Below are 57367 nucleotides of genomic sequence, written 5' to 3' on the forward strand. Positions count from 1 at the left end.
CTGCGCATTATAAAGAATTATCGAAAACCGTCAACACCATTCGACAAAATAATTTCAAGCCATCAAATCAGTATTCCGGAGCACCTGCCCCCGTATAAGTACCAGCAAAGTTCTCAAAGCGAGTGAACTCCCCGAGAAAAGTCATACGGATCGTTCCCGTCGAGCCATTCCGGTGCTTGGAAATAATGAGTTCTGCCATTCCCTTATCCGGAGAGTCCGGGTTATAGATCTCGTCCCGGTAAATAAACATGATGATGTCCGCATCCTGTTCAATTGCACCGGACTCCCGCAAGTCAGACGCCACGGGACGTTTATTCGGTCGCTGCTCAAGGCTACGATTCAACTGAGACAGCGCAATAATCGGCACATGCAGTTCCTTGGCCAAGGATTTGACGGAGCGCGAAATCTCCGACAGCTCAGCCGAGCGGTTATCGCTTTCCTTTAGCGACGTCATCAACTGAAGGTAGTCGATGACGATCAAACCCAGCCGCCCGCACTGACGATGAAGGCGCCGACAGCGGGCTCGCAAGTCGGTTGGATTCAAGCCTGGCGTCTCGTCGATAAAGATGGGCGCCTCGTGAAGCCTGCCCAATGCATACGTAAGACGCTGCCACTCGTCGTCGTTCAGCTTACCGGTCCGGATCTTGTGCTGATCGATACGACCAACGGACGACAGGAAACGGGTCGCCAGTTGGGTACCCGGCATTTCCATCGAGAAGATTGCCACCGGCAACCCTGCCTCCACCGCAACTGTTTCAGCGATGTTCAGCGCCAATGAGGTCTTGCCCATACCAGGACGAGCCGCCAGCACGATCATGTCGGAAGGCTGCAGACCCGACGTCTTCTCATCCAGGTCGGTCAGGCCCGTCGGCACGCCGGTAATCCCCGCTGGCGAATCCCGGTCGTACAACTCCTGGATACGATCAACGACCTGCCCCAGGATTGGCTGGATCGCTTGGAAGCCACTGACCGTACGCGCGCCAGCCTCGGCGATCTCGAACACTTTGGCTTCTGCTTCGTCAAGCAGCGTCTTGGCATCCTTACCGGACGGCGTCAGTGCGCTAGCGGCAATGTCATCACCCACCGACACCAATTTGCGCAGAATGGCCCGCTCGCGAATGATCTCGCCGTAGCGGCGTACGTTCGCGGCCGACGGCGTGCTGTTGGCGATCTCACCAAGATAGGCCAGACCGCCGACATGCTCGGCCTCACCGCTCTTCTCCAGACTTTCGAACACCGTCACTACGTCAGCCGGCTTGCCCATTTCCACAAGCTTGGCGATATGCCGGAAGATCCGCCGATGGTCATCCCGGTAGAAGTCGGCCTCATTGACGATATCGCCAACGCGCTCCCATACGGAGTTGTCGATCATCAACCCCCCCAGCAGCGACTGCTCCGCTTCGATGGAGTGCGGCGGCAAGCGCAGGGAGGACATGACGGGATCTTCGGAATGACTATCAGATTTGCGCATGGGGTCTTCAGCAACACAAAGACAAGGCCCGAAGGCCAAAAAGCAAAAAAGGCTGCACGAGGCAGCCTTTTTTGTGGGGAGCCAAAGCTCTCCTGACGATCAGTTCTCGCCAACCACCGTGACAGTGATGTTAGCAGTCACATCGGTGTGCAGGGAGACGACGAGCGGGAACTCGCCGACAACCTTCAGCGGGCCTTCCGGCATGCGGACGGCGGACTTCTCGACGCCAAAACCAACCGTCTTCAGCGCTTCCGCGACGTCGGCGTTGGTCACGGAACCGAACAGGCGGCCATCGACACCCGCCTTGCGGGAGATGGTCACGACAGTGCCTTCGAGCTTTTCGCCCTGAGCCTGAGCGGCAGCCAGCTGCTCGGCAGCGATGCGCTCGAGCTCGGCGCGGCGAGCTTCGAACTCAGCCAGGTTAGCGGCGTTGGCACGCTTGGCCTTGCCTTGCGGGATCAGGAAGTTACGGGCGTAACCGTCCTTAACCTTGACCACATCACCGAGGCCACCCAGATTGACAACCTTGTCCAAAAGAATGATTTGCATGCTGTCTCTCCGGAATTACTGATGCAGGTCGGTGTAGGGCAGCAGGGCGAGGAAGCGGGCACGCTTGATCGCGGTGGACAGCTGACGCTGATAGCCAGACTTGGTGCCGGTGATGCGAGCCGGCATGATCTTGGCGTTTTCGGTGATGAAATCCTTCAGGATGTCCACATCCTTGTAATCGATCTCTTCAATCTTTTCTGCGCTGAAACGGCAGAACTTGCGACGCTTGAAAAGGCTGCGACCGCCACGGTCGTCCTTACGCTTCATTGCTGGCTTGAATGCCATGATTCATTCCTTCCAAAAATTCGATCGTATCGATGTGCAATACAGGCGTCCGACTGCGCAGGCTCTTTGCGGCCAGAAATCCGACGACATGAGCCGGACATCCGAGACGGGCGCTGGCGAGCAGTTTCGCCTTGTCACCTAGAGCCACAACTTGCAGCTCGAGGCTAACATCCCGTTCCACACCTGCTTCGACCTGCCGGGACCGATGCTCCAAGCGCCCTGCCATCACCGGTATGCCACCGGGGGAGTAACGCAAGGCGCCGATTTCGGTCAGGACGCCATCAATCTCAAAACTGTTGCGCAGCGCTTCCTGCAACTCAGGCAGCGGGCTGCTCGGCGGCCGGCTTGGCCTCTTCACCAGCACCGGAAGTCAGGGAACGAGCCTTTTCTTCCTTCATCATCGGCGACGGGGTGGTCACGGCGCGCTTGGTGCGGATGGACAGGTAACGCAGAACGGCGTCGTTGAACTTGAAGCCGTGCTCGAGCTCAGCAATGGTGGACTGATCGCACTCGATGTTCATCAGCACGTAGTGAGCCTTGTGGATCTTCTGGATCGGGTAGGCCAGCTGACGACGACCCCAGTCTTCCAGACGGTGAATCTGGCCGTTCTGGGAGGTCACGAGGGAACGATAACGCTCGATCATGGCGGGAACTTGCTCGCTCTGATCGGGGTGAACGATGAATACGACTTCGTAATGCCGCATGGAATCTCCTTGTGGATAAAAGCCCCCCGTCATGCGAACGGTAGGACAAGGTTGCCCGTCGGCGGATAGAAAGAAAAACCCCTTCTATCCCGAGGGAGCCGGCGATGTTGGCACATCCGCGGGTCTTTTGCAAGAGCGACCCAGGCCGCAGCCAGGTCAGCCGTAGCCGCCCACCCCGCCGAAGCCTCCGCCCTTGAAGGAGGCACAAAGCTCAGAGGTCGCAGCCGCCAGCAGCATCCCATCGACGCCGACGGCGATGAAGCGCGCACCCGCGTCCCGGTAGCGGGCGACCAGCTCCCGGTTGCCGCACAACACGCCGCCGGCCTTGCCGCAGGCTGCGGTACGCTGCAGCCCATCCTCGATGCGTGCGACGATGTCCGGGTGATTGGGCTGGCCGAGCAGGCCGAAGGACGCAGCCAGATCAACTGCACCGAAGAACACTCCGTCAACGCCAGGCACTGCCAGGATCGCATCAAGATTTTCCAGGCCGGCACGGGTTTCCACCTGCACGAGCAGACACATCTGGTCGTTGGCTTTGTCCGCGTAATCGGTGATCCGTCCCCAGCGTGCTGCCCGCGCGATAGAGCTTCCGACACCGCGGATGCCCTCCGGCGGGTAGCGCATCGCTTCGACCAGATGCTGCGCTTGCTCCGCCGATTCGACCATCGGGATCAGCAGGGTCTGCACGCCAGTTTCCAGCAACTGCTTGATCAGCACATGGTCGCCCTGCGGCGGCCGCACAACAGGCTGCGAATCGTAAGACGCGATGGCTTGCAGCTGCGCGAAGATCGAGCGCAGGTCGTTCGGGCCATGCTCCGCATCGATCAGCAGCCAGTCGAAACCGGCGCCCGCACAGATTTCCGCGCTGAAGATCTCCGACAGCCCAAGCCACAGGCCGTACTGCAGATCCCCCGCCAACAGGCGCTCCTTGAAGCGATTGTTCTGTAATTCCATGTGGTCCCCATCCTTCAGACTTTGTTGTTGTTCAACCATCCCGGCACAGGCCTGACGCACATCATAAGCCACGTCCGACACCACAAAAAAAGAACCCCTGCGCGACGACTGGTCACGCAGGGGTCAAGCAACGACCGACAAACTCAGGGAGGAGAGGAATTACGTCGGTCGAGGGAGACACAAGGACGAGAGCCCAATTTCACTCGGAGCCAGAGGCCGCCGCCCGGGCCCGCGCATCCACCTCGTCCTTGCGCAACACACTGGCCGGCTCACCGCCGATGGCCCAATCCTCTGGCGGAACGCGCCGGCAACAGCCGCGCACCAGATCGCGGCGCACACCAAGCACATCCACGAGCAGGTCGGTGAAGCCCCTCAGCAGGCGCTGGCGCTGTTCCAGCGGACGCCCTTCGAGCACGATGCAGTCGAACCAGGGCGCATGCAGTCCGTTGTGCGCCGCCAGATCGCCGGCGACAGCCATCTGCAACGGCCGATGGGGTGTGATGAAGGCGCGCACCCGGTCCATCGGCGCGTCGAGCACTTCCGCGTAAAAACGGCAGGCGCCGAGGAGCAGGCGTTCGTCCTGCTCCGGCGTGCTCATGCCTTCAACGAGATGGAAATTGACGATCGGCATCGTGATACCTCCTAGGGCAGGCCGCGGCGGCGGCCGGAATCGAGCATCAGGCTGGAGCCGGTCATGGAATCGGCCTCTGGTGCGAGCAGCAGCGCCACCGCCCAAGCCACCTGCTCCGGCGTGGTGAAACGGCCAATGGACGAATCGGCGAGCATCTCGGCCAGCACCTCGTCCACAGTGATGCCCCGCAATGCGGCGCGATCCGCAGCGACCCGGCGTAGGCGTTCGGTGTCAGCGGGTCCTGGTGCGATCAGGTGGGCCGTCACCCCGCGCGGACCATAAGCCAGGCTGAGCTGGCGCACCACATTCACCAGTGCCGAGTTGGCCACGCCAGCCGCCGCAGCATAGGCCGTCGGCTCGAAGCCGTAATGACCGCCAATGGCGACAATCCGCGAGCCCGCCGACAGCAAACCGTCGACCGCCCGCGTCAGGCGCAGCAGGCCACCGACCTTGATGTTGACCGCATCCACCATGCTCGCCGTCGGCGCGCTGAGGATGCCGCCCGCCACCGCGACGCCTGGGCCATGCACCACCATCCGCACCGGCCGGTTGACGGCCGCCGCAATGGCTGTGATCGCCGAGTCATCGCCGATGTCCGCGACGCAGGCCGTCAGGCCGGGCACGCGGTCCTGCAGGCTAGCCAGCGAATCGGCGCTGCGGGCGACCGCCACCACACCTAGTCCAGCGGCCGTCAGCCTATCCACGATGGCGTTGCCGAAGGCGCCGGTCGCGCCGACGACGATGGCCAGTTCTTCAGGGGTATTCATGTTCGCGAGTCCATCCATCGGTTAGGGTCACGAGCACCTCAGGCCGTGACTTCCTTCAACAGGCCACGCTCCTTGGCCATGGTCATGGCGGTGTCCATGATCATGTCCTCCTGGCCACCGATCATCTTCTTGCGGCCCAGCTCCACCAGGATGTCCCGCGCCGGTACGCCGAAGCGCTCGGCGGCCCGCTTGGAATGGAGCAGGAAGGTCGAATAGACGCCAGCGAAGCCGAGAGTCAGGGATTCCCGGTCGACGCGCACCATGTGGTCCATCATCGGCACGATGATGTCCTCGGCGGCGTCCATCAGCTTGAACAGATCCACGCCGGTGTCGATGCCCATGCGCTCACAGACGGCGGCGAACACCTCCAGCGGCGTATTGCCGGCGCCGGCACCCAGGCCAGCCACCGAACCGTCGATGCGGCTCGCGCCGGCCTCAATGGCGGCGATGGAGTTGGCGATGCCCATGCCCAGGTTGTGATGGCCGTGGAAGCCGATCTCGGTCTCCGGCTTGAGCACGTCGCGCAAGGCCTGCACGCGGGCCTTCACGTCCTCCGGCAGCATGTAGCCGGCCGAGTCGGTGACGTACACCGTATGGGCGCCGTAGTCCTCCATCAGCTTGCCCTGCTTGGCGATGCCGGCCGGGTCGTTGAGGTGGGCCATCATCAGGAAGCCGGTGGTGTCCATGCCCAGCTTGCGCGCAAAGGCGATGTGCTGCGGCGAGGTGTCGGCCTCGGTGCAGTGGGTCGCCACATGCACGCTGCGGGCGCCGCAGTCGTAGGCGGACTGCAGTTCGCGCATCGTGCCGAGGCCGGGGATCAGCAGCACCGACACCTTGGCCTGCTTCATCCGCGACGCCACCGCCGAGATGTATTCCTCGTTGCTGTGCGGCGCGAAGCCGTGCTGCAACGAGTTGCCGCCCATCCCCGCCCCGTGGGTGACCTGCAGGTAGGGCACGCCGGCACCGTCGAGGGCGGTGGCGACCTTGACCATCTGGTCGACGCTGATCTGTTCGCGCTTGGCGTGCATGCCGTCGCGCAGGCACATGTCGTGCAGGATGACCTTGCGGCCCTTCAGGCTGGATGCGCTCATCACGCCACCTCCATGGATTGCAGCTTGATCTTTCCGGCGAGGATCTCCTCGGCGAACATCTCCGCGGTGCGGGTCGCCGCCGCGGTCATGATGTCCAGGTTGCCGGCGTACTTGGGCAGGTAGTCGCCAAGGCCGGCCACTTCCATGAACACCGACACGCGATGCCCCTTCGGCGTCTCGTCGAACACCGGGCCGTTGACCAGTCGGTAGCCCGGTACGTACTTCTGCACTTCCTTGATCATCTCCAGCACCGAGGCGGTGATACGCGCCTCGTCCGGCGCCTCGTCGGTGAGGCAGTAGATGGTGTTGCGCATGATTAGCGGAGGTTCGGCCGGGTTGATGATGGCCAGCGCCTTGCCCTTGCGCGCACCGCCGACGACCTCGATGGCGTTGGATGTGGTGTAGGTGAATTCGTCCAGGTTGGCGCGGGTACCCGGGCCAACCGACTTGGAAGCCAGGCTGGCAACAATCTCGGCGTAGCCCACGCTCTGGATCCGCGACACCGCATTGACGATGGGAATCGTTGCCTGGCCGGCGCAGGAGATCATGTTGACGTTCATCTCCAGCTTATCGGCGTGCTCGCGCAGGTTCACCGGCGGCACGCACAAGGGGCCGATGGCGGCCGGCGTCAGGTCGATCATCAGCACGCCCAACTCGTTGAGCTTGCGGCTGTTCTCCGCATGCACATAGGCGCTGGTGGCATCGAAGGCGATCTGGATGTTGTCTTCCAGCACGTGGGGCAACAGGCCGTCCACGCCTTCGGCGGTGGTCTTCAGGCCCATGCCGCGGGCGCGAGCGAGGCCTTCGGATTCGGGGTCGATACCGACCATCCACACCGGCTCCAGCACCGGGCTGCGCTGGATCTTGTAGATCAGGTCGGTGCCGATGTTGCCGGAGCCGATCAAGGCACAGCGGATCTTCTTCATGCGTTCTGCTCCTGGGCGGCCCGCGCGGCAGCGCGCTGGGCCATGGTTTGTCCGGCGACGTAGAAGCCGTCGGTGGCGTGTTCGGTGATCAGGATGCGGACGGTGTCGGCGCTGCATTCGAGGCTCTTCGCCACCGCCTCGGTTACTGCCGCCGCAACTTTGTGCTTCTGCTCGGTGGTGCGGCCCACCATCATGTGCATTTCAATAATTGGCATCAGGTTCTCCTCGGGCTTATTCGACGAAGCGCATCGACACGCTGCCCAGTTCCTGGAAACGGGCAATCACGCTATCGCCCGGCTTCACGGCAATGGCCTCTGTGATGCCGCCACTCATCACGAAACTACCGGCGGGCAGGCTCTCGCCGAGCTCGGCGAGGATGTTCACCAGCATTGCGATGGCCTCGGCCGGATGGCCGAGCACCGCCGCCGAGGCGCCCATCGCGACAATCTCGCCGTTCTTCTCGAGCACCACGCCGAGGGTCCGCAGATCCAGGTCCTTTGCGTAGCGGGCGCGACCGCCTCCAACGAAGCGGGCCGATGAGCCGTTGTCCGCCACCACGCTGGGCAGGTCGAACTTGAAGCCGGAGAAGCGCGAATCGATGATTTCCACCGCAGGCAACACGTAATCCGTCGCCGCCAGCACGGCGCCGGCGGTGCAGCCCGGTCCCTTCAGCTCGTCCTTCATCACGAAGGCGACCTCGCACTCGACGCGCGGATGGACCAGGTCGGTGGTGGAAATGGCTGCATTCTCGGGCCGCGCCATGCGGTCGGTGAGGAAGCCGATGGACGGCACATCGACCCCCATCTGCTTCATCTTGGCCTTGGACGTGAGGCCGGCCTTCCAGCCGACCTGCTTGTGGCCGCGGGCGAGGAAGCGCCGGCGCAGCTCCAGCTGCACGGCGTAGCCGTCGCCGATGGTCATGCCCGGATACTCGTCGGTCAGCTTGGGGATCGCATAGGCGCGGGTCTGGGCGCCTTCGACACGCTCGCACAGGCGGACGATGTCCTCGCGGGACAGGGTGATTTCCATGCTCATACGGCGCTCCTGCCGGAAAATTTGACGCGGCAGCTGCCGAGGCCGCCGACCGTGCACACCAGTTCGTCGCCATCGACGACCGGCACCAGCGCCGACTGGGAACCGGACAAGATCACCTCGCCAGCCTTGAAGGGGATACCCAGTTCGCCGAGGGTGTTGGCCAGCCAGGCCACCGCGTTGGCCGGCGAGCCCTGCACCGCCGCGCCGACGCCGGTGGAGTGCAGCTCGCCGTTCTTCTCCAGCACCATGCCGGCCAGCGTGATGTCAAGCTTGCGCGGGTCGCCCTTGGTCTTGCCGAGCACATACACGCCGCAGGAGGCGTTGTCTGCCACGGTGTCCTGGATGCGGATCTTCCAGTCGGTGATGCGCGAATCGACGATCTCGAAACACGGCACCACATAGTCGGTGGCACGGATCACGTCCATCGCGGTAACGCCCGGGCCCTGCAGGTCTTCCTTCAGTACGAAAGCGAGTTCGGCCTCGGCCTTGGGCTGGATCAGCGTGTCCAAGTCGATCACGTCGCCTTCCTGGTAGACCATGCCCGACGTGAGCTGGCCGAAATCCGGCTGGAACACGCCGAGGAAGTCCTGCACCGGCTTGCTGGTCACACCGATCTTCTTGCCGACGATGGTCTCGCCGGCCGCCACGCGGCGCTCGATGTAGCGCAGCTGAATGCGGTAGGCGTCGGCGAGGGTGATGTCTGGCTCTTGTTCGAGCAGCGGCGCAATCGTGCGGCGCTCGCGCCACGCGTCGTACAACGCGTCGCCGTAGTGTTGGATCTGTTCTTCGTTCATCTCTCTGTCCTGTGGGGGCGAATTCATTCGCCCGCGGGGCTTGGCCAAGGTACGGAGGGCGAATGAGCTCGCCCCTACGTCGGAACGTGCGTCAGAGCTTCACGCAGATGTTTCTGGTCTCGGTGTAGAACTCCAGCGAATGCACACCGCCCTCGCGGCCGATGCCGGACTGCTTGGAGCCGCCGAAAGGCGTGCGCAGGTCGCGCAGGAACCAGCTGTTGATCCAGGTGATGCCCACCTCGACGCGCGCCGCCACGCGGTGGGCGCGGGCCAGGTTGGTGGTCCAGATCGTCGTGGAGAGGCCGTAGTCGGTGGCATTGGCGAGCTGCACGACCTCGTTCTCGCTGTCGAACGGGCGGATATGGCAGCACGGGCCGAAGATCTCCTCCTGCACGACAGCCGCGCTTTCCGGCAGGCCGGTCCAGATCGTCGGCTGCACCCAGGCACCTTCGGCAAGTTCGGCCGGCACGTCGGGCACACCGCCGCCGGTCACCACGGTGGCGCCCTCCTCCACCGCCTTGCGGTAGTAGGACAGGACCTTCTGGCGGTGCTCCTGGCTGATCAGCGGGCCGTAGTTGGCGTCGTGGTTTTCCGGGCGGCCGAACTTGACCGCCTCGACCTTGGTCTTCAGCGCCGCGACGAACTTGTCGAAGATCGGCCGTTCCACATACACCCGCTCGGTACCCAGGCAGACCTGCCCGGTGTTGAGGAAGGCCGAACGGAAGATGCCATCCACCGCCGCATCGAAGTCCGCGTCGGCGAAGACGATGCCGGCGTTCTTGCCGCCCAGCTCGAAGGACACGTCGCGCATGCCGTTCGAAGCCGCCTTCATGATCGCCGAGCCGGTGCGCGTCTCGCCGGTGAAGGTGATCGCGTCGACGCCCGGATGCTGGGTCAGGAACTCGCCGGCGGAGTCCGGCCCGAAACCGTGGATCACGTTATAGACGCCCTTCGGGATGCCCACCGCGTTCATCACCTCGCCGAGCAGCGCCGCCGTGTGCGGCGACTCTTCGGACGGCTTGACGATCACCGTATTGCCGCAGGCCAGCGCCGGGCCAACCTTCCAGGTCATCAGCAGGAAGGGCGCGTTCCACGGGCTGATCACGCCGATCACGCCCTTGGGCACGCGGATCGCGTAGTTCAGCGCACCACGGCCGTCCGGCGTGGACATCTGGAAGGACTCCGCCGGCACGTTCTTGACCATGTCGGCGAAGACCTTGAAGTTGGCCGCGCCGCGCGGAATGAACACCTGCCGCATGACGTGGGACGGCTGGCCGGTGTCGGCCATCTCGGCGGCGACAAAGTCCTCGAAGCGGCGGGTGATCTCGTCGGCCACGCCGTACAGCAGATCGACGCGCTGCTCCAGCGTCAGCCCGCCCCATTCCCCGTGGAGGGCCGCCCGCGCGGCCTGCACGGCCGCATCCACCTCGCCGCGGCCAGCCTCGCTGATCCGCGCGATGACCCGGTTGTCCACCGGCGAACGCTTCTCGAAGGTCTTGCCGCTGAGGCCGGCGGTGTATTCGCCGCCGATGAAATTCTCGATGAGACGCATGCTTACCTCGGTATGTTGTCTGGATGCCATCCGGGCGGAGCCGGTATGGAAGCCAGTCTAAGAATGGGCCTCTATACCGTCCAATACTTTAGTTCTGAACATCGAATACCTTTTAGGTATCGAAGTCGGCGCGCGAAATCGGCGCTTCGCGCGCCGATCCGCTCAGATCGCCTTGAACAGCGGGCTGCGCACCTGCTGGGCGTCGGCCGCGGAGATGAACTTCTCGGTGTAGATGTCCCGCTCGAACAGGCGCCCCTGCATCAATGTGGTGATGCAGGCCTCGATCATCAGCGGCGGGCCGCACAGATAGGCCTTGTTACCGCGGAAATCGTTATCGAACGCGGCCTTGGCGGCCTCATGCACAAAGCCGCGGAAGCCGCTCCAGCCCGAGCCTTCCGCTTCGTTCGACAAGGCCGGCACGTAGCGGAAATTGGGATGCTTCTCGGCCAGCGCCAGGAAGTCATCGTGGTAGTACAGCTCGTCCCGCGTGCGCTGGCCGTAGACCAGCGTGATCGGCGGTTCGAAGCCCTCCTCCAGCAGATCGAGGATCATCGAGCGCGGGCTCGACAGGCCAGAACCGCCGGCCATGAAGAGCACCGGCACCTGGGCCGACTTCTTCACGAAGAAGCGCCCGTAGGGCCCACTGATGCGGACCTTCTCGCCAGCCTGCATCTTCTCGTGGACATAAGTGGTGCCCTGCCCGCCCGGCACAATGCGAATATTGAGTTCCACCTCACCATCCGACGATGGCGCACTGGCGATGGAGAAGGCGCGGCTGCCGATACCGCCGGGCAGCTCGAGGTTCGCATATTGGCCAGCCTGGAAGCGCATCGGCGCGTCGAGCTTGACCCACACGCCCTTGATGGTCGGCGTGAGGGATTCGATGCGCGTCACCGTGCCGTCGAAATCCCGCACCGGCAGGTTCTCAGCGTCCGGGTCTTCCTCGATCTCGGCTTCGATCACCAGATCGCTCTGGGCCGTAGCGCAGCAGGCCAGGCACTTGCCCTCGTCCCGCTCGAAGTCCATCAGCGCAAAGCTGGACGCCTCGCCGTGTTCCACCTCGCCGTCGCTCACCTGCACCTTGCAGGTGGCACACAGGCCGTGGCAACAGGCGTGGGGCAGGTAGATGCCGGCGCGCAGCGCGGCATCGAGGATGGTCTGCCCCTCCTCGATCTCGATGGTCTGACCGAGGGGCTCGATGGTCAGCTCATAGCTCATCGCGCACTCCTCAGGCCGCCGCCGACAGGCTGTTGAGGCCGGCCGTGCGGAAGCGCAGCTGGTCCTTGTGGCCGATGCCGTTGGCGGCCAGGCTGGCGTCGAAATCTGGCGTCCACGGCTGGTTGTCCTTCAGCCATTCGACCTTCGTCCAGTCGAGGGCCGCGGCATCCGGATCGGCCTGCACCAGGGCCGTAAGCGGGCCTTCGACTAGGTCGCGGAAGCGCGTCTCGGGCGGCAGGCACAGCAGGAAGGGCGCGGCGAACAGCAGGTGGCGGTCCCAGCTCGCATACACGATCTGCTTGCCGCCGAAATTTTCCACGCTGTCGCGCGGCACGCCGATGTATTCACGGATTGCAGCTACGGTCATTTGAGTCTCCTCGTCGCGTCGGGAGGCCGGAGCCGGCCCCCGACCAGTCTGTCTTATTGGTTCGTGGTGGCCAGGCCGCGCCAGGCTTCGAAGTTCTGCTGATCCTCGGAGCCGGCGTAGTCGCCGTTGTCCTTGCCGTCGCGCAGGCTGACCCACTCCATCCAGGCGCCCAGGTCGCCATTGATCGGCTCCTGGAATAGCTGCGGCATCGGCAACCAGGCCTGCACGTATTTCTCCGGCTCGTTCTCGAAGACGTGCTGGCAGCCGTCGGAGCAGAAGTGGTACTTCTGGCCGTTGTAGACGGTCTCCCGGTGGCAGGTCAGGGTCGGGTCGTCCGGCTCGGTGAATACGGTCGGCAGCTGGCAGCACTGGCACAGCTTGGCGAGGCCGTAGTTCTTGAACGGCGTGCCGGCGTCGGCCAGCTTCTTGATGTGTTTCCAGCGCGGGCGGTAGTACTTGTCGAAGGTGTCCGGATACTTGGCGGACAGCCAGTTCATGTCGTCCTCGGACGGAATCCAGCTGTGGAAGGCGGTACCGAAACTCCATTGGTAGAGACCCAGCATGAACTGGTGGGACATGTGGTCGATGGCCTTCTCGGCGTCGTCCCAGCCCTTCGGCGGCTTGATGCCATAGCGGGCCAGGTCCTTGAACAGCGCGCCGCCGTTCTCCACACCGTAGATGTCCCAGGCTTCGCGCCAGGACATCACGCGCTTGGGCAGCATGTAGTCCATCATCGTGCTGACCAGGCCCAGCACGCGGAAGCCGCGCCAGAACCACTTGTCGATCCAGTTCTGGACGATGGGCAGGTTGTCCGGGTCCTGCTCGAGCATGAACTTGATGCACTCCAGGCCCAGCGTCATGTGGCGGGCTTCGTCGGACTGGGCCGAGAAGCCGAAGGTCACCGTCGCCATGTCGCCGTTGTAAGCCGCGCCCGACATGAAGGGCACGAACAGCAGGTTGGTCAGCACATATTCGAAGCTGAAGCCGATGGCGATCATGAACTCGAAGGGGCCCGCCGACATCGCATCGTCGAAGAAGGAGCGCGCTACCGAGGTGTACCAGATGCGGTCGCGGGTGTCCGCGAAGGCATGGAAACCGTTGTAGTAACGGTTGTAGTTGGACATCGCGTGGATCTGCGTCTGCGCGTGGCGGATCTCGTCGATGGCCTGCATCTGGCACGCGACCTGGGTACCGACGCCGGGGAACTCGCGGCCGACGCGGGCAAAGCCCTTGTGCGCCGCGTATTCGCCGGGGCTGATGGCCTGCAGGAAGATCTTCAGCGCCGACAGGTAGCGCGCGTCGGTGAGGTTCAGGTGGCCGTTGTTCTGGGCGTGGGCGTCGATGATCGCGTAGAACTTGCGCTCCTTCTCGGCCTGATACTTCCAGTAGGCATCCATGGTCAGGCGGAAGGGGTCTTCCCACTTTTCCCAGTCGTGGATCTTGATGCCCTCGTAGCCGACGTAGGGGAACACGTCCTCCTTAGTCTGGTAGGTGGTATCCCAACCCAGGTCGCGGGTCATCAACTTGTACTTCTCTTTCAGACCAAGCTTCTTCTTGGTGACTTTCATGTCCATGGCGGTCTCCTCGCTCAGCTGTTCCAGCTCAGGGTCAGGGTTTCGTCGTCCTCGCTCACATTGCCAGTGAGGGAGATCAGGTTGATGTGCAGCTCCTGCAGGTCGAAGTCGCGGCCGAGCTGTTCCTCGATGGTCGATTTGCGGATCACCAGCTGGCCCTGGGCGTCGATCTTGACCATCGCCGGCTGACGATTGACGACTGCCTGCGGGTTGTCGATCTCGATCGCCTCGATGATCGGGCGGGTTTCCTCGTTGGCCTGGAGGGCAATGAATACGGTAGACATGAGAACCTCTCAGAGCGGAATGCCGGTTTTCTGGATGCGCGCGGTGAGCGTGGCGAGCTGCTGGCCGACCGCCTCGTCGGCCTCGGCGCCGAGGGCCAGCTCGACGATGGGCACCATCGCCGACGCGGCGCGGGCGCTCCAGCTGCGGGTCCATTCCTGCAACACATCGCGGTTGTGCTCCGACTCGGCGGCGGCCACCTTAAGCACCGCATCGACCCACTTGCGGGTCTCGTCGAACCAGTCGCTCATGAACTGGGTCAGCATCGCCACCGCCGAGGCACCACGCACCGACAGGTGCTCATCGACGATGCGCTCGTACACCAGCGGATACAGCAGACCGTCGAGGGCCACGTTCTGGGCGACGAACAGCTCGAACGGATCGCGCAACACCAGGCAGTCTTCGACGTAGCGGCGCAGCGGCTGCCACGCGGCATCGTCCAGCCAGGCCTGCTTGCCGGCCTCCAGCGCGTCGGTGTCGCCGAGCAGCAGGCCGAGGCGGGACAGGTACTGGGCGATGCCCAGGTTGTCCATCGCGTGGTACATGCACGGCTGGGTAAAGGTGGTGCCGTAGCCGTAGCCGCAGATGAAGGTGTTGTGCTGGTTGGCGCCCCAGGCGGCGTGGCGCAGCGGCACCAGCACCTTGAGGGCGACATCGCGCAGCTCGTCGGACAACATGTCGGCCAGGCCGCGGGATTCGACGAAGGCGAAATTGGCCTCGGCGGTTTCCTGCTGGCGGGCGCGGGTCAGCGTGTAGGTGCTGTAGTAGAACTGGCGCGGGTCCTTCAACGCGTACCAGTCCTGCATGACGATGCGGGTGATACCGGCGTCGTACAGTTCCTGCTCCGGATCCCAGGTGGGCTTGTAGTGGAGGTTCTCGGCGGCCTGGATGTCGTAGCTACCTTCCTGGTAGCGGGAGGCCGGCTTGTCGCCGAAGCGGCGCACCAGATGGTCGAAGGCCTGGCGCTGGGGCTGGATGGCGACCGTGCGGAGGTCGATCTGCATGTTGTGTGTCTCCGGGTGTTCGGATTATTTGAAGCGGGTGTGGGTGGCGTCGGTGAGGCGCCAGTCCCAGTCATCCGCCGGGGCGTCCGGGTCGCGCGGCGGCAGCATCTCCACCCGGTTGGCGGCGCAGAATTCGGCGAAGGCCTCGCGGCCGAGGATCATCTCGACGAAGATCTCCGGCTCGCCGATGGCGAACTCGAACTCGACGAAACCGTTGGGACGCTCGCCGCTCAGGCGCACGAAGCGCCGCGCGGTGTCCATCGGCGGGTGGATGCTCGTCATGGCTGGCGCTCAGCTGACGACGGACAGGAAGGTCTCGTGCAGCTTGCGCTGCGGGTAGTCGAGGCCCTGGCCGAAGTTGTCGAAGGTCCAGGTCATCGTTTCGTAATCGGGATACGGCAGGTGGCCGCCCATGAAGGTTTCGAAACGGTTGCCGGACGGGTCCCACGCGTAGATCGTGCAGCCGCGGGTCACGCCGTGGCGGGTCGGGCCGATGTCCACCGGCACGGCATTCATCGACATGATGTCGCCGGCGCGCAGCACCTGGTCCCAGCTCTCCATCAGGAAGGAACAGTGATGCAGCTTGCCGGGCTCCGGGTACTCGGCGAAGGCGATGTCATGCACCTTCTGCCCACAGGACAGCCAGATCGCCGCATTGGCGTTGCCGTCCGGGGTCAGCACGCGCTCGACGAGGTAGAAGCCGAGCACCTCGGTGAAGATCTTCTGCACTTCGGCCACATTCGGCCCATAAAGCAGCGCATGGTCGAAGCGGATCGGCGCGATGCCATGGTCACGTGCCTTGCACCACGGGGCCGGATTGACGAGGGGAATGCCGTTGCCGACCTTGGTCTTGTCAGCGAACAGCTCCATCACATGACCGGAGGGCAGCGTGAAACGGACCCGCTCACCGGTCTCCAGCATCTCGCCGGCGGGGATCCGCTCGGTGGCGATGCCGTAGGCGCGCAGGTCGGCGTCGAATTTGTCGAGGGTCACCTTGTCCAGCACGCGGAAGCCGAAGAAGTCGATGCCGGCCCGGTCCGCCTCGCGGATCACGTAGCTGTTGTGGTCGCGCTCGTCCCAGCACTTGAAATAGACCCGCCCCTGGGCGTCGCGGCCGGTTTCCACCAGGCCCAGTACGTCACGGTAGAAGCGCACGCTTTCTTCCAGATCCAGCACGCGAACCTGGGCATGGCCAGGACGAAGAACACCGGTAAGCGCCATATCTCGTCTCCTTTTATATGGTTATATCGAACGGTTTTTCAGGGAAGCGGGCGATCGGCGGCGGGCGTGCAGACTTTCTTCTGCAGCTTGCCGATCACCTTCAGGGAAAGATCGCTGGAGGGGTACACCCGGCACGCCAGCAGCCGGCGCTGGGCCAGGTCGTCGTCGGAAACGTGGTCCCGGCTCATCACGCGGGTGCTGAACTCACCCCCGGTGATCTCGACCTTGCAGACGCCGCAACCACCGCCGCGGCACCCCACCGGGATGCCGCGCAAGCCGAGCCGGTGCAGGCCGGAAAGCAGGGATTCCTCCGGTGCGCAGGCGTAGCGGACGCCCGAGTCTTCAATGCTGACGGTGTGTGTCATGGCCCCTCCAGATGTGTATCGACGTTTTCGTCAATCGGCGGCTTTCATCAACTTCATTTATGCCGCGCTTAACACATCTAATGCAGGCGCCGTGCCACTCCCGTAAACAACTGATTATTAAGGCTTCACTCAAAAAGGCGAGCAATTACCCTTTTTGGGCGCCTGACGCTTTTGTCCATGAGGCTTTTTCGCCTGACAAAAGCGTCAAGCTGCAGTGCAGCAAGCGAAAAAATGAAAATCCGGCAAGGGGCGGCAGGCTTTCGCCTCACCCAATTCCGGTGCTTTGTCACACTGAGATGCAAGTTGGCTCAGCGTGCTCGCACGTTGGCATAAGGGAGCGGAGATAATCGAGCAATGAAGTCGCCCTCCACTGCCCGCCGCCAACCCCACTGGATCGTCCGGGCACACTGGGTCATGCGCTCGGTCTCCTTCGTCAATGCCTTCGCGTTCTACGCACTGCACTTGTACGGCAAGGGCTACGCAATCTGGGTGTGGTTGCTGCTGGCCCTGCAGTTCCTGGTCTATCCGCATCTGATCTACCGGCGCGCCTGCCGGGCAGAGAACTCCCAGCGGGCGGAACTGCAGAATCTGGTGGCGGACTGCTTCCTGGTCGCGATCTGGGTTTCGGCGACCGGCTTTCCCCTGTGGATCACCTTCACGCTGCTCATGAGCACGGCGATCAACAACGCCATCAGCCAGGGCTACCGCGGGATATTTCTGGCCTTCGGCGCTTTTGGGCTGGGCTCCTTGCTCGGCGTCGGCATCGGCGGCTTCCAGCTCATCCCGGAAGACAATCCGTGGATCACCGGCCTGTGCGTGTTCGGCCTCAGCTGGTATCTGCTGGGCATCGGCCGGATCGCCCACACCCGGGCCCTGCTACTGCGCACGGTGCGCGAGCACCTCAAGCAGCGGGAACACGAGCTGCGCCACGCCAACGACACGCTGCAGCAGCAACTGGCCGAAAACCTCGCGCTGCAGCGCAGCCTGCACGAACAGGCCAACCGGGATGCCCTCACTGGCCTGTTCAACCGACGCTACCTGATCGACACTTTCGAGCGGGAGCTGGCCCGCTGCAGCCGCGCAGGCCAGCCCCTATGCCTGATGCTGATCGACGTGGACCACTTCAAGCAGGTGAACGACGGACATGGTCACCAGGTCGGCGACCTGGTGCTGCAGGAGCTGGGCCAGTTGCTGGCCCGCGAGGCACGCCAGCAAGACGTGGCCTGCCGCTTTGGCGGAGAGGAGTTCGTGATGCTGTTGCCCGGCCTGCCGGAATCTGCCGCCCACGAGCGGGCCGAGCAATGGCGGCGGGGATTTTCAGACCTGGGCGAGGCCCGTGACGATCTGCCGGGCGCACTGAGCCTGTCGATCGGCGTGGCGCTGTTCCCAGCCCATGGCGCCACCCCGGAGACCCTGCTCCGCGTCGCCGACCAGGCGCTCTACAAGGCCAAGACCGGTGGCCGAAACCAGGTGGTGATCCACGCCCCGGGCGAGGCTGCGACGCCGCAGCCTGCCGCCGGCTGACAAGGGCACGACGGCCAACCCTCACTCTTCCGTCGCGACCGCCCCCTGGCGCAGCCGGTAAGCCAGCTGGCGCCGCGTGATGCCGAGCAGGCGCGCGGCGTGGGTGAGGTTGCCGTTGGCGCGCTGCACCGCCAGTTCCAGCAACTTGGCCTCATGCCGCTCCAGGTCGAAGCCCTCGTTGAGGATCGCCTCGTACAGGCGATTTCGGCTGTCGTCGCGCTCGTTGCCGACCACGCCCGCCCGATCCACCTCGGCCCCCGGCGCCGTCACCGGCGCACCGCCGGCGAACAGGTGCTCGATCTCGATGAGTCCGCCGCTGGGCGCCAGCAGCACGCCACGCTCGATGAGGTTCTGCAGCTCCCGTACGTTGCCCGGCCACTGGTAGCCCATCAGCGCCTGCATGGCCCGGTCGCTGATGCCCTGCAGCTTCTTGTGATACGACGCCTCGTACTTCTCGACCAGCGCCGCCGCCAGCAGCGGGATGTCGCTGCGCCGCTCGCGCAGCGGCGGGATCAGCACCGGATAGGTCGCCAATCGGTAATACAGGTCGGCGCGGAAGCGCCCGGCGGCAATGGCTTGCTGCAGGTCCACGTTGGTGGCCGTCACCAGGCGCACATCCACCTTGCGCACCTGGTCGTCACCAAGGCGCTCCACCTCGCCGGTCTGCAGCACCCGCAGCAGCTTGACCTGGGCCGCCAGCGGCAGGTCGCCGACCTCGTCGAGGAACAGCGTGCCGCCGTGGGCGCGCTCGAAACGCCCCGGCCGTGACGCCTGCGCGCCGGTGTACGCACCCTTCTGCACGCCGAACAGCTCGGACTCCAGCAGATCGTGGGGGATCGCCGCGCAATTGACGGCCACGAAGGGCTTGTCGGAGCGGCTGCCATGGTCGTGGATCCAGCGGGCGAACATCTCCTTGCCGACGCCGGTCTCGCCGAGCAACAGCACGGTGATCGGACTGGCCGCTGCCTTGCCGACCAGGTCGAAGGCAGCCTTGAAGCCCGGCGACGCGCCAACCAGGTTGCCGGCCGGACGGGACGCGCAGAGTGTCTTGCGCAGGCGGCTGATCTCCTCGCGCATCTCCTCCAGCTGCCCCTGCAGGTTGTCGGGCTTGAAATACCCCAGGTAGGGGTCATCGCCCCACTCCTCCGCAGGCTTGCCGACGATGTGGCAATGGACGTCGCCACAGGCAAGGCAGGCGGTCTCGCGAAAAACGATCAGGCGGTTGAAGAACTGCGTGGCGTAGCCCGACGCATAGCCAACCAGCGTCCAGCAGGCCGGGGCCTCGCCGATCCCGAACAGCTGCAGGTGAGAGTCAGCCTCCCAGGAGTTGTCCCAGTCCACCTCACCGGCAAAGCTGCCGCGCTCCCAGTCGAGGTCGGACTGCACGATGTTGGAGCGCACCAAGCCTTCGAAGGCGTGCAACTCCGGCCCGATGCGGAAGACGTCATCGGGGTCGCCGCTACCGAACAGCTTCTTGGCCAGCTCTGCGTCCTTCTGGCCGGACGCGAAGCCCATGCGGATCAGCAGGCCGCGGGCCCTTTCGACACCGAGGGAGTCGAACAGCTCCCGGCGCAACGCGCCCATCGCTCGGGCGTGAAACAACAGCATGCGATTCTCGTCGAGCCAGATTTCTCCCTGCTCGAGGTTGAAGCGCAAGCGCGAGCGCAGGTTGAACTGCTCGATCAGTCTGGTTTTTGTCATTCCCCTCTCCGCGGCATCGGACGTGCCGTTTGTCGGTCTACTGTACTCCGCCCCTTCCCCGGCTAGGCGATGCCGGCGGTCCGGCCGGCGACCAGCGCCCCGTAGGCGTCCTTCAATGCCCGGTAGGCCGGCCGCACCCGTTCGATACCCTGCGTGCGGATCCACGCCAGATCGCCGGCCCGCGCGCGCTCCAGCATGCCGCTGCGGGCCCGACGGTAATCCTGCAGACGGCCCTTGAAGGCCTGCACCGCCCGCCGCCCCGCCTCGTCCTGCACGGCCCGGTCGATCTGCGTGAGCTGCGCATCGACGACCCCATCCAGCGCCTCGATGCGCTCCACGTGCGGCAGCGCCTGCTCGCGGTTGCGCGAATTGACCACCAGAATGCTGTTGGTGCGGGTCTCCTCGATGGCATCGAGCAACGCCACCAGCGCATCACGGCGCACGTCGATGGCCACGCTGAGGCCATTGAGCTCCACCAACCCGGTCATCAGCTGGCGCAGGCCGGCATCGCAGCCATTGACCCGCTCGTCGAGGGCACGCGCCAGGCCAGCCACGCCGCCCATCTCGTCCACCAGGCGGCCGCCCGAGGCCGCTTCGCCGTTGGCCCGGCTGACGATGTTCTCGACCGCCGCCATCGTCTGACTGGCGCCATCGGCGATCGCCGCCAGGGTCTCAGCCGCCTCGCCGGTGCTGTCGGCGCTGGCGCCGGCCTGTTCCTTCACCCGCGCCAGCAGCACGTTGAGCCCGTCGCTGCCGCTCTCGATGGCGGCGATGATCTCGCCGACGCTGACCGTCGCCTCGCTGGTCCGCTCGGCAAGCTTGCGCACCTCGTCGGCCACCACCGCGAAGCCGCGTCCCTGCTCACCGGCCCGCGCCGCCTCGATGGCCGCGTTGAGGGCCAGCAGGTTGGTCTGGCTGGCGATGCCCTGGATGATCTGCACGATCTTGCCGATCTGCTCGATGTGCGCATGCACGCCGGCAAACTCCTGCCCCACCGCACCGACCACACCGGCCAGCTCGCGCACGCTGTCCGACATCTCGGCCACCCGGCCGCCGCCGGAGGAGGCCCGGGCGTGGGCGTCGGCGGCGATGCCGAGCAGCAGCCCGGCCTCCGTCGACACGGCGCCAATGCCAGCCGCCATGCCATTGACCGCAGAAGAAGCAGCCAGCGCCAGCTCCGACTGCTGGTCGGCGGTCTGCACGACATCGGTGAAGGACGACACCAGCGTGCCGGAGGACACCATCAGGTCGCGGGCCAGTTCGCCCATGCGGCGCGCCGCCGCCACCTTTTGCTGCAGCAGCCCTTCGAGGCGGCGCACCGAGTCGGCAGCGCTGGCCGACGCGCTCGGATCGTCGAGCAGGCCGCGGATGTCGTCCAGTTGCCGCTGCACCTGGCGCAACGGGCGACGCGCCAGCGCAAACGCCAAGGCGCAGGTGGCCAGCACCAGAATCAGGCCAACCCCGGAAACGAGAATTTCAGTGCTCATGGAATACCTTCCTTGGGACGGCGGATGGGAATGACAGCTGCGGGAGCCGACGCACAGGCCGCCCCCGCAGGATCACCGGCACCAGCAGGAATGCGCCTCACGGCTCTTCAGGGCGTCGCGCCCCCCGCCTCGTCGTTCATCAGACGCACGAACAGCTGCCGGAAGGCCAAGTCCTGCTCACTGCCGACGCGGCAGTCCCCGTTCTGGCGGAAGGCGTCTTCAATAGCGCGCCAGTCCTCGTCACCGAGGAGACGGCGCGCCGCCGGCAGGATCAGCTTCTCTTCGGTGCTGATGTGCTGCCACTGGGCGTCGGCGAAGCGCTCGATCGCCACGCCCAGCTCACCCTGCCGCGCGGCGTCCTGGCGCCCGTCCGCCAACAGTGCGTCGATGGCCGCCAGTTGGGCGCCGCCGTCCCGGTGCTCCCGCTCCAGCGTCGCGATCAGCGCATCCAGTTCGCCGTCACGGCGGGCCAGGCGGCTGAACAGGTGACGCTCCTCCTTGGGGTGATGCAGCACGTCGGGAAAGGCGCGGAGGTAATGGAGCAGCGCCGCAACAAAGTCCAGGTCCGGCGCCCCGGCGGCGCCCCCTTTCAACCGCCCGGCCTGACGGCGCAGGCCATTGACGACGGCGGCGATGGCGCGGTGCTCGTCCTTGATGATGTCGATGGCCGCGCGGGCCGCGTCGTTGGCGACGTTGCTCTCGACGCTGGCCACCAGCACCGGCAGGCTGCTGTGGGCCAGCACCTTCTGGGTCTGCGAGCCGAGCATCAGCCCGCGCAGACCTCGATGGCCGTGGGAAGCCATGAAAATCAGGTCGCAACCGCGCTCCGCGGCCACGGACAGGATCAGTTCGTAGGGCCGCGCGCCGGTGCGGGCCACCGCCTCGCAGTCCAGCCCGACGACCCGCGCCGCCACCAGCGCCTTGGCCAGAATCGCGTTGGCCTCGCCGGCCGCCGCCGCAGCAAAGTCCTCCGGCGAAAGCGTGCGCAACAGCGCCCCGTCACCGCTGCCGCCCACGTCCTCGCGGGCGGTGAAAAAGGTGATCCGCGCCTTGAGCGCACGGGCGAATTCGACGGCCTGGCTCACCAGGCTGGAGGACAGTTCCGAGCCGTCCAGGGGTACGAGCAAATGGCGATACATGGGTTCTTGTCTCCTCAGTTCCTGTGGGGGCGAATTCATTCGCCCGCCAAGCACCAATCAAGCGCCATGGGCGAATGCATTCGCCCCTACGGGAGTAACCTTCTGGCGCAGCAGGAAATGCCCCAACGCCGGCAGCAGGATCAGCGCGCCGAGCATGTTCCAGATGAACATGAAAGCCAGCAGGATGCCCATGTCGGCCTGGAACTTGATCGGCGACCAGGCCCAGGTGGCGACGGCGATGCCCAGCGTGATGCCGGTCAGCACCACCACCTTGCCGGTGAAGGTGAGCGCCTTGTAATAGGCTTCCGACAGGCTCATGCCCCCCTTCAGGCGGGCCAGCGTGACGGTCATGATGTACAGCGCGTAATCCACGCCGATGCCGACGCCAAGGGCGATCACCGGCAAGGTCGCAACCTTGACGCCAATGTTGAGCGCCACCATCAGCGCCTCGCACAGCACCGAGGTGAGCATCAGCGGCAGCACCGCGCAGATCACCGCCCGCCAGGAACGGAAGGTGATGAATGCCAGCACCACCACCGCCAGATAGACCAGGCCGAGCATCTCCACGTTGGCCTTCTTGACGACGATGTTGGTGGCCGCCTCGATGCCGGCGTTGCCGGCCGCGTTGAGGATGCGCAGATCGTCGGTGGCATGCCGCCCGGCGAAGTCCTCGACCACCTTGACGACGCTGGCGAGGGTGTCGGCCTTGTGGTCCTTGAGGTAGGCGTACACCGTCAGCAGATCGCAGTTCTGGTTGAACATCTCCCGCGGGGCGCGGGTGATGATGGCGTTGAGGTTGTCCTGGGAGCGGGGAATCTCGAACCACTTCAGGCTGCCTTCGTTCATGCCGGCATTGGCGACCTTGGCGAGGCCGGCCAGCGAGCTGGTGGCCTCGACGCCGGGCAGCTGCTGCAGCTCACGCTCCAGCGCATCGACGGCGGTCAGCGTGTCGTAGTGGGCGCAGGCGTACTGGGGCGTCTTCACCATCACGATGTACACGTCGCTGCTGGCCGCATAGTTGGCCACCATGTAGGCGTTGTCCCGGTTGTAGCGGGAGTCCGCACGCAGCTCCGGCGCGCCGGGGTCGGTATCGCCAATCTTCAGCTGGAAGCTCACCACCAGGCCAGCAAGGCCCATCGCGGTGCCTAGCAGCACGGCGATAGTGGCCCACTTGCGCTGGGTGAACAGGTCGAGGAAGGCCCAGAACGGATGCTTGCGGTGCGCCGTGTCGCCGGCTTCGGCGATCTCCGCCTGCAGGCTGCGGCGGGCCGCTTCGGGGCTGACCCCGGTGTAGGACAGCAGGATCGGCAGCAGCACCAGGTTGGTGAAGATCAACACCGCCACGCCGATGCTGGCAGTGATGGCCAGATCCTGGATGACCTGGATGTCGATCACCATCAGCACCGCGAAGCCCACCGCGTCGGCCAAGAGCGCGGTCATGCCGGCCAGGAACAGGCGGCGGAAGGTATAGCGGGCGGCCACCAGCTTGTGGGTGCCGCGGCCCACGTCCTGCATGATGCCGTTCATCTTCTGGGCGCCGTGGCTCATGCCGATGGCGAAGACGAGGAAGGGCACCAGCACCGAGTAGGGGTCCAGCTCGTAGCCAAGGGTCGGCAGCAGGCCGAGCAGCCACACCACCGCGATCATCGAGCACAGCACCACCAGCAGCGTGCTGCGCAGGCAGCGGGTGTACCAGTACAGCACGACGGTGCAGATGGCGATGGCGGCGGCGAAGAACAGCAGCACCTGCTGCAGGCCCTCGATCAGGTCGCCGACCACCTTGGCGAAGCCGGTGACGTGGATGGCGATCTTGTCCGACTCGTACTTGGCACGCAGCGCCTCGATGCGCTGGGACAGCTCGTGGTAGTCGATACGCGCGCCGGTTTCGGCGACCTTGTCCTGCAGCGGCACCAGCACGATGCTCGACTTGTAGTTGGCGGCCACCAGCTGGCCGACCTCGCCGGAGCGCTCGACGTTGAGGCGCACCTGGGCCAGGCTCTCGGCGGAGCCGTCGTAGTCGTCGGGCACCACCGGACCGCCGTCGAGGCCGTCCTCGGTGACACCGGTCCACCGCACCGACGGCGCCCACAGGGACTTCATGTAGGGGCGATCCACGCCGGGCTGCAGGAACAGCTCGTCGGCGATCTTCTTGACCGTGTCGAGATAGTCGACGTCGAAAATCGTGCCGTCCTTGGCCTCCACCGCGATGCGCAGGCTGTTGCCCATGCCGGCCAGCTGGCTGCGGTTCTCCAGGAAGTTGACGATGTAGGGATGCTTCGTCGGGATCATCTTCTCGAAGGCGGCGTTCAGCGACAGGCCGAAGGCCTTGTAGCCGAGGAAGACGCTAACCAGCGCACAGAGGACGACGATGACGAGGCGGTTGTTGAACAGCAGGCGTTCGGGCAGGGAGCCGGAGCGGGGATCGAAGGCCGTGAGGTCGCGGATCACCACGCCATCCGGAATATCGTGGGCGTGACTCATTTCTTTGCTTCCGCAGTGAGGGTGGCGGGCTCCACGCGGCTGAGGCCGCGGGTGCCGGAAACGACCAGGGCGCCGTCGGCGGCCTGGACCATGCTGGTGAGGCCGGTGGGCAGGGACGTGGCCAGCGGCGTGAAGCGGTTGGCCGCCGCATCGCCGCGCAGCAGGCGGCCACTTTCGTCGGCCAGCAGCACGGCGCCGTCGGCCAGCTTCAGGCCGGCGGTCAGCGTGACCGGCTGGGCGAGTTCGACCTGCGCCCAGCTGGCGCCGTCGCCGCGCCAAGCGTTACCGCGCAGGCCGTAGGCCAGCAGGCTCTGCCCGCCAAGGCCAAGCGCACCGAAGAAGGTGCCGGCGTAGGGCGTCTGCAAGCGCTGGAAGCTGGCGCCACCGTCGGTGGAGCGGAACAGCACGCCCTGCTCACCGGCGATCAACAGGCCGCCGGCGTCCTGGCTGACGGCGTAGAGGTGCTTGCCGCCCGGGTTGGGAATACGTGTCATCAGGGACTGCCAGCTCTTGCCGCCGTCGGCGGTGGCCAATGCAAGACCGTAGGCGCCGACGATCCAGCCGTGCTGGGCATCGGCGAAGAAGACGCCAAGAAAGGGTTTATCCGGCCCGTCCTGCAGAAGGCCTTCGGCCTCACGCAGATGGCGGGCGGCTGCGTCGCCGCCGGTGGCGAGCTGCGCGCGGGCGTTCTCGGCGACGATCTGCGCCGCCTGGCGGCCGTCGAGCTGGCGCTGCCAGGTCTCGCCACCGTCCGCGCTGTGGAGCACCACGCCGCTATGGCCGACCGCCCAACCGAGCTTGTCGGACACGAAATGGATCGAAGTCAGCGCCACGCTGACCGGCACGCCTTTGGCTTGCCGCCAGCTGCGGCCGTCGTCATCGGACAGCAGCACCAGCCCGCGTTCGCCGACCGACACCAGACGCTTGCCGGCCCGACCGACGGAGAGTTGCAGGGAATGGGCTGCGCGCGCATTGAGCTGGGCCGGTTGCACCAGCAGGTCCGGCACCGAGCGGGTGTCGGCCGCACTGGCGGCTGGCGCCAGCAGCGCGAGCAAGGAGAAGGTCGCGGCGAGGCGCAACGACCGACGAGCGGAGAGAGAGGATCGCATCTTGAACACCTGTTCCGCGGCACTACCACGCAACACCGGTGTTCGCGACACCGGCCACGGCAGGCCGCAGAAAAACAAGGGAAGAACCGGGGTCGGCCGGACCCTGCGCGGGCTGCGCGCCGGGCCGGCCTTCCTGGGGAGGGAGAACTCAGCGGGCCGCCTCGGCCGCCACCGCATCGCCGGTGAAGTAGGTTTCCTTCTTGCGCGGCACGATCTTGAACTCTTCCTCGTTGAGCGCCTGGATCACGCTCATCGTGTTGGCCTGCAGGTTGAAGACGGTGGCGGTCTTCATCATCGTGCCCGGCAGCGCCGGCACCACGAAGGGGGTGACCTGGGTGGTGCGCCACAGCTTGCCTTCGGCGTCGAAGCCGTCAGCCAGCGCGATCAGCCAGGTGTCCTCGTCCAGGTAGTAGCGACGCTTGGGCACCGCGTGGCGCTTGCCAGGTGCGACAGTGGCCTCGACGACCCATACGCGGTGCTTTTCCCAGCGCACGTGGTCCGGATTGAGATGGTGCTTGCCGATCGCATCGTCCAGCTTGGCGCCGATGAAGCCGTTGTTGTTGTAGGGAATCAGCAGCTCCTTCTTGCCGATCAGCTTCCACTGGAAACGGTCGAGGGCGCCGAAGAAGCCCTGCACCTCGTCGAAGTAGTTGGCACCGGAGGCCACGAAGTCGGGCGTGTCGTAGGACACCGTCGGGGCGCGGCGCACGCGACGCTGGCCGACCAGGTACTGCCAGGCCTGGCGGGACTGCTTCATGTCGATGCTGTCGCGGATAACCAGCGACTCACCAGCCTTGAATGGCGGCTCCAGGGTGTTGAAGCGGAACATCGCGTACTCACCGGACCAGCTCTCGGGCGTGGCGTCCTTGTAGTACTGCGGGTACTGGAAGGCGATCTCGTTGCGGGTGGCCAGGGTCTTGCTGCCGTCCGCGTTGCCGACGATGTTCTTGAAGCGGTATTCGATGGACTCGGCTTCGAGGCGCATCAGGTAGTTCCACATCACCTCGACGCCCTCCTTCGGAATCGGGAAGGGCGTGCCACCGATGCAGCCTTCAAGAGAGTAGCCGCCGTCCTTGGTCTTGCAGCGGGTGGCGTTCTTGAAGACGTTGTCGTACACCTCCTGCGGCGCCGCGGCCGTGCGGTGGGACGGATAGACGTCGAGACGGAAGCTGTCCGGATACTTGGCGAGCAGCGCCTTGGTGCCGTCGGACAGCAGGTCGGCGTACTGGGCGGCGTTCTTGGCGGTGACTTGGAAAACCGGCTTTTCGTCGGCGAAGATCTGGGTCGGGATGACGCCCAGCTTCTTGCCCGGCAGCGGCTTGGTGATGCCGCCGTTCCAGGCCGGGATGCTGCCGTCCTTGTTGCCGTCCTTGTTGCCGGCCTTCTCGCCGCCCAGCGGCGTCAGCGTGCTCTTCAGCTTGGCGGCCTCATCGGCGCTCACCGCAGCATGGGCGGCCTGGCCGCCGGCCAGCAGGGCCACCAGCGCGGTGGCGAGAATCTTGGTCTGGTTCATGTGTGTCTCCTCGTTGCTTGATGCGAATCAGAAGCTGCGCTGGATCGACAGGGACACGAAGTCGCGGTCGCCATGGAAGTTCTGGTAGGACAGCTCGGGCACCGCGGTGCCATAGCGCACCACCGAGCCGGCCGATCCGATGTAGTGGGTGTAGTTGAGGCTGCCCTGCCAGGTCTTCTGGTAGTCCGCCTTCACGCCGATGCTGACGTTGCCGCCGTGCTCGGACGGGAACAGCGCGCCATTCACCGAGGAGCGGCCGCTGATGCCGTAGCTCATGCCGATCGGCACTTGCAGGTCGACGCCGGGCACCACCTGGAAGTATTCGGGCTGGAAGATGAACTGCAGCGCGCTGGCATCCTTGGTGGCCAGCGGATCGAGCTGGTCGGCGTTGTCGCTGATCGACAGGCGGCGGTTGTAGGCCAGCTCGCCGATAAAGGACGCGCCTTCCCACAGGGCGCTGGCGCCGAACACGCTGATCGCCGACATGTTGAGGTGCATCGTCTTGCCGACCGGATAGGCCGCGCGGCCCTTGCCGTTGGAGTCGGCATTGGTGATGACGGCGTTGCCGGAGGCCACCAGCGGCATGTTGTCGCGGAAGGACAGCTCGGCCGCCACGTTGGTCTCGCCGACCAGGGTGCTGACGCTGGCACCGACGGTGCGGATGTTCTCGCCGAAGACCATCACGTAGTCGCCGATGCTGCCGGCGCGCACATTGACGCCGGGGCGTGCGTAGAACTGGGGCAGCTTGTCGTGGAACTGGGCCGCGTAGAAGCCGTACTCCGCGTCACCCGACTTGAACTTGACCTGGAAACCACCCTGGCCGGAGTTGCGCGGTTCGATGTCCTGGCTGCGGTAGAGCACCGCGCCAGGGCCTAGGATCAGGGATTCGCCGCCGACATCGACGAAGTCGGCGAAGCTGAAGTAGCTGCCCGCCGCCGGCAGGCGCGTCTTGCGCCATTCGAGCTGGTAGTAGGCGCCGATCGACACGGTCGGGCTGAGCTGGACCTGGGTGGACAGCTGGCCGACCGGACGGGCGATCTCCTTGAACTGGGAATTGGGGACCGACAGGGCCTTGATCAGGTCTAGAGGCGTCTGCGCACCGGCGATGCCGTTGTTACCAAAGAACAGGCTCTCACCGTAAAGCTGCGTGAAGCGGCCGCCCTTCACGTTGACGTTCATGTCGCCGGGCGCGAAGTTGATGTAGCCGAAGGCGTCCATCAGCTCGGCCTTGCGGCCGTGCAGTTGCTCGGTGCCGCGGGTGAATTCGTCGTAGCGGACAGAGCGGGAATTGACCAGCGCCCCGCCGAGCGCGCCGGGGTTGTCGTTGCCGCGGTTATAGACGTCGTCGTACCAGGCGGCGCCGCTGAGGCGGAAGCCGAAGTCCTTCTTGTAGCGCAGCTCCAACTCGGACAGCAGGTCGAAGCGATTGGAGATCAGGCCCTTGCCGAAATTGAGGTCACCATCGTTGGTGTTGGCCTGGGGGCCGAGGGAGTTGTCGGCCACCGAAGGGTTGGCATTGCGCACGCGGAAGGCGGCGCTGTACTTGAGCGTGTTATCCCAGCTCAGGGCCACATCCGGGTTGCCGGTGTCGATGGCGACGGCGCTCGCCCCACCACTTCCCAGCAGCGTAAGCGCCAGCACCGTGGCGAGATGCAGCTTGGGTTGGCGCAGGCAAAACGGGGCCATAGCGGCGGTCCGGAAAGGACGCTTGTTCATGTCTTCCTCCTCATGCGTGATGTGTCTTGCGTCTGGTTGCCCGTCTGGTGGCGAAGGCCGCGGGCCTGAATCGCAGCGGGTTGGTGCGCAAGTTATCGAGCGGGAGGATTACCGTCCAATACCATTATTTCCCCTTCTTAATACCCTACAGGTATCATCAAGAAGACCGGCCTGCCGGTACATGACAAAGGGGAATCGAAACGTGGATCTACGTCACCTGCGCTACTTCGTCGCTGTCGCCGAAGAGGAGAACATCGGGCGCGCGGCGGCGCGGCTGCACATCTCGCAACCGCCGTTGACGCGACAGATCCAGCAGCTGGAAGAGGAACTGGGCGTCACGCTGTTCATCCGCACGCCGCGCGGCATGGAGCTGACCCAGGCGGGAGAACTGTTTCTAGAGGAGGCGCGCAACATCCGCGCGCTGGTCGAGCAGGCCACCGAACGCACTCAGCGGGCCGGCCAAGGCAAGCTCGGGCGGCTGGACGTGGGGATTTTCGGGTCGGCGATCCTGGACGCGATTCCGAAACTGCTGCTGGCTTTCCGCAACCGCTATCCCGACGTGAAAGTGGTGCTGCACACGATGACCAAGGCCGAGCAGATCGAGGCACTGCGCCAGCGCCGCATCTCGGTGGGCTTCAACCGCATGCTGGCCCCACTGGCTGACCTAGACATCAAGCAGGTCACCACGGAATCCCTGCTGTTGGCCGTGCCGGCCGAGCATCCACTCGCCGCCCAACCAGTGATCCGCTTCGCAGAGTTGCAGGACCATCCGATGGTGCTGTTTCCCACCGGCGCGCGGCCGAGCTTCATCGACAAGGTGATCGGCCTGTGTGCAGACAGCGGCTTCCAGCCGCAGATTTCGCAGGAAGTGGGCGATGCCGTCACCGGCGTCGCGCTGGTGGCCGGTGGTTTCGGGGTGTGCCTGGTGCCCGACTCGGCCACCACGCTGCAGTTTCCCGGCGTGGTCTATCGCCAGTTGGCTGACACCCCGCCGAACTTCTTCGTGGACCTCAGCTGCATCTACCGCAAGGATGACCAGTCTCCGATCCTGGCTGCCTTCCTCGATACCGCGGAACGCTACCGGGAAGAGACGGCCTGAAAAGGCTTACTGGATGATGAAGGACGTGAACAGCGCGTGCTTCACCGGGCCTTCCGCCGGCTTTCGACGCCCCTGCTTGTCGGTCCTTGCCGGAGTGCCAACCGTGGAATTGGCCGCGTCCTTGATTTCCTCGACGAGTTCCTCGCGAGCCTGTATCGACTGCAGTTCCGACCCTGAATGGGCGCACAGCAGCATCAGGATCTGATGCCGGATGATCGGCATGTAGGCGGTAATGACCGATGCCGCCGCCGGATCGTTGAGGCGGAAGGTGATCGCGATCTGGATGAAGCGGCTCTCCCCACCCGGCTCCGGTGCCAGGTTGGTGGTAATCACTTCCAGCGGCACGAATTCGCTGGCACCGCCGCCCCCGCCTCCATGTTCGTTGGCAAAAGCCGGAACGGCCGATCCGAGCATGCATACACACAGGAAAACGGCGCGAAGGATTGCACGGACGTTCAGCATGGACGGAAGCCTCTTCGGTCAGCACATAGCAAAAACGCCCCTTTCGGGGCGTTTTCTGAATTTGGCGGAGAGGGCGGGATTCGAACCCGCGTCAGGGTATTACCCTGAACACGCTTTCCAGGCGTGCGACTTAAACCGCTCATCCACCTCTCCTAAGTGGAGGCGGCACTATATACTAGAATTTAAAAAAGTCAAAGCCTTTTTTGAAATCACCTGCGTACCTCCTGGCCATCGGGCAGCCTCACGAAGTCCACCAGAGCTTGCACCTCAGCCGACGGCGGCGGTGTCAGCAGGCTGACGACGGCAATGACGATGAAGCCCACCGGCACGCCAAAGACCCCGCAGGAGATCGGATTGATGTCGAGCCAGGCCGCCTCCATGCTGCCACCGAAAAAGGTATGGGTGCGCGCGATGTAGAACAGCGTCACCCCCAGTCCAGCCACCATACCGGCCACCGCGCCCCATTTGTTGGCGCGCTTCCAGAAGATGCCCAACACCAGCGCCGGGAAGAAGGCCGACGCGGCGATCGAGAAGGCCAGGCCGACCATGAACAGGATGCTGTCCGGCCGCATCGACGCCACCCATGCGGCCACCACCGCCACCACCAGCAGCTGGGACTTGGTGATCACCAGGCGGCGCTGGGTGGATGCATTGGGATTGACCATCTGGTAATACAGGTCGTGGGACAGGGCGTGGGAAATCGTCAGCAGCAGGCCGTCCGCGGTGGACAGGGCGGCCGCCAGCCCACCGGCCGCCACCAGGCCCGACACGACGTAGGGCAGCCCGGCGATCTCGGGCACCAGCAGCAGGATCGCGTCGCTGTTGATACTGAGTTCGGCCAACTGGAGAATGCCATCGCCATTGATGTCCTCCACCCGCACCAGGCCCGTGCGCGCCCACGAGGCCACCCAGTGGGGCAAGGTCGCGATGCTGGAGCCGACCAGGTTGCTATAGACCTCCCACTTGGCAAAGACCGCGTAAGCCGGCGCCGTGAGATACAACAAGGAGATGAAGAACAGCGACCAGAACACCGAGTGACGCGCCTCGCGGACGGTCGGTGTGGTGTAGTAACGGGTCAGGATATGCGGTAGCGCCGCCGTGCCGACCATCAGCACGAAGCTCAGCGCGATGAAGTTGTTGCGCTCACTGGCCTTGCTTTGCGGCTCGGTGCCAGGGAAAGCCTCCGCGTGGGCCGCCGGGTTGACGGATCGCGCCAGGCTCTCCTGGCGCACCCGCTCCCACTTCAGGCGCGCCTCGTCCGGCGTGCGCGGCAGATCGCGAAGGGCCCGCTCGGCGGCGGCGATCTCCCGCGCCGGCGCCCCTGAGGTCCGCAGTTCATTGACGCGCCGGATCTGCACGACGCGCTCCGCTGCCAGCGACTCCGGCAGGTCCACGATCTTCCGCGCATACTCGTCGGCCCGCGCCCGGAACTGGGCATGCACGGCGTTCTCCCGCGGCTCGGAGAACAGTTCGAGTTCCTTGACCCCCAGATCCTGCAACACCCGCCCGTACACCACCTGGGGCACCGGAACGCCAGTGACCTTGTAGGACAGAATGGTCACCGGCACCAGGTAGGCGACGATCAGGATCACGTACTGGGCGACCTGGGTCCAGGTCACCGCCCGCATCCCGCCCAGGAAGGAACACACCAGCACGCCAGCCAGGCCGACGAACACGCCGATCTCGAACTCGATGCCGATGAAGCGGCTGGTGATCAGGCCGACGCCGTAGATCTGCGCGACGACATACACGAAGCTGGCCAGCACCCCCGCAAACACTCCGACGACCCGAGCGAAATGCCCTTCGTAGCGCGCACCGAGGAAGTCCGGAATGGTGAACTGGCCGAACTTGCGCAGGTAGGGCGCCAGCAGGATGGCTACCAGCACATAGCCGCCGGTCCACCCGACCACGAAGGCCAGGCCCTCGAAGCCAGCGTAGTACAGCGTGCCTGCCAGACCGATGAAGGAAGCGGCACTCATCCAGTCCGCGGCAGTCGCCATGCCGTTGAACATCGCCGGCACGCGGCGGCCAGCCACATAGTATTCGGACACGTCGGAGGTACGGCTCATCACGCCGATCGACGCATAGATGGCGATCGTCGCGAACAGGAAGATCTGCCCGATCCAGTGCGGCGTCAGCCCAAAGCGCTCGGCCACCGCCAGCAAGCCGACGAAGGCCACGAAACCAAGGGAATAGAGGAGGTAATAACGTCGAAGACGGCGGGAAAACGCGGCAAGGGAAGTCATCCAGTCGTGGCCTCAGTGATCGTCACGGACGCCGAAGCGGCGGTCCAGCCTGTCCATGCAGTGCGCGTAAATCCAGACGATCGCCAGGAACACCAGCAGCGCCCCCTGGGCCGCCATGTAGAACCCCAGCGGCCAGCCCAGGAATTCGATGGTGTTCAGCTCCCCGGCAAACCAGCCGGGCAGGAAGCTCACCGCCGCCCACAGCAACAGCAAGGCAGACGTGAGACGCAGCGTGGCCCTCCAGTAGGCCTGCTTTCTCGTGTCGGTATCGCTCATCCATCACTCTCCTGTCCTGCCATGGTGCCTGGCCGGCACCCCTGCCAAGACCCGAGTATAGCGTTCATGCATGGGCCCTAAAGCTGGTAGCGCAGCGCGAGCAGTTGCTGCAGGTGGCGGCCCCGCCGGAAAGATTCCTTCAGGCGGACCCGCTCCATCTCGTTGAGTTCGGCGGGTGCCACCAGGTTCGGCGGATGCGTGGCCGCCTTCTGACGGCGCAGACGCAGGAGCTGGATGAAATCGAAGGCTTCCACCAGCGGCGCCACATCCCGTGGCGCCCAGCCGAGCGCGGTCCCCGCCGCCCGCAGGCGCCCGACCGTCGAAGTGTCGGCAATCCTGCAGGCGAGCGCCAGGATGCGTGCCGCATCGACAAAGGGCCGGCTGCCATCACGCTTCAGATCCAGCAGGCCGCTGCGGCGATCGACGACGAAATCGCGGATCCGGCCCAGCGGTGGGCCGCTGCTCAGGGCGTTGCCAGCCATGAAGCGCAGAAAGAGGTCGTTGTCAGCCGCACAATCGAGCAGCCAGCGCATCAGGCCGGACGCCAGTGTGGCGTCGCCGGCCAGCGCGCGCAGGTCGAAGAAGATTGTGCCGTTGAGCAGGCTTTCCGGATCAGCGGAGCACATCCACTCGGTGAACTGCCCCCGCCACTCGTCGACGGACAGGCACCACTTAGGATTGCCGGCCATGATCCCACCGCGGCACAGGGAATAACCGCAGGCATCGAGCAAGGCATTGACCCGCTGCGCAAAGGGCAGGAAACGGGCGCGCAACCGACTGGCATCCTCATGCCCTTCCGGCAGGAAGATCAGGCCATTGTCCTGATCGGTGGAGAGGGTCTGTTCAAGCCTCCCCTCGGAGCCGAAACCCAGCCAGCACCAGCGCACCAGCGGCAGCTCGAACTCGGCTTCGGCCAGCTCGATGGCCTTCTGCACGATCAGGTCATTGAGGATCGAAATCCACTCCCCAAGTTGGCCCGCCCCTTCACCCATCTCGACGCGCTCACCGCCCTCCGCGTGCAGGCGGCGCGCCGCCGCAACCAGGGCGTCCGCCCCATCCACGGCCTGGATCGTCTCGATCAGGTCGTCAGTTGCCAGCCGCCCCTGGGCGTACAGATCTCCACGGCACAACACACCGGCGAAACGGCCCAGCTCATCCACCACCACCAGATGGCGCAGGTCGTGACGGGCAAGGGCCAGGCGGCCTTGATGAACGCTGGCATCCAGCGGCAAGGCCACCACCCCGCCGGTCATGACGCCGGCGACGGCCGCGTCGAGATCGCCGGCCGGCAGCGCGACGCGCTGCAGCGCATCCCGCTGGGTCAGGATGCCAAGCGGCAGGTCCGTACGCGGATCAGTCACCACCACGCTACCGACCCGCTCGGCGCACATGCGGCCAAGGGCGGCACGGACGCTGGTCTCCGGCGACACCGCCACCGGCGCCCGGCGCAGCAGGGCCGCCAGGCTGGCGGCACGCACTCCCGTCACAGCCGTGCCCATGGGCCGCCGGCCTCAGTACTTGACCCGCGCGTAATAGGTCTTCTCGGACGCACGGCGGGCTTCGCCAAGCGTCCGGATACCCATTTCGGCCAGCAACGGGATCATGCGCAGGAACACCTCTCCGGTGACGATCGCGTCACCCAGCGCGGTGTGGCGCCCCATCACGCTGACCCCCATGCGCTCGCTGATCGCCTCCAGGCGGTGGGACTCCTGGGACGGATGCAGTACCGCCGACAGCAGCAGGGTATCGAGTACCGGTTGCGCGAAGCGAATACCGGTACTCGCCTCCTTGAGCTGCAGGAAGCGCATGTCGAAGGCCGCGTTGTGGGCCACCAGCACGGTGTCCTCGGCGAAAGCGTGGAAAGCCGGCAGCACCTTGCCCATCGTCGGCTGGCCAGCCAACATGTCAGGCGTGATGCCGTGGATCTTGATCGACTCTTCCGGCAGGTCACGCTGCGGGTCAACCAGCTGGTCAAAGGACTCGGACTTGCGCAGCTTGCCATTGACGATGCGGGTTGCACCGATCTGGATGATCTCGTCCCCTTCCGACGGGTTGAGCCCGGTGGTCTCGGTATCGAAGACCGTGAAAGTCAGTTCCGACAGCAGGCAGTCATCGAGTTCATGGCTCGCCGGGGTCTGCTTGAACAGGTCGAAGTCGTAGTACTCCGGCCGGCTGTCGCCTTTCAGGTAGGCCGCTGCCTCGATCTGCTCCTGGGGGATCGCCGACGGCAGCAGCAGGCGGAAGAAGGCACGATGCTGGGTCTTTTCCCGCTGCAGCCAGATCTCGCCGTCGTGGCGCTCGATGACGTCGCGCACCGTCAGCGGCGAGTTCTCGCCGGCGAAGGTCATCGGCTCCAGCTCCCAGGCCATTACCGTCTCGGTGCTCATGGCCTGCCCCGACCAGATCAGGTCCAGGTGGGCCAGGCGCCCGGCGGCGCTGAGGCGGAAGCGCACCTCGCGCACCTCGAACTCGTCGGACAGTCTGCTCGCCAGATAGCCAATGGCCTGCAACAGCGAGAAGCTGTCCACCTTCACCCACACCTGCGGATCCACGTCCTCCAGCTTGGTGGGCAGGCCGAGCTTCTTCTCGATGCGCCGCTGGGCCGCCGCCACGAGGTCGGCACCGAGCATCTCATCGAGGGGCCAGCGGGTCTTGAGGGAGTCGGCGAAGGCGTTGGCGGTCTCGTCAAGGCGCGTGCTCATGCCCTGCACTTCATCGCGGATGACCTTCAGGAAACGGTCCTTCAATTCAGCATCGAGGTCAGGATATTCCAGCATCTCCGCGGCCGCCCGCAGGTTGGCCAGGGACGAGCGGCTGCCCTCGGTGAGGGTGTGAAGCATCTGATCGCGACGGGTCTCGACCTCGAAGTTGCGGGTGATGTTGTCGAGCATCAGCACAAAGCCCGACATGGCCGGTTCACCCTCCGCCTCGCCGCTGCCCAGCACCGGCGCCATCTGCACGCGCAGCAACTGGCCGGCCCGGGTGGTGGTGACGAAATTCGCCACCGGTTGCGCGCTACGCCGGCGGATGCGCTCCTGGATGCTCTCCAGGGCATGGGTGATGAGGCTGCGCTCGAAGACCAGGTAGATCGAGCGGCCAAGGCCGATGATCTCTCCGCCTCCCGCCGCCGTCGGCGTATCCGACATGGCCTTGAACTGCAGGCGGGCGCGATTGTTGTAGAGCAGGATGCGGCCGTCGAGGTTGCAAACGACGACGCTCTGGCTGAGCTCCGACATCAGCGCCGCCAACCGGTTGCGTTCTTCCTCCACCGAGCGGCGCGCCTCGCCGATGCGGGCCTCCACGTCCTCCTGCAGGCTGCGCCGCTGGTCGGCCAACTGATTGACCAACTCGGCGATGCGCTGCAGCTCTGGCGAGCCCAGCGGCTTGAGCCGGCGGGCCGGATCGGTGCCAACGATCAGCCCGACCTCGTCGGCCAGTTGCGCCGGCGCCGCAAAGGCCGCCTCCGCAAACGGCTTCATCAGCACCGCCGCCGCCCCCGCCCCGACCAGTCCGATCATGATCAGCAGACCAAAGCGGGGATTGAGGATGGGCTCCAGCACTTCGCGCTCACTGGGAGAGAGATCGCGCCAGAGGGCGATGCCGGCCACCGCGAGGACACCCACGACCAATACGCAGGCGGCCAGGATTGCCAGCCCCTGCCTGGATTTGACACTCACAGGAAAACCTCCCGAACGTTGCGCCGCGCCGCCAACGGCGGGCTCAAGCGGGAAGCTCCAGCAAGGCCTTGACCTTGGCCACCAGCTCCCGTGTGGAGAACGGCTTGGTCATGTAGGCATCGGCCCCCATCGCCAACCCCTTGGCCACTTCGGTCTCTCGCCCCTTGGCGGTCAGCATCAGGATGCGCGTACCGTGCAGTGCAGGCTCAGCACGGATTTCCTGGCAGACTTCGTAGCCGTTCTTGCGCGGCATCATCACGTCGAGCAGCACCAGATCGGGCGATTCGCGGCGCGCCAAGTCAAGAGCTTCCTGCCCGTCGCTGGCGATGCACACCTCGAAGCCCTCTCGCTTCATCAGGAATTCCAAAGAAATGACGATGTTTTGCTCGTCATCCGCTATCAGTATTTTTTTAGTCATCTATCCCCTCCCTCTTCGTCATCCCGGATCGTGGTACCGATACGCAGCACCAGCCGGACGCGAGAATTTATAGTTTATCCTGCCTCATCTTTCGTTTCTGTTGATTTGCCGCAAGGCAACAAAAACGAGAAACATGCGCCCTCCCCCGGCGCGCTGTCGACCCACAGCCTGCCGCCATAATGCTCGACGATCTGCCGGCTGATCGGCAAGCCGAGGCCGGTTCCCTGGGGCTTGTCGGTCATCGCATCGCCGCCCTGGCGGAATTTCTCGAAAACGATGCCCTGCTCCTCGGTGCTTAAGCCCGGCCCATTGTCCCGCACATCGACGCGCAGCCCCTCGGATGTTTCGCGCAGCGCGATCGTTACCCGCCCCTTGCCCTGGGCGACGAACTTGACCGCATTGGACAGCAGGTTCAGCACCACCTGCACGAGGCGATCCCGGTCCGCCAGCAGCAGCGGGACACGCTCAGGGAGCTGGACCACCAGCTCGACCTTGCGGTCCTTGAAAAGCTGGCTGGTGGCCGCCACCGCCTGCTCGACCACCTCGATCAGGCTGACCTCCCCGTTGTGCCACTCGGCGTGACCAGCCTCCAGCTTGGCCATGTCGAGGACCTGGTTCACCAGGCGGGTCAGGCGCTCCGCCTCGCTGACGATGATGGCCAGGAAGCGCGTCCGGTCGGCCACGTCGATCTCCGGATCCTCCAGCAACATCTCGGAAAAAGCGCGGATCGAGGTCAACGGCGTACGCAACTCATGGGTCACCGACGACATGAAATCGTCCTTAAGACGATCCACTTCCTTGAGACGTTCGTTGGCGGCGCTCAGTTCGCGTGTAGCCGCCTCGAGCTCCTGCGACTTCTGTTCCAGGCGATGGGAATAGGCCAGGATCTGAGAGGCCTCGTCGAGGATGTTCATCACCTCGTCGAGGCCCAGCGGCTCTTCCTGCACGACGGAGGCCACCATGACCCGCGCCGAGGCGCTGCCAATGGCCCCCGCCAGGGTGGTCTCGGCGAAGTGCACGAGGGCCGCATCGGCCTGCAAGGCCTCCACGCCAGCGACCCCGCGGCTCTCCGCATAGTCGGCGAAGACCTTGTAGGCGCGCTCCCGGCCGATGAAGCGCCCGATCAGCGGCAGCAGATCCTTGACCTGCGCGCTGCCGCGCCAGAATGCCTCGCCATCGGGACGCGTCTGCTTGAAGACATCGACGAACAATGTCGCCTGCCCGGCCTCAACCGCGTTAGGGCGCCGCCGCAGGGAAACACAGACATAGGCAGCGATGTTCGCCAGCAGGCTCCAGTACAGGCTATGGGCGATCGGGTCGATGCCTTGCAGGCCGAACATCTCCTGCGGGCGCAGGCTCTCGATGCCGAACAGGCCGCTACGCAGGAAATCCGCCGGCAACCAGCCCGACTTGGCAAAGGACGGCAGCAACAGCGTGTACAACCAGACGGCAAAGCCACAGGACAGCCCCGCCAGCGCCCCGCTCCGGGTCGCCCCATGCCAGTACATGCCGCCGAGCATGGCCGGTGCAAACTGGGCCACCGCTGCGAAACTGATCAGCCCGATGCTGACCAGCGCATGAGCCTCGCCGGCGAAGCGGAAATACAGGTAACCAAGGAGCAGGATCAGCACGATCGCCCAGCGCCGGATTCCCAGCAGGACGCCGGACAAGTCGGCCTCGCCCTGCAGCGGCAGCCAACGGTAGCGCAGCAGGAAAGGCATCACCAGGTCGTTGCAGACCATCGTCGATAGCGCAATCGTCTCAACGATCACCATGCCCGTAGCCGCCGACAGCCCGCCGATGAACACGAGCAGGGCCAGCCAGCCATCGCCGAATGCCATCGGCAAAGTCAGCACGAAGGTATCGGCATCCACGTCGCGCCCCGCGAAATGCATCATCCCGCCCAAGGCGATCGGCAGCACGAAGATGTTGATCAGCAGCAGGTACAGAGGGAACAGCCAGATGGCCCGGCGCAGGTGATTTTCGTTGACGTTCTCCACCACCCCCACCTGGAACTGACGCGGCAGGAACATCAGCGCCAGCATGGACAGCAGGGTCATCGCAAACCAGCTGCCATAGCTGTTGCCGCTGGCGCCCATGGTCATCAGGCGCGCCAGCCCGGGGGTTGCGGCCGCGCGGGAGAACAGATCCGCGAAGCCGTCGAATATCCCGAAGGTGACGTAGACACCGACGGCCAGGAAGATCAGCAACTTGACCAGCGACTCGAAGGCCACCGCCGCCACCATCCCCTCGTGGCGCTCGGTGGCATCCAGGTGGCGGGTACCGAAGAGGATCGTGAAGGCGGCCATGATCAGCGCGATGTACAGCGTGGTGTCCGTCAGCCAGGGCATGTTCGCCGTCTTCGGCGGCATTACGATCGCCGGATACTGAATGATGATCGCAAAACTGGTAGACACCGCCTTCAGTTGCAGCGCGATATACGGAATCACGCCGAGCACTGCGATGACCGTCACCAAGCCGCCGAGCAGATGGCTCTTGCCGTAGCGGGAAGCGATGAAGTCAGCGATGGAGGTGATCCGCAAGGTCTTGCTGATCCGCACCATTTTCAGCATGACGAACCACCACAGCCCAACCATCAGGGTCGGCCCAAGGAAGATCGGCACGAAACCGAAGCCCGACGAGGCCGCCCGCCCGACACTGCCGTAGTACGTCCAGGTCGTGCAGTACACCGCCAGGGACAGGGCGTAGATGGAAGGATGGGCAATGAGCGAACGGCCGGCATCCGCCCGCTTGTCGCCCGCATATGCCACTGCAAACAGCAGCAGCAGGTACAGGAGGGACACGACGACGACCATGCTGCCGGTCATGATGCACGTCCCGTGGCAGGCAGGCTTGGCATGTTCATCGACGAGTGCCCGGCTAGCGCTCGATGATCCAGGCCATCAGCGCAATCAGCACCGCCCAGACCCCGAACACGTAAAGGTAAAGCACGGGAATGCCTGCCAGGCTGGCCTGGACATCGAAAATGGCCAGCACCGGGTAATTCACCGCCACGCAGCCGAAAAGGAACAGCGCTACCAGGCGCTGCCCGGTCAACGTCGCCTTGATCATCTCCCCTCCCCCGATGCCAGCGTTTTGATTGTGGTCGTTTTATAAACCGAAAAACCAGGCTTGGCGAGCGTTTCGGACGAGTCCGCCAGACAGGGCGAACCCCTGAGCGGAGAAGGCCCGTCCCCCGGGACACAGAAACGCTGGACGAAAAAAAGGCGCGATGAACGCGCCTTTTTCTCCCCCTCAACCCCCGGTCGAACTGCACCGGGTTCCTCCCCTGTTTTTTCGTTTCGACCAGTCCGCGGTCTCCATATATTTAGTTTTATGGTGGCCTGTGAGCCACCTGCTGCGGACTGCCCGGCCTCACGGCCAGGGATGTCGCGCCCGGCAATTGCCGGGCCTGGAATTACTTGAGCTGCTCGAGGATCGCCGGGTTTTCCAGCGTCGAGGTGTCCTGAGTGATTTCCTCGCCCTTGGCCAGCTGACGGAGCAGACGGCGCATGATCTTGCCGGAGCGGGTCTTCGGCAGGTTCTCACCGAAGCGGATGTCCTTCGGCTTGGCGATAGGGCCGATTTCCTGGCCAACCCAGTTCTGCAGTTCCTTGACCACCTTGGCGGCTTCGTCGCCGGTCGGGCGGGCACCCTTGAGGACCACGAAGGCCACGATGGCTTCACCGGTCAGATCATCCGGACGGCCGACCACGGCGGCTTCGGCCACCTTCTCGTGGGCCACCAGGGCGGATTCGATTTCCATCGTGCCCATGCGGTGACCGGAGACGTTCAGCACGTCATCGATACGGCCGGTGATGGTGAAGTAGCCGGTGTCCTTGTCGCGGATCGCGCCGTCGCCCGCCAGGTACAGCTTGCCCTGGAAGTCAGCCGGGTAGTAGGACTTCACGAAACGGTCCGGATCGCCCCAGATGGTGCGGATCATGGACGGCCACGGACGCTTGACGACCAGGATGCCGCCCTGACCCCAGGGCACTTCGGTACCGGTCTCGTCGACCACCGCAGCCTGGATGCCCGGGAAGGGCAGCGTGCAGGAGCCGGGGATCAGCGGAGTGGCGCCGGGCAGCGGGGTGATCATGTGGCCGCCGGTCTCGGTCTGCCAGAAGGTATCGACGATCGGGCAGCGGCTGCCGCCGACGTTCTGGTAGTACCACTCCCAGGCCGCCGGGTTGATCGGCTCGCCCACCGAGCCCAGCAGGCGCAGGCTGGAGAGGTCGTACTTGGTCGGATGCACCGCCGGATTGTTGTCGGCGGCCTTGATCAGCGAGCGGATCGCGGTCGGCGCGGTGTAGAAGATGCTGACCTTGTGGTCCTGGATCATCTTCCAGAAGCGGCCGGCGTCCGGGTAGGTGGGCACGCCTTCGAAGACGACTTCGGTCGCGCCGCAGGCCAGCGGGCCGTAGGTGATGTAGGTGTGACCGGTGACCCAGCCGATATCCGCCGTGCACCAGAAGACATCGTTCGGCTTGATGTCGAAGGTGTACTTCATGGTCAGGATGGCATGCAGCAGATAGCCGCCGGTGGAGTGCTGGACACCCTTCGGCTTGCCGGTGGAGCCGGAGGTGTAGAGCAGGAACAGCGGGTGTTCGGCTTCGACCCATTCCGGTTCGCAGACGTCGGACTGCTGGGCGAGCAGGTCATCAGCCCAGATGTCACGGCCGGCGACCATGGCGGTTTCGCCACCGGTGCGCTTCACGACCAGCACGCTCTTGATGGTCGGGCAGCCGCTGGCCAGCGCTTCGTCGGCAATGGACTTGAGCGGGAGAGCCTTGCCGCCGCGGTTCTGGCCGTCGGAGGTGATCAGCAGGACGGCGCCGGCATCGTTGATGCGGTCGGCCAGGGACTGGGCGGAGAAGCCACCGAAGACGATGGAGTGGGTAGCGCCGATACGGGCGCAGGCCTGCATGGCGACAACGCCCTCGATGGACATCGGCAGGTAGATGACGACGCGGTCACCCTTCTTGACGCCCTGGCTCTTCAACGCGTTGGCAAACTTGCTTACGCGGGCCAGCAGGTCGGAGTAAGTGACCTTGGTGATATCGCCCTTGTCGCCTTCGAAAATCAGCGCGACCTTGTCGCCGAGACCGTTCTTGACCTGACGGTCGAGGCAGTTGTAGGAGACGTTCAGCTTGCCATCGGCAAACCACTTGAAGAACGGAGCCTGGCTCTCGTCGAGAACCTGGGTGAAGGGAGTCTGCCAGTCGATCAGCTCCTTGGCGCGCTTGCCCCAGAAGCCCTCGTAGTCCTGCTCGGCCTCGGCGCACAGCGCCTTGTACGCTTCCATGCCCGACACGGCAGCGTTCTTGACCACCTCTTCGGACGGATAGTAGAACTTCTGGGTGGTTTCGCTCGTCATTTTTTCACCTCTCCTCGCGTTATGAGTGTGCAACTTCGGTTGCGATAAAACCTTGGCTGGGTGGGGAGCAAGACTTCTGGGCCACACCTGCTTTTATTAGCTTTTTTGGGCGGGCTGATCCTGGTTCCGGGCGCCATTAGAAGTTATCAATCTTACACATGACTTACACCCGTTCCGGTCAGGCCCGCCAGGGCATGCCGGGCGCGTCGATCCGTTCCCGTCAGAGGCAGCCCCTTCACTTTCATGCCATTTGCAAACAAACACTTTTGCCATAAACTCAAATGACATAACCCAACCATCACCACCGTCATGCCGCTTCGCTCCCGCCTGTTCCTGGTGTCTGTCGTGCTGCTCGCTGCCTGCACCTCCATGCCGCCACGGCAGGACACGGGGGCACACCTGGGCCGGTCGGTCACCCCTCCGCTAACCGGTGCAATGACGGCATTGCCGCCCACCCCGGCCCCATCCCAAAAGGCGGCGGCGGGCACCAAGCCGGAGACCTATTCGGTCGTTGTCACCAGCGTACGCGTCCAGGACCTGCTGTTCGCCCTCGCCAGGGATGCCCACGTCAACATCGACATCCACCCGGGCCTCAGCGGCACGGTCACCCTCAACGCAATCAAGCAGACCCTGCCACAGCTCCTGACCCGAATCGCCCGCCAGGTGGACATGCGCTTCGAACTCGACGGAGAGACCCTGCTGGTCATGCCGGACACGCCTTACCTGCACCACTATCGCCTCGACTACCTCAACCTCAGCCGCTCGATGTCCGGCACCGTCTCCACCAACACCCAGATCGCCACCAGCGCCACCGGCATCTCCCAGACCGGCGCCAACACCACGCCCGCGCCCTCCCTCGCCGGCGGCGGCAACGTCTCCACCACACGGATCGAGAACATCTCCCGCAACCAGTTCTGGGAGTCGGTCGAAAAGAACATCCGCGACCTGCTCCACGAAACTGACAAGGTCCTGCCGCAGGGCTCAAGCGACACCCTCATCGAGAGCTCGGAGACAAGCACGACCAGCGGCACGACCGTCCTAAGCACATCGGCAGCGGCCGGGGCACGCAACCGGGGGGCGGCGCTGTCGTCATCCCGCGCCGGAGTGCGTCCAGCCACCGGAGGCGCGCCGACGGCAAGCCAGAACAGCAGCACGACCCTGGTGCACAAATCCACCTTTCGCGAAGCCGCCTCGGTAGTTGCCCACCGGGAAAGCGGCGTCCTCAGCGTACGGGCCACCGGGCGCCAGCATGAAAAGGTCCGCGAGTTCATCGACCAGGTCATGAGCGCCGCACGCCGGCAGGTCCTGATCGAGGCCACCATCCTCGAAGTCAGCCTGTCCGATACCTTTCGGCAGGGCATCGAATGGAGCCGGGTACTGGCCAGCGGCACCCGCTTCGGGATCACCGGCCCGAGCCTTGGCAGCAGCGCCGGCAATACGGTGACGCCCTTCAGCGCGACCTTCTCGAGCGCCGGAGGCATCGATGCGACGGTAAAGCTCCTCGAAGGTTTCGGAACCGTCAAGGTACTGTCGAGCCCGAAGCTGTCGGTCCTCAACAACCAGACCGCAGCGCTAAAGGTCGTCGAAGAGTACGTCTATTTCAACGTCAAGGCCGACACCACCCAGACCACCAATGCCGGCGCCCTGACCACCGTCAGCACGACGCCCCAGGCGGTGTCAGTAGGCTTGGTGATGAGCGTCACCGCCCAGGTCGGCGAATCCGACGAAGTCATCCTCAACGTCCGCCCGACCATCTCCAGCATTTCCGACTTCCGGCGCGACCCCAACCCCAACATCCCGGCCGGCATCGCCAACCTGGTGCCACAGATCCGTACCCGCGAGATCGAATCCATCCTGCGCATCGCCAATGGCGAAACGGCCATTCTCGGCGGCCTGATGGAAGACCGCATCGACTACAAGACCGGCCGGATCCCGCTGGCCGGTGGCATCCCGCTGCTGGGCGAACTGTTCACCAACCGGGACAACGGCATCCAGAAAACCGAACTGGTGATCTTCCTGCGGCCCATCGTGATGCACGGGCCCAGCATGCTGGCAGAAGCAAACCATCTCCAGCGCCTGCTGCCCGATGCGGACTTCCTCAGGGAGTCCCCCCGCCCGGGCGAGCGCAACTTTCCGGAGCCCCCCGTTCTCACGCCCGCCAACCAGCCGGCACGCCCCTGAGCAAAGCCCATGAAGATGGACGCCATCCCGCGCCCGCTAGGCGCAACTTTCCTGCACCTGGGACTGATCAGCCAGGACCAGCTCGACATCGCGCTGCACGAGCAGCGCCGCGGCGGCGGCCTGCTCGGCCAGCAACTGGTGCAGCTCGGCTTCATCTCCGAGGCAGTGCTACGCGACGCACTGGCCGATGCCCTCGCACAGTCCAGCGTCGACCTGGCCACCCAGCTGCCCGACCCCGAAGCCCTGGCCCTCATCCCCCGCGACGTGGCCAGCCGCCTCAAGCTGATTCCCCTCAGCTACGACGCAGCACGCCGGCATCTGCTCATCGCCACCGGCAACAGCCACGACAGCGAGGCCCGCGACCAGGTGCTCAACTTTCTCCCGGTCGGAACCCGCATCGAGACCTGCCTCGCCGGCCAATCGGAAATTGCCCGCGCCATCGACCAGCTCTACGGCCATACACTGTCCATCGACGGGATCCTGCACGAGATCGAAACCGGCACACGGGATGGGCACCGCACCGGCGCCACACGTGGCGAATACGCACAGCCGGTCGTGCGCCTGATCGATGCGCTGTTGGCCGACGCCGTCAAACGCGGCGCCTCGGACATCCATTTCGAACCCGAAGCCGGCTTCCTGCGCATCCGCTACCGCCTGGACGGCCTGCTGCGACAGATCCGCGTGCTGCGCGTGCTCGACCGCCACCGGGGCATCGTCCCCCTCGACGAACTTGGACTGGCCCCCGCCGCCTTCGAGCAACTAAAGCGGATGATCTACCGCCCCGAAGGGCTGATCCTGGTCACCGGACCGACTGGTAGCGGCAAAACGACCACCCTCTATTCCATCCTCAACCACCTCAACACCGAGCACGTCAACATCATGACCCTGGAGGCCCCGGTCGAGTACCCGCTCGCCATGATCCGCCAGACCGCCGTCGCAGACGCCGCCCGGCTGGACTTCGCCAACGGCGTCAAGGCCATGCTGCGCCAGGATCCGGACATAATCCTGGTCGGTGAGATCCGCGACACGGACACCGCGCGCATGGCCCTCCAGGCAGCGATGACCGGCCACCAGGTGTATTCGACCCTGCACACCAACTCCGCCGTCGGCACGATCCCGCGTCTGCTGGACATTGGCATCCAGCCTGACATCCTGGCCGGCAACCTGATCGGCGTCATCGCCCAGCGGCTCGTGCGGCGCCTGTGTCCGACATGCCGGGAAACCCATCCGGCCAGCGAGCCCGAGATGGAACTGCTGGGTCTGTCCCCGGACCAGCCCCGCCCCCTGCTCCACCACGCCACCGGCTGCACCCACTGTGAGTTCCAGGGCTATCGCGGGCGGCTAGCCATCATCGAGCTGCTGCGGCTGAACCCCGACCTCGACGAACTGATCGCCCGCCGCGCCTCGCCCCGCCCCGCCCCGCGAGATCCTCGACAGCGCGCGCCAGCACGGCTTTGCCAGCCTTGCCGAAGACGGCATCCGGCGGGTCCTCGAAGGCAGCACCACCGTCGAGGAACTGGCCCGGATGGTCGACTTAAGCGGTCGCAGCCGGGCATGACCGATTTTGCCCACCGTGCCCTCGATCCCCGCGGCCGCCGGGTCCGCGGGCGCCTGCAGGCCACCGATCTCGCCGATCTCGAACTGCGCCTGCGCAACCTCGATCTCGACCTCCTCCACGGCAAGCCCGTCGGCACCACGCCCTGGGCGCGCCGGCAAGGCCCGGTATCCCGGCGGGAGCTGATCAAGCTGTGCTTTCACCTGGAGCAGTTCCTGCGCGCCGGCGTACCCATCCTCGAAAGCCTGAACGACCTGCGGGACTCGATCCACCATCCGCTCTTCCGGCAGGTCATCAACGATACAGTGCGCTCCATCGAAGGCGGCCTCACGCTGTCCGAAGCCCTAGCCTGCCACCCACGGGTCTTCGATCCAGTGTTCTGCAACCTGATCCGGGCCGGCGAGCTGTCCGGCTGCCTGCCGGAAATCCTTGACACTCTCTCGACAGCCCTCAAGCGCGAGGCTGAACTCGCCTCCCATTCGCGCCGCCTGGCCATCTATCCGGCCATCGTCATCACCGTCATCCTGGCCGCCCTCGGCGTCGCACTGCTCTTCGTAGTTCCGGAACTAGCCCGCCTGTTCCACAGCACCGGACGCCCCCTTCCGTGGCAGACCCGTCAGCTGATCGCCGTGGCCGGCCTGCTCGCCGACTAAGGCTGGCTGCTGGCAATCACCCTACCCGCCTGCGCCCTTGCCGCCCGCACGGCGCTAAACCGCCACGCCGCGCTGCGCCTGCGTTTCGATGCCGCGCTATTGCGCCTGCCCATCGTCGGCCCGATCCTGAACAAGATCATCCTCGCCCGGTTCACCGGCCTGTTCGCGATGATGTACGCCGCCGGCATCACCATCATCGACGCCGTGAAGGCTGCCGAGGGGGTGGTCGGCAACTCCGCCTTGCGGCAAGGGCTGCAGCAGGTCGGACAGGCCATCCAGGACGGGCGGCAGCTTTCCGAAGCCTTCCTCGCGGTGGGTCTCTTTCCCCCCTTGGTCACCCGCATACTGCGGGTCGGCGAGAGCACCGGCGCCATCGATACAGCCCTCTCCAACGTCAGCTACTTCTACGACCGGGACGTCCGCGAAGCGATCGAGCGCCTGCAGGCCAGCATCGAGCCGATCCTCACCCTCGTCCTCGGGGCGCTGCTGCTGGTCGTGATGAGCGCCATCCTGACACCGGTGTACGACATCATCACCCACATGCCACTCTGACCATGGGCCACCACCCGCTCCTTTACCTCGCACCGGATGGCCTGCATTGCTATCTCCGGCATCGGCACGCAACCGAGCATTGCGGGCATTTCCCCACCGACGCGGCTGGCCTCGAGGCCTTCTCGGGGTGGCTGCACGGATTGTCCACGGCCACCCCGTTCACGCTCCTCGTAGACCTGCCCGACGAGCGCTTCAGGATCGAGACCCTGCCCCATGTCCGGGGGCCGGATCGCCGACGCCTGCGGGAGCGGCGCCAGGCGCAGCTCTTGCCCGACACCCCGTTCGTTGCCCATCAATACCTCGACCGCGAGCCGTCGGGGCGGCAGGATGAGCGCATCCTCTTCGCCACGCCGGGCCGGCCTTCCACCATCACGCCATGCCTGGAAGCCATCGAGGGGCACGGCCACCGGCTGCAGCGCCTCGTGCCTGCTGCCTTTCTGGCCGCTGCTCTCGCCGCACACCTTCCTGCAACACAGGGACCATTGCTGTTGGCCATGCAGCCCCCCGCCGGCCTGCGTATCTCGTGCGGCGAAGGCCGCAAGCTCCTGTTCAGTCGCCTGAGTCCGGCATCACAGACCGAGCCGCCACCGCTTTCCCAGTGGCAGGACGAGGCCCGCCAGGTTCATCGCCATCTGCTCACGCCGGCAAACAGCACCCCCAGCACCACGTCGGATGCCGTCATTACCCCCGGCGAGCTGCGCTTCGCCCACTCCCCCCCCGTCGTCCCTGGCCAGCCCCCGCCACGCCAGGCCCACCGATGGAGACGACAGGCTCCTGCTGTTGCGGCAGCCCTGCCACCATGCAAGGCTGCCGCATGCCACGCCTGCCGCGGCCCTGCACGCCGGACGCCTTCACCTGGCTGGCCAGCTGATGGTTGCGGGAACAGCCATGGTGCTGGTCCTGTGCATGCTTCTCACCGTCTCCAACGTGATGGAAACCCAGACTCTCGAACAGCGCGGCGCGGCGGCCACCGCCCGCGGCGACGCCATCGAACGCGCCCTGGCTGCACTGCCGGCTGCCAGCCCATCGCCAGCCCATCCACTACCGCGCCTGCAAGCGACCCTCGACATGCTTCAGCGCCTGGAGGCCGAGACGGCAAGCCCAGAGCCAGCCCTGCACCAGTTGGCCGACACACTGGCGCCGCTGCCAGACGCCGCGCTCAAGCGTATCGAGTGGACTGCGAACGGCACAACCGGCCCCGAAAACGCGGCACCATCTCGCACCCAGGGCCTGGACCTGCACTTCGCACTTCCCGATGGGCTCGCACGGGAGCGGGGCAACCACGCGCAACGCCTTCTCGCCGCACTGAGTTCCATCCCCGGCATCAAACTCCACACGGAGCACCTTCCTGTCGAGATGACGGGCAGCCACTCCCTCAGCCCGGCGATTTTGGACGCGGAGGGCAGCACCAGCGCTCTCCGCGTCCATCTCGAAATCCCTGCAGTCCAACCATGAAAGCCGGGACAAAATGGCACCGCCCGGGCCTACGCACCCCCTTGACGGTCGCCGGGCTTCTCTTTGCCACAGGCGTCGCCCTCCTGGCCAGCAGTCATTACTGGCGAAGCAACGCCCAGCAAACGAACGCCGCTGCCGACTCCCGCCTGGCACAACGCGAAGCACGCGACCGCCAGTTCCGGGAAACCGAGCGGCTCACCGCGGACGCTCAGGCCGCCTGGGCGCGCTACCCGGACGAAGGACCCTCGGCAAAGATCGATCGCGTCAGCTGGATGGAAGCACTCCACGCCCTGCGCACCGCACCGGGCATCACAGTCACCGACTTCGAATTCAGCCCTGAGATGCCGACCGACGCGCAGCGAGGAACCACCGCGATGCCGCTGGTCAGCCTAGTCCCCTTGCGCATTCGGGCCACGGTCGCGCACGAGGAGCGGTTCATCGAACTGCTGGCGGCCCTCCGAAAAATCGGCCAGGTCCGCCTACGCCCATGCAGCCTATCCATGGCAGACGATAACGGCAGTTCCGACGGAGGGGACATCCAGCCGCTCAGGCTGGACGTCGAATGCCAGCTGGTGCTGCTCTTCATGCGTTCCGGCTAGCGTCCCGCTGCCCCCCATGCCCCAACATGCCCGCGGTGGACAGGCGGAACGGCCGCCTGCAGAATTTTGCAATCGTGGGCACGCGGTCCCACTCGTCAAGAACAACGGTGATGCGCAAGACGATTCTACTCATGGCCCATGACGTCACACTGGCGCACCTGGGCCGCCCGCTCCGGATCGCCACCTACCTGCTGGCCGCCGGTCATGACGTGATCCTCGCCGCATCACCCGACGCGAAGCGCTTTCTCGGCAACTTCAGCGGACGCTTTCACGCCCTGCGACCGATCGACAAGGCAAGGTTCATCAACAACCTGGCCCAGGGGCGTCCTGTCTTCGACTTTTCCACCCTGCTCGCTTTCGCCGAGGAGGACGAAGAAATCCTGCAGGCGTATCGGCCCGACCTGGTGATCGGAGACTTTCGCCTCTCCCTCTCCGCCTCCGCACGCCGCCAGCGGGTCCCTTACGCAACGATCACCAATGCCTACTGGAGTCCGGCACAGTCTCCCCGCTTCACCGTTCCCAACCTGCCGATGGTCGATTATCTCGGCGTCCGCATTTCCCAGGCCCTGTTCGACCTCGCCCGCCCCGTTGCCTTCGCCTACCACGCCCTCCCGATGAATGCGCTAAGACGGCACTACGGTCTGCCCAGCCTGGGCCTCGATCTGCGCAGTGCCTATACCGATGCCGACCTTGTCCTGTTCTGCGACGTTGCCGAGCTTTATGGCGCCTCGCCAGGTGCAACTAGCAACGGTATCTTCATCGGCCCCATCCAGTGGTCACCCGACATTCCCCTGCCCACCTGGTGGGACGCACTGGATCCAGAACGGCCAATCATCTATATCACTCTTGGTAGCTCGGGCGACGGCAAACTGCTTCCCCGCCTCGTTGACCGCCTGCGCACCACCGGCATGCAGTTGATCGTTGCCAGTGCCGGAGCCCCAGGCATCGAGACCGGCGGCCAGGTCTTTAGCGCGGATTACATCCCGGGGGATGCTGCAGCCGCGCGAGCCCGACTGGTTGTCTGCAACGGTGGCAGTCCCACGTCCATGCAAGCGATCGCGAGCGGAGTGCCCGTTCTGGGGGTACCGGGCAACCTCGACCAGTTCCTGAACATGCACTACCTGGAGAGCTGGCAGGCAGGCCTCACGCTGCGCAAGACTCAGTTGCTCTCCCCACAGGCGGAGACTGCCATTTCGGCACTGCTGACCAACCCTGTCTTCGGTGCTGCGGCCCAGCGCCTCGCCGCCGTATGTACCCACTACGACACCGCAGCCCTGCTTGGTCAGGCACTCGAACGGCTGATGCAGGATGGCGGCGTCCGCCCATGAACAATTGTTCAGACGCACGCAGATGGCGCGACCTCGAGTGTCGAAAATATTTACAGCATTCAAAAAAAACGCACTCAACAACAAGACAACAAACTGTTTTTATTGAATATTCTCAATCTGGCACAGTAGATGCATTAGGTTTTCCAGGGCCCTTTGGCACAATAGCTAACCGGTCAATGCGCCTGCGGGCGACATGCCCAGTCCCATAAATCCAAGGAGAATTGGAATGAAACTTCGCTCTCTCGCACTTGCCATCGGCAGCTTGGTGACCGCCAACGCGTTCGCTGGTCAAGTTATCTCTATCGATCCGGATGGCAACCTGGGTGCCCAAGGCGCCATCTCCGTCGGCGCACTGGGCTGGAACACCGGCAACGTGATCTCCCTGCCGACCGCTGGCGGGGTCGTTCTGCCGGTCCCGACCGGCACCATCCAGACCTATGGTCACTCTTCGCTGGCCAACTTCAACGACGCCGGCGGCAACAGCATCACCGGCACCGGCCTGGGCAGCGCCTACGAGTGGACCTACGTGTTCGGCACCCGTGAAATCGGCATCCCGGCTGGCGGTGCTTTCCCGAGCGCTGACTTCCTGACGACCGGCGGCGGTGAGAACTTCTTCCGCGTGTATTACTCCGGCGTCGATTCCAGCATGGTCAATGGCACCGGCTTCTCCAACGGCACGCTCATCCTCGAAGGCTCCATCCGTGCCTACGACGCGGCCGACGGCACCGGCGTGGGTGGCTTCAAGGTCACCTCTGGCGCCACTGCCAATCTCGACAAGAACGGCACCAACGATTACCCGGGCATCACTTCCACCCAGGGTACCGGCTCCACCAAGCTGAAGGCGGACGTAACTTTCTACGACCCAAACTTCTTCCTGACCGGTCTGTCGTCCATCGTTCTGGTGCTGGACACCTTTAACAGCCAGCCCTTCGACAAGACCGATCCGTCCTCCTGCTTCACCAACAAGGCAGGCGCGTTGATCCCGGGTGCGGGCCACAACACTGCTGCTGGCACCGAGTGCACCAGCGCAATCGGTTCGGTGAACGGCAAGCTGCTGGCTGGCGCTGACGCGACCAAGCAGGGTGTCATGTTTCAGACCCGTGCGACCAACGACTTCGTTGCCAACCGGATTCCGGAACCCACTTCCCTGTCCCTGGCAGGTCTGGCCCTGTTCGGCTTCGGCATGAGCCGCCGCCGTCGCGGCGGCAAGTAAGACCAAGTACCAGAAAGTCAGTTTGGAGGACTGCCTCCAGACTGCGGACAAACCCCCGGCCTCGCCGGGGGTTTGTTTTTTTGGAGCTCGCCCTGCCCGCGGCAGCAAGCTCCAGAGCTTGTGTTCAGTGCTCGTCCGGGGGACGGAACATCGCCGCCACCTTCCGGACAACAAAAGCCGGAGGAAACAGGCCTCCGAAAATTCGCTGCCCAAAGACGCCCTTCGCGGTCGTCACAAGCACATCACCACGTTTCAAGCCCCCGAGCGAAGCCGCCACAACCGACTCCACGCTGGCACGGGCTTCACCCAGGGCGCTGCCGTAGGCGCCAGCCCGCGCATCGAACTCGGTCGCGGTAGGCCCCGGCACCAGCGTCTGGACCACCACCCCCAGGCTCCGCCACTCCTCACTCAGCGCCAGGCTGAAACTGTGCACAGCCGATTTCGAGGCCGCATAAGCAGCCATGTACGGGACAGGTTGGTAGACCGCCGGCGAACTGAGGTTGATCACGGCAGCCCCCTTGAACGAGGCAAGGTCATCGGCGAACAGCCGGCACAAGACAACCGGAGCAACGGCATTGAGCGTCATCTGCTGGCGGTGGACATCGGCCGACGCGCCGGCAAAGCGCCCCCAATGCCCGGCTCCCGCATTGTTCACCAGCAAGCGGATGCGGATCCCCTCCTCGCCAACACGGCGCAGCAGTTCCGTCGGCGCATCCGGCTCACTCAGATCATGGGCGAGTACCAGACATTTCACCCCCGTATCACGTGCCAGGGAGACAGCCAACTCGTTGAGCACGTCAGCCCGCCGCGCCACCAGAACCAGATTCATGCCCTCGGCTGCAAGAGCCCGACAAAAAGCCAGGCCGATGCCGCACGACGCGCCCGTCACCAGCGCCCAATCACCTCGCCAACTGGAAATATCCACATTCATGCAATCTGCTCCCTGTTGATCCCGATCATCTGATCCGCCATGCGCAAGGCACTGGCGGCGATGGTCAGCGCCGGATTTGTGCCTCCGCTCGACGGAAAGAAGGACGCATCGGCCACGTAGAGGTTGTCCACCTGATGTGCCCGATTGTTCCGATTGAGCACGCTGCTGGCAGGGTCGTCCCCAGCCCGACATGTGCCGCAGACGTGGGCGATGCGCTGGTTGTTCTCGGCTTGCTTGATCAGCAGCATCCGGTAGGGCTTCAATATTGCAGCCACCTCTGCCCTAACCGCGGCGATACGCTTCCGCTCATAAGGCCTGACCCGATAGTCGATACAGACTTCGCCCCCCTCCCCAACGAAGACCCGGTTATCGCGGTAAGGCAGATCCTCCGTGATCGATGCCAGCATCGTCGCTCGCCCGAACAGGGTACGCAAAAAAGGCTCCATCAGCGGCCGAGCAGCTTCGATGGCCAGGCCGGCCGCCTTGAAAAGCGCATGCTCGACGTCATCCCGAACGCTATCCACGAGCACCGCAGGCGGCGGCAACGCCCCAAAGGACTGGACCGTTCCGAACTTGCCGGCAGACGACAGGTAGAGGTCATTCAGGGCCACCTGCTTGGCTCCTTTCCCCAGGCCTGCATCCTTGGTGAAGACGGCATACAGATCGACAAAATGCCGCATCATCATCCGCCCCACCAATCCGGAACCATTGGCCAGGCCTTCAGGCCACCAATCGCTCTTCGAACGCAGCAGGAGATGCGGAGTGGCCAGAGCCCCCGCTGCTAACACGAAGGTCTCGGCCTCGATGCTCACCGGCTGGCCGTTATGCACGGCGCGCGCGCGCTGCACCCTGCTGTGGTCGGCATCCAGGCCGACGATGTCGCAGTTGTCCCACAGGGTTGCACCGTATTCCGAGATCGCAGTCGCCAGGCAGATTCGCGCACTGTCGTTCTTGCAGCTGTTGCCGCACAGATAGCCCTGACAGCCCGAGCAGCCGGAAATCTGCTCACACCCGACAGGCAGGCGGTAGGGGTTCAGCCCCTTGGCCGCGAAGAAGCTCATCAACTCGCGGTTCGGTGGTTCGAGCGCCTCCCCCTCAGCACGGTACTGTCCGGCCTCGCCCCCTGTCTTCAAGGGGTCAGGCCCTCCCTGTACACGATACAAGGCCTCAGCCTCACGGTAGTAGGGCAGCAGTTCCTCGAAGCTCACCGGCCAGGCCTCCGGCAATTCGGCGCCGTGATCACCGGGAAAATTGCGGGCCGGCGTGAAGTCGGCAGGGAAGAAACGCTCCAGCGCCGCACCGTAGAGGGCACTGGAGCCGCCTGTGCCGGATCCAATATAAGGAATGAAACGCCGTGTCCGACCCTGGGAAACGTCGTGAATCTCGTCCCACCACCGGCCGGCGGCCGCCATGGCATCGCGGTCGGCCGGCGTCGGCACGCCCCGATGCCCCTTGAAAACCTCCGCATAGTTCCCGCAACGGGCACCCGGATCATTCAGGTAGGACCGCCCCTTCTCGCAGAACAGGACCTTCCGGCCAGCCCGCGCAAGGATATAGCCAAGGGTGGCGCCCCCCATTCCCGTGCCGACGATCACCACATCCCAAGGACCGCCGCGCGGAGCAACTGTTGTCATATTCCTGCCCCTCTGAGTATCTCCCTGGGAATCTACCGGAATATATACCTTCCCGGGGCGCCCACCATGCCGGAGGAAAGATAACGCATGGAGAACACAAGCGCATCGCCGCCTCGCGCTCCATGTCGCTACGGCTCACCGTAACGCTGGTGGATAATATGCAGTATTCTTTTCCAGTTTGCCTAGCGACGCCTGCTACAACCCATGCAGCCTGACACCACACGCCGCGATATCGTCCTGGCCTTCCGAAACATCGTCCGCCAACGACGACGCTCCCTGTTCGCCCTCGCGACCATCGCCGGGGGTGTCATCGCGCTCATGCTGGCCGGCGGTTTCATTCAGTGGATTTTCGACAGCATGCGGGAATCCACCATCCGGGCACAGCTGGGACATGTCCAGATCGTTCGTCCCGGCTTCTATGAAAAGGGACTAGCGGATCCTTATTCCTATCTCTTGCCCGAGAAGGATCCACTCTTCGCCAAGATAGGCCAGACGCCCGGCGTGCGTACGATCGCGCCCCGCCTAGCCTTCACCGGCCTGGCAAGCCACAACGACTCGACGATTTCATTCTCCGGCGAGGGGGTCGATCCGGACCGGGAAAAAGAACTGAGCACCTACCTGTATATCGTTGACGGCGAACCCCTGTCGGCCGATGCGCCCAACGGAATCATCATCGGCCAGGGCCTTGCCGCCAATCTGGGCGTCAAGACGGGAGACACGATCGTGCTTCTGGCGGCCACCACCAAGGGCGGCCTGAATGCCGTCGAATGCAAGGTCCGGGGGCTGTTCATGACGGCGGCCAAGGCCTATGACGACGCATTCCTGCGGGCTCCGCTCTCCGTCGCCCGGCAACTGTCCCGGGCCGCCGGCGCAACCAGCTGGCTGGTCCTGCTGGATCAGACCGCCGACACCGACCGCTTCATCAGGGCAACCCAGGCTGAAGCTGATCGCAAGGATCTGCAGTTCATTCCATGGCACGAACTGGCTGACTTCTACAAGAAGACCGTCGTCCTCATGTCCCGCCAGGTCGGCGGCGTGGAGCTCCTGATTGCGCTGATCATCATCCTGTCGATTTCCAACACCCTGTCGATGGCGGTGATCGAACGTACCGGTGAAATCGGCACGATGATGGCATTGGGCGTGCGCCGCAACGGCGTGCTGCGCATGTTCATTCTCGAAGGCCTGCTCCTCGGTACCCTGGGCGGCCTGATCGGCATCGTGCTCGGCAGTCTGCTCGGCTCCCTGATCTCCTACGTCGGCATCCCGATGCCCCCCCCGCCGGGGATGTCCACCGGAGTGACCGGGCGCATCCACCTGCACCCCTCCCTGATCATCGAAGCGCTGTCCCTGGCCATCCTGACGACACTGGCGGCGAGCATATTCCCCGCCATCAAGGCATCCCGGATGAACATCGTGGATGCCCTCCGCCACCAACGCTGAGCCTGCCCGACCATGCTTTTCAAGCTCGCCCTCAGAAACGTACTCCGCCAGAAGATTCGTAGCGGCATGACCCTTGCCGCCATCATCTTCGGCGTGGTCGGCCTAATCCTCGCCGGGGGCTTCGTGCAGGATACTTTCATCCAGCTCGGCGAAGTCATCATCCATTCCCAGACCGGACATCTTCAGATCTTCAAGAAGGATTTCATCGAGAAGGGGACCCGGTCGCCGGAGCGCTTCCTGATCGAAGCGCCGGGCGAACTTGCCCGCCGCATCGAGAAGCACGACGGCGTTGATCAGGTGATGGGGCGGATCTACTTTTCCGGTCTGCTCAACAACGGCAAACGCGATCTTTCCATCATTGGTGAAGGCGTCGAGCCGGACAAGGAAACCAAGCTGGGCAGCTTCATCATGATCTCGGAGGGTCGCCATTTGAAGGACAGCGACCGCGAAGGCATCCTTCTCGGCCAGGGTGTCGCCAAGACCCTCGGGCTAAAGCCGGGAGACCGGGTGACGCTGGTACTGTCGGCCGCCGAAGGCGCCATGAATACCCTCGACTTCGAAGTGATCGGCGTCTTCCAGAGCTTCTCCAAGGACTTCGACGCACGGGCGGTCCGGATTCCCCTCTCGGCGGCCCAGGAGCTGATGTTCACGAAGGGAAGCAACATGCTCGTCGTGTCCCTTCACAAGACCGAGGACACCGATCGCGTCCTTGGCGAAGTCACTACCGAATTGCAGGGCGGCGCCTACGATGTGCGCAGCTGGAAGAGCCTTTCGGACTTCTACGAGAAGACGGTGCAGCTCTACGACCGCC

At 64.7% G+C, this 57367-nt stretch carries 51 protein-coding genes and 1 tRNA gene (1 of these 52 cut by a window edge); 11 read left to right on the forward strand and 41 right to left on the reverse strand.

Going from position 1 to position 57367, the window contains the following annotated elements:
- Positions 1 to 67: 67 nt before the first annotated feature.
- From dnaB to ACE3RX_RS09290, 22 genes are all read right to left on the reverse strand, one after another.
- Complete coding sequence (dnaB, locus tag ACE3RX_RS09185) at positions 68 to 1435, reverse strand: replicative DNA helicase (RefSeq protein WP_374482594.1); 1368 nt, start codon at positions 1433 to 1435, stop codon at positions 68 to 70.
- A 135-nt stretch (positions 1436 to 1570) separates the two neighbouring features.
- Positions 1571 to 2020 carry a 50S ribosomal protein L9 gene (gene rplI, locus ACE3RX_RS09190; RefSeq protein WP_374482596.1) on the reverse strand — a complete coding sequence of 150 codons (450 nt, stop codon included), beginning with the start codon at positions 2018 to 2020 and terminating at the stop codon, positions 1571 to 1573.
- A gap of 15 nt (positions 2021 to 2035) precedes the next feature.
- Positions 2036 to 2305, reverse strand: coding sequence for a 30S ribosomal protein S18 (rpsR, locus tag ACE3RX_RS09195; protein ID WP_153162030.1), 270 nt, complete (start codon positions 2303 to 2305; stop codon positions 2036 to 2038).
- Positions 2277 to 2621 (reverse strand): primosomal replication protein N, encoded by a 345-nt coding sequence (gene priB / locus ACE3RX_RS09200; protein ID WP_374482598.1) that lies wholly within the window; start codon positions 2619 to 2621, stop codon positions 2277 to 2279. Before priB ends, rpsR begins: the two co-directional genes overlap by 29 nt.
- 1 nt (position 2622) lies before the next feature.
- Positions 2623 to 3009, reverse strand: coding sequence for a 30S ribosomal protein S6 (gene rpsF, locus ACE3RX_RS09205; protein ID WP_374482600.1), 387 nt, complete (start codon positions 3007 to 3009; stop codon positions 2623 to 2625).
- 156 nt (positions 3010 to 3165) lie between these two features.
- The gene (locus ACE3RX_RS09210; RefSeq protein ID WP_374482602.1) at positions 3166 to 3963 is read right to left on the reverse strand and encodes an aldolase/citrate lyase family protein; all 798 of its coding nucleotides are present in this window, start codon (positions 3961 to 3963) and stop codon (positions 3166 to 3168) included.
- A gap of 199 nt (positions 3964 to 4162) precedes the next feature.
- The gene (locus tag ACE3RX_RS09215) at positions 4163 to 4594 is read right to left on the reverse strand and encodes a 4-oxalocrotonate tautomerase family protein (RefSeq protein ID WP_374482604.1); all 432 of its coding nucleotides are present in this window, start codon (positions 4592 to 4594) and stop codon (positions 4163 to 4165) included.
- Positions 4595 to 4605: 11 nt separating this feature from the next.
- A complete protein-coding gene (locus ACE3RX_RS09220) occupies positions 4606 to 5361 on the reverse strand; it encodes an SDR family oxidoreductase (RefSeq protein ID WP_374482606.1) in 756 nt (251 codons plus the stop codon).
- 38 nt (positions 5362 to 5399) lie between these two features.
- On the reverse strand, positions 5400 to 6452 hold the full coding sequence (gene dmpG / locus ACE3RX_RS09225; protein ID WP_374482608.1) for a 4-hydroxy-2-oxovalerate aldolase: 1053 nt from the start codon (positions 6450 to 6452) through the stop codon (positions 5400 to 5402).
- Positions 6452 to 7378, reverse strand: a complete 927-nt coding sequence (locus ACE3RX_RS09230) for an acetaldehyde dehydrogenase (acetylating) (RefSeq protein ID WP_374482610.1) — start codon at positions 7376 to 7378, stop codon at positions 6452 to 6454. Before ACE3RX_RS09230 ends, dmpG begins: the two co-directional genes overlap by 1 nt.
- Positions 7375 to 7593, reverse strand: coding sequence for a 4-oxalocrotonate tautomerase family protein (locus ACE3RX_RS09235; RefSeq protein ID WP_374482612.1), 219 nt, complete (start codon positions 7591 to 7593; stop codon positions 7375 to 7377). The genes ACE3RX_RS09230 and ACE3RX_RS09235 overlap by 4 nt, the downstream gene beginning before the upstream one ends.
- 16 nt (positions 7594 to 7609) lie before the next feature.
- On the reverse strand, positions 7610 to 8413 hold the full coding sequence (dmpH, locus tag ACE3RX_RS09240; RefSeq protein WP_374482614.1) for a 2-oxo-3-hexenedioate decarboxylase: 804 nt from the start codon (positions 8411 to 8413) through the stop codon (positions 7610 to 7612).
- The gene (dmpE, locus tag ACE3RX_RS09245) at positions 8410 to 9207 is read right to left on the reverse strand and encodes a 2-oxopent-4-enoate hydratase (protein WP_374482617.1); all 798 of its coding nucleotides are present in this window, start codon (positions 9205 to 9207) and stop codon (positions 8410 to 8412) included. The genes dmpH and dmpE overlap by 4 nt, the downstream gene beginning before the upstream one ends.
- A gap of 91 nt (positions 9208 to 9298) precedes the next feature.
- Entirely contained in the window at positions 9299 to 10759 is a 1461-nt protein-coding gene (locus tag ACE3RX_RS09250) for a 2-hydroxymuconic semialdehyde dehydrogenase (RefSeq protein WP_374482619.1), read from the reverse strand.
- A 162-nt stretch (positions 10760 to 10921) separates the two neighbouring features.
- Positions 10922 to 11977 (reverse strand): NADH:ubiquinone reductase (Na(+)-transporting) subunit F, encoded by a 1056-nt coding sequence (locus ACE3RX_RS09255; protein ID WP_374482621.1) that lies wholly within the window; start codon positions 11975 to 11977, stop codon positions 10922 to 10924.
- A gap of 10 nt (positions 11978 to 11987) precedes the next feature.
- The gene (locus ACE3RX_RS09260) at positions 11988 to 12344 is read right to left on the reverse strand and encodes a phenol hydroxylase subunit P4 (RefSeq protein WP_374482623.1); all 357 of its coding nucleotides are present in this window, start codon (positions 12342 to 12344) and stop codon (positions 11988 to 11990) included.
- A gap of 53 nt (positions 12345 to 12397) precedes the next feature.
- Positions 12398 to 13918, reverse strand: coding sequence for an aromatic/alkene/methane monooxygenase hydroxylase/oxygenase subunit alpha (locus ACE3RX_RS09265; RefSeq protein WP_374482625.1), 1521 nt, complete (start codon positions 13916 to 13918; stop codon positions 12398 to 12400).
- A gap of 14 nt (positions 13919 to 13932) precedes the next feature.
- Positions 13933 to 14202: an MmoB/DmpM family protein gene (locus ACE3RX_RS09270; protein ID WP_374482627.1), complete on the reverse strand. Its 270-nt coding sequence runs from the start codon at positions 14200 to 14202 to the stop codon at positions 13933 to 13935.
- Between the two features lie 9 nt (positions 14203 to 14211).
- Positions 14212 to 15204, reverse strand: a complete 993-nt coding sequence (locus tag ACE3RX_RS09275) for an aromatic/alkene monooxygenase hydroxylase subunit beta (protein WP_374482629.1) — start codon at positions 15202 to 15204, stop codon at positions 14212 to 14214.
- A 24-nt stretch (positions 15205 to 15228) separates the two neighbouring features.
- Complete coding sequence (locus ACE3RX_RS09280) at positions 15229 to 15486, reverse strand: phenol hydroxylase subunit (protein ID WP_374482631.1); 258 nt, start codon at positions 15484 to 15486, stop codon at positions 15229 to 15231.
- 9 nt (positions 15487 to 15495) lie between these two features.
- Positions 15496 to 16425, reverse strand: a complete 930-nt coding sequence (locus ACE3RX_RS09285) for a catechol 2,3-dioxygenase (RefSeq protein ID WP_374482633.1) — start codon at positions 16423 to 16425, stop codon at positions 15496 to 15498.
- Positions 16426 to 16463: 38 nt separating this feature from the next.
- On the reverse strand, positions 16464 to 16790 hold the full coding sequence (locus ACE3RX_RS09290; RefSeq protein ID WP_374482635.1) for a 2Fe-2S iron-sulfur cluster binding domain-containing protein: 327 nt from the start codon (positions 16788 to 16790) through the stop codon (positions 16464 to 16466).
- 354 nt (positions 16791 to 17144) lie between these two features.
- Between ACE3RX_RS09290 and ACE3RX_RS09295 the strand changes: the two genes are divergently transcribed.
- Entirely contained in the window at positions 17145 to 18314 is a 1170-nt protein-coding gene (locus ACE3RX_RS09295; protein WP_374482637.1) for a diguanylate cyclase, read from the forward strand.
- A gap of 21 nt (positions 18315 to 18335) precedes the next feature.
- Here ACE3RX_RS09295 and ACE3RX_RS09300 read toward each other — a convergent pair whose 3' ends face one another.
- From ACE3RX_RS09300 to ACE3RX_RS09330, 7 genes are all read right to left on the reverse strand, one after another.
- Positions 18336 to 20015, reverse strand: coding sequence for a sigma 54-interacting transcriptional regulator (locus ACE3RX_RS09300; protein WP_374482639.1), 1680 nt, complete (start codon positions 20013 to 20015; stop codon positions 18336 to 18338).
- 62 nt (positions 20016 to 20077) lie between these two features.
- Positions 20078 to 21502 carry a methyl-accepting chemotaxis protein gene (locus ACE3RX_RS09305; protein WP_374482641.1) on the reverse strand — a complete coding sequence of 475 codons (1425 nt, stop codon included), beginning with the start codon at positions 21500 to 21502 and terminating at the stop codon, positions 20078 to 20080.
- Positions 21503 to 21609: 107 nt separating this feature from the next.
- Positions 21610 to 22641, reverse strand: a complete 1032-nt coding sequence (locus ACE3RX_RS09310) for a universal stress protein (RefSeq protein ID WP_374482644.1) — start codon at positions 22639 to 22641, stop codon at positions 21610 to 21612.
- 57 nt (positions 22642 to 22698) lie between these two features.
- Positions 22699 to 25122 carry an RND family transporter gene (locus tag ACE3RX_RS09315; RefSeq protein WP_374482646.1) on the reverse strand — a complete coding sequence of 808 codons (2424 nt, stop codon included), beginning with the start codon at positions 25120 to 25122 and terminating at the stop codon, positions 22699 to 22701.
- Positions 25119 to 26231: a WD40/YVTN/BNR-like repeat-containing protein gene (locus ACE3RX_RS09320; RefSeq protein ID WP_374482648.1), complete on the reverse strand. Its 1113-nt coding sequence runs from the start codon at positions 26229 to 26231 to the stop codon at positions 25119 to 25121. The genes ACE3RX_RS09315 and ACE3RX_RS09320 overlap by 4 nt, the downstream gene beginning before the upstream one ends.
- Before the next feature lie 148 nt (positions 26232 to 26379).
- Positions 26380 to 27744, reverse strand: coding sequence for a DUF1329 domain-containing protein (locus tag ACE3RX_RS09325; protein WP_374482650.1), 1365 nt, complete (start codon positions 27742 to 27744; stop codon positions 26380 to 26382).
- Between the two features lie 27 nt (positions 27745 to 27771).
- Positions 27772 to 29430 carry a DUF1302 domain-containing protein gene (locus ACE3RX_RS09330; RefSeq protein ID WP_374482810.1) on the reverse strand — a complete coding sequence of 553 codons (1659 nt, stop codon included), beginning with the start codon at positions 29428 to 29430 and terminating at the stop codon, positions 27772 to 27774.
- Between the two features lie 232 nt (positions 29431 to 29662).
- Between ACE3RX_RS09330 and ACE3RX_RS09335 the strand changes: the two genes are divergently transcribed.
- Complete coding sequence (locus ACE3RX_RS09335; protein ID WP_374482652.1) at positions 29663 to 30559, forward strand: LysR substrate-binding domain-containing protein; 897 nt, start codon at positions 29663 to 29665, stop codon at positions 30557 to 30559.
- A gap of 6 nt (positions 30560 to 30565) precedes the next feature.
- Here the strand turns inward: ACE3RX_RS09335 and fliL are convergent, their stop codons facing one another.
- The 10 genes from fliL to acs form a co-directional block, all read right to left on the reverse strand.
- Complete coding sequence (gene fliL / locus ACE3RX_RS09340) at positions 30566 to 31021, reverse strand: flagellar basal body-associated protein FliL (protein WP_374482654.1); 456 nt, start codon at positions 31019 to 31021, stop codon at positions 30566 to 30568.
- Positions 31022 to 31083: 62 nt separating this feature from the next.
- A tRNA-Ser gene (locus tag ACE3RX_RS09345) sits at positions 31084 to 31174 on the reverse strand.
- A 56-nt stretch (positions 31175 to 31230) separates the two neighbouring features.
- A complete protein-coding gene (locus ACE3RX_RS09350; protein WP_374482656.1) occupies positions 31231 to 33267 on the reverse strand; it encodes a sodium:solute symporter family protein in 2037 nt (678 codons plus the stop codon).
- A 12-nt stretch (positions 33268 to 33279) separates the two neighbouring features.
- Positions 33280 to 33543, reverse strand: a complete 264-nt coding sequence (locus tag ACE3RX_RS09355) for a DUF4212 domain-containing protein (RefSeq protein ID WP_374482658.1) — start codon at positions 33541 to 33543, stop codon at positions 33280 to 33282.
- Positions 33544 to 33620: 77 nt separating this feature from the next.
- Entirely contained in the window at positions 33621 to 35042 is a 1422-nt protein-coding gene (locus tag ACE3RX_RS09360; RefSeq protein WP_374482660.1) for a DUF294 nucleotidyltransferase-like domain-containing protein, read from the reverse strand.
- Positions 35043 to 35054: 12 nt separating this feature from the next.
- Positions 35055 to 37220: an exonuclease domain-containing protein gene (locus ACE3RX_RS09365; RefSeq protein WP_374482662.1), complete on the reverse strand. Its 2166-nt coding sequence runs from the start codon at positions 37218 to 37220 to the stop codon at positions 35055 to 35057.
- A 43-nt stretch (positions 37221 to 37263) separates the two neighbouring features.
- Positions 37264 to 37638 (reverse strand): response regulator transcription factor, encoded by a 375-nt coding sequence (locus ACE3RX_RS09370; RefSeq protein WP_374482664.1) that lies wholly within the window; start codon positions 37636 to 37638, stop codon positions 37264 to 37266.
- 74 nt (positions 37639 to 37712) lie between these two features.
- Positions 37713 to 40469: an ATP-binding protein gene (locus ACE3RX_RS09375; protein ID WP_374482812.1), complete on the reverse strand. Its 2757-nt coding sequence runs from the start codon at positions 40467 to 40469 to the stop codon at positions 37713 to 37715.
- Between the two features lie 49 nt (positions 40470 to 40518).
- Complete coding sequence (locus tag ACE3RX_RS09380; RefSeq protein WP_374482666.1) at positions 40519 to 40710, reverse strand: hypothetical protein; 192 nt, start codon at positions 40708 to 40710, stop codon at positions 40519 to 40521.
- A 346-nt stretch (positions 40711 to 41056) separates the two neighbouring features.
- Positions 41057 to 43015 carry an acetate--CoA ligase gene (gene acs, locus ACE3RX_RS09385; RefSeq protein WP_374482668.1) on the reverse strand — a complete coding sequence of 653 codons (1959 nt, stop codon included), beginning with the start codon at positions 43013 to 43015 and terminating at the stop codon, positions 41057 to 41059.
- 309 nt (positions 43016 to 43324) lie between these two features.
- Here acs and ACE3RX_RS09390 point away from each other — a divergent pair, with 309 nt between their 5' ends.
- The 7 genes from ACE3RX_RS09390 (at position 43325) to ACE3RX_RS09420 (ending at position 52551) form a co-directional block, all read left to right on the forward strand.
- The gene (locus ACE3RX_RS09390; protein ID WP_374482670.1) at positions 43325 to 45196 is read left to right on the forward strand and encodes a type II and III secretion system protein; all 1872 of its coding nucleotides are present in this window, start codon (positions 43325 to 43327) and stop codon (positions 45194 to 45196) included.
- Between the two features lie 9 nt (positions 45197 to 45205).
- A complete protein-coding gene (locus ACE3RX_RS09395; RefSeq protein ID WP_374482673.1) occupies positions 45206 to 47404 on the forward strand; it encodes an ATPase, T2SS/T4P/T4SS family in 2199 nt (732 codons plus the stop codon).
- Between the two features lie 99 nt (positions 47405 to 47503).
- On the forward strand, positions 47504 to 47956 hold the full coding sequence (locus ACE3RX_RS09400; RefSeq protein WP_374482675.1) for a type II secretion system F family protein: 453 nt from the start codon (positions 47504 to 47506) through the stop codon (positions 47954 to 47956).
- Positions 47957 to 48862: 906 nt separating this feature from the next.
- Positions 48863 to 49411 carry a hypothetical protein gene (locus ACE3RX_RS09405; RefSeq protein WP_374482677.1) on the forward strand — a complete coding sequence of 183 codons (549 nt, stop codon included), beginning with the start codon at positions 48863 to 48865 and terminating at the stop codon, positions 49409 to 49411.
- A complete protein-coding gene (locus tag ACE3RX_RS09410; RefSeq protein ID WP_374482679.1) occupies positions 49408 to 50010 on the forward strand; it encodes a hypothetical protein in 603 nt (200 codons plus the stop codon). The genes ACE3RX_RS09405 and ACE3RX_RS09410 overlap by 4 nt, the downstream gene beginning before the upstream one ends.
- Positions 50011 to 50120: 110 nt before the next feature.
- A complete protein-coding gene (locus ACE3RX_RS09415) occupies positions 50121 to 51338 on the forward strand; it encodes a glycosyltransferase (RefSeq protein ID WP_374482681.1) in 1218 nt (405 codons plus the stop codon).
- A 226-nt stretch (positions 51339 to 51564) separates the two neighbouring features.
- Positions 51565 to 52551, forward strand: a complete 987-nt coding sequence (locus ACE3RX_RS09420) for a PEP-CTERM sorting domain-containing protein (RefSeq protein ID WP_374482683.1) — start codon at positions 51565 to 51567, stop codon at positions 52549 to 52551.
- A gap of 124 nt (positions 52552 to 52675) precedes the next feature.
- On the opposite strand, the gene ACE3RX_RS09425 is transcribed toward ACE3RX_RS09420, so the two are convergent.
- Positions 52676 to 53482, reverse strand: a complete 807-nt coding sequence (locus ACE3RX_RS09425; RefSeq protein WP_374482685.1) for an SDR family NAD(P)-dependent oxidoreductase — start codon at positions 53480 to 53482, stop codon at positions 52676 to 52678.
- Positions 53479 to 55077 (reverse strand): GMC oxidoreductase, encoded by a 1599-nt coding sequence (locus ACE3RX_RS09430; RefSeq protein ID WP_374482687.1) that lies wholly within the window; start codon positions 55075 to 55077, stop codon positions 53479 to 53481. The genes ACE3RX_RS09425 and ACE3RX_RS09430 overlap by 4 nt, the downstream gene beginning before the upstream one ends.
- A 243-nt stretch (positions 55078 to 55320) precedes the next feature.
- Between ACE3RX_RS09430 and ACE3RX_RS09435 the strand changes: the two genes are divergently transcribed.
- Together ACE3RX_RS09435 and ACE3RX_RS09440 are read left to right on the forward strand one after the other, a co-directional pair.
- Entirely contained in the window at positions 55321 to 56556 is a 1236-nt protein-coding gene (locus tag ACE3RX_RS09435) for an FtsX-like permease family protein (protein WP_374482689.1), read from the forward strand.
- A 12-nt stretch (positions 56557 to 56568) separates the two neighbouring features.
- A protein-coding gene (locus tag ACE3RX_RS09440) for an ABC transporter permease (protein WP_374482691.1) crosses the window boundary here: on the forward strand, positions 56569 to 57367 show its 5' portion. 416 nt of this gene lie beyond the right edge of the window; 799 of the gene's 1215 nt are visible here — the first part of the coding sequence; its start codon is at positions 56569 to 56571; its stop codon lies off the right edge, out of view.

This window comes from Zoogloea sp. (assembly GCF_041914405.1).
Taxonomy (GTDB): domain Bacteria; phylum Pseudomonadota; class Gammaproteobacteria; order Burkholderiales; family Rhodocyclaceae; genus Zoogloea.

Coding starts and splice junctions, on each gene's coding strand:
- ACE3RX_RS09260 (WP_374482623.1), bottom strand. CDS start 12,344: ATGACCGTAGCTGCAATCCGTGAATACATCGGCGTGCCGCGCGACAGC.
- rpsR (WP_153162030.1), bottom strand. CDS start 2,305: ATGGCATTCAAGCCAGCAATGAAGCGTAAGGACGACCGTGGCGGTCGC.
- ACE3RX_RS09355 (WP_374482658.1), bottom strand. CDS start 33,543: ATGAGCGATACCGACACGAGAAAGCAGGCCTACTGGAGGGCCACGCTG.
- ACE3RX_RS09210 (WP_374482602.1), bottom strand. CDS start 3,963: ATGGAATTACAGAACAATCGCTTCAAGGAGCGCCTGTTGGCGGGGGAT.
- ACE3RX_RS09360 (WP_374482660.1), bottom strand. CDS start 35,042: ATGGGCACGGCTGTGACGGGAGTGCGTGCCGCCAGCCTGGCGGCCCTG.
- ACE3RX_RS09350 (WP_374482656.1), bottom strand. CDS start 33,267: ATGACTTCCCTTGCCGCGTTTTCCCGCCGTCTTCGACGTTATTACCTC.
- dmpH (WP_374482614.1), bottom strand. CDS start 8,413: ATGAGCATGGAAATCACCCTGTCCCGCGAGGACATCGTCCGCCTGTGC.
- ACE3RX_RS09425 (WP_374482685.1), bottom strand. CDS start 53,482: ATGAATGTGGATATTTCCAGTTGGCGAGGTGATTGGGCGCTGGTGACG.
- ACE3RX_RS09410 (WP_374482679.1), top strand. CDS start 49,408: ATGAAAGCCGGGACAAAATGGCACCGCCCGGGCCTACGCACCCCCTTG.
- ACE3RX_RS09285 (WP_374482633.1), bottom strand. CDS start 16,425: ATGGCGCTTACCGGTGTTCTTCGTCCTGGCCATGCCCAGGTTCGCGTG.
- dmpE (WP_374482617.1), bottom strand. CDS start 9,207: ATGAACGAAGAACAGATCCAACACTACGGCGACGCGTTGTACGACGCG.
- ACE3RX_RS09310 (WP_374482644.1), bottom strand. CDS start 22,641: ATGTATCGCCATTTGCTCGTACCCCTGGACGGCTCGGAACTGTCCTCC.
- ACE3RX_RS09380 (WP_374482666.1), bottom strand. CDS start 40,710: ATGATCAAGGCGACGTTGACCGGGCAGCGCCTGGTAGCGCTGTTCCTT.
- rpsF (WP_374482600.1), bottom strand. CDS start 3,009: ATGCGGCATTACGAAGTCGTATTCATCGTTCACCCCGATCAGAGCGAG.
- ACE3RX_RS09255 (WP_374482621.1), bottom strand. CDS start 11,977: ATGAGCTATGAGCTGACCATCGAGCCCCTCGGTCAGACCATCGAGATC.
- ACE3RX_RS09280 (WP_374482631.1), bottom strand. CDS start 15,486: ATGACGAGCATCCACCCGCCGATGGACACCGCGCGGCGCTTCGTGCGC.
- ACE3RX_RS09390 (WP_374482670.1), top strand. CDS start 43,325: ATGCCGCTTCGCTCCCGCCTGTTCCTGGTGTCTGTCGTGCTGCTCGCT.
- rplI (WP_374482596.1), bottom strand. CDS start 2,020: ATGCAAATCATTCTTTTGGACAAGGTTGTCAATCTGGGTGGCCTCGGT.
- ACE3RX_RS09305 (WP_374482641.1), bottom strand. CDS start 21,502: ATGAGCACTGAAATTCTCGTTTCCGGGGTTGGCCTGATTCTGGTGCTG.
- ACE3RX_RS09370 (WP_374482664.1), bottom strand. CDS start 37,638: ATGACTAAAAAAATACTGATAGCGGATGACGAGCAAAACATCGTCATT.
- fliL (WP_374482654.1), bottom strand. CDS start 31,021: ATGCTGAACGTCCGTGCAATCCTTCGCGCCGTTTTCCTGTGTGTATGC.
- ACE3RX_RS09315 (WP_374482646.1), bottom strand. CDS start 25,122: ATGAGTCACGCCCACGATATTCCGGATGGCGTGGTGATCCGCGACCTC.
- acs (WP_374482668.1), bottom strand. CDS start 43,015: ATGACGAGCGAAACCACCCAGAAGTTCTACTATCCGTCCGAAGAGGTG.
- ACE3RX_RS09235 (WP_374482612.1), bottom strand. CDS start 7,593: ATGCCAATTATTGAAATGCACATGATGGTGGGCCGCACCACCGAGCAG.
- ACE3RX_RS09270 (WP_374482627.1), bottom strand. CDS start 14,202: ATGTCTACCGTATTCATTGCCCTCCAGGCCAACGAGGAAACCCGCCCG.
- ACE3RX_RS09330 (WP_374482810.1), bottom strand. CDS start 29,430: ATGGCCCCGTTTTGCCTGCGCCAACCCAAGCTGCATCTCGCCACGGTG.
- dmpG (WP_374482608.1), bottom strand. CDS start 6,452: ATGAGCGCATCCAGCCTGAAGGGCCGCAAGGTCATCCTGCACGACATG.
- ACE3RX_RS09320 (WP_374482648.1), bottom strand. CDS start 26,231: ATGCGATCCTCTCTCTCCGCTCGTCGGTCGTTGCGCCTCGCCGCGACC.
- ACE3RX_RS09295 (WP_374482637.1), top strand. CDS start 17,145: ATGAAGTCGCCCTCCACTGCCCGCCGCCAACCCCACTGGATCGTCCGG.
- ACE3RX_RS09435 (WP_374482689.1), top strand. CDS start 55,321: ATGCAGCCTGACACCACACGCCGCGATATCGTCCTGGCCTTCCGAAAC.
- ACE3RX_RS09415 (WP_374482681.1), top strand. CDS start 50,121: ATGCGCAAGACGATTCTACTCATGGCCCATGACGTCACACTGGCGCAC.
- ACE3RX_RS09220 (WP_374482606.1), bottom strand. CDS start 5,361: ATGAATACCCCTGAAGAACTGGCCATCGTCGTCGGCGCGACCGGCGCC.
- ACE3RX_RS09405 (WP_374482677.1), top strand. CDS start 48,863: ATGCTTCTCACCGTCTCCAACGTGATGGAAACCCAGACTCTCGAACAG.
- ACE3RX_RS09290 (WP_374482635.1), bottom strand. CDS start 16,790: ATGACACACACCGTCAGCATTGAAGACTCGGGCGTCCGCTACGCCTGC.
- ACE3RX_RS09265 (WP_374482625.1), bottom strand. CDS start 13,918: ATGGACATGAAAGTCACCAAGAAGAAGCTTGGTCTGAAAGAGAAGTAC.
- ACE3RX_RS09300 (WP_374482639.1), bottom strand. CDS start 20,015: ATGACAAAAACCAGACTGATCGAGCAGTTCAACCTGCGCTCGCGCTTG.
- ACE3RX_RS09250 (WP_374482619.1), bottom strand. CDS start 10,759: ATGCGTCTCATCGAGAATTTCATCGGCGGCGAATACACCGCCGGCCTC.
- ACE3RX_RS09395 (WP_374482673.1), top strand. CDS start 45,206: ATGAAGATGGACGCCATCCCGCGCCCGCTAGGCGCAACTTTCCTGCAC.
- ACE3RX_RS09325 (WP_374482650.1), bottom strand. CDS start 27,744: ATGAACCAGACCAAGATTCTCGCCACCGCGCTGGTGGCCCTGCTGGCC.
- ACE3RX_RS09215 (WP_374482604.1), bottom strand. CDS start 4,594: ATGCCGATCGTCAATTTCCATCTCGTTGAAGGCATGAGCACGCCGGAG.
- dnaB (WP_374482594.1), bottom strand. CDS start 1,435: ATGTCCTCCCTGCGCTTGCCGCCGCACTCCATCGAAGCGGAGCAGTCG.
- ACE3RX_RS09275 (WP_374482629.1), bottom strand. CDS start 15,204: ATGCAGATCGACCTCCGCACGGTCGCCATCCAGCCCCAGCGCCAGGCC.
- ACE3RX_RS09420 (WP_374482683.1), top strand. CDS start 51,565: ATGAAACTTCGCTCTCTCGCACTTGCCATCGGCAGCTTGGTGACCGCC.
- ACE3RX_RS09230 (WP_374482610.1), bottom strand. CDS start 7,378: ATGAAGAAGATCCGCTGTGCCTTGATCGGCTCCGGCAACATCGGCACC.